The sequence below is a fragment of the Kitasatospora sp. NPDC127116 genome (assembly GCF_042677365.1).
GTDB lineage: Bacteria > Actinomycetota > Actinomycetes > Streptomycetales > Streptomycetaceae > Kitasatospora > Kitasatospora lactacystinica.
In genome coordinates this window covers 1-55586 of sequence record NZ_JBHXTL010000064.1, presented here as the reverse complement: position 1 = coordinate 55586, position 55586 = coordinate 1, and the positions used below count along the sequence as shown (strand labels likewise).

49 protein-coding genes, 2 tRNA genes and 1 pseudogene are annotated in these 55586 nt (G+C 73.6%); 18 read left to right on the top strand and 34 right to left on the bottom strand.

What is annotated here, in order from left to right:
- Positions 1-80: 80 nt before the first annotated feature.
- A complete protein-coding gene (locus tag ACFVHV_RS24525) occupies positions 81-500 on the bottom strand; it encodes a DUF3151 domain-containing protein (protein ID WP_359897720.1) in 420 nt (139 codons plus the stop codon).
- 219 nt (positions 501-719) lie between these two features.
- On the opposite strand from ACFVHV_RS24525, the gene ACFVHV_RS24520 reads away from it, so the two are divergent.
- Positions 720-1505 (top strand): DUF3152 domain-containing protein, encoded by a 786-nt coding sequence (locus ACFVHV_RS24520; protein ID WP_359897719.1) that lies wholly within the window; start codon positions 720-722, stop codon positions 1503-1505.
- Positions 1506-1591: 86 nt separating this feature from the next.
- On the opposite strand, the gene ACFVHV_RS24515 is transcribed toward ACFVHV_RS24520, so the two are convergent.
- The 4 genes from ACFVHV_RS24515 to purS all read right to left on the bottom strand — a co-directional run bounded on the left by ACFVHV_RS24515 (position 1592) and on the right by purS (position 5658).
- Entirely contained in the window at positions 1592-2407 is an 816-nt protein-coding gene (locus ACFVHV_RS24515) for a sterol carrier family protein (protein ID WP_359897718.1), read from the bottom strand.
- A 67-nt stretch (positions 2408-2474) separates the two neighbouring features.
- Complete coding sequence (gene purL, locus ACFVHV_RS24510; RefSeq protein ID WP_359897717.1) at positions 2475-4730, bottom strand: phosphoribosylformylglycinamidine synthase subunit PurL; 2256 nt, start codon at positions 4728-4730, stop codon at positions 2475-2477.
- On the bottom strand, positions 4730-5407 hold the full coding sequence (gene purQ, locus ACFVHV_RS24505; protein ID WP_359897716.1) for a phosphoribosylformylglycinamidine synthase subunit PurQ: 678 nt from the start codon (positions 5405-5407) through the stop codon (positions 4730-4732). Before purQ ends, purL begins: the two co-directional genes overlap by 1 nt.
- Complete coding sequence (purS, locus tag ACFVHV_RS24500) at positions 5404-5658, bottom strand: phosphoribosylformylglycinamidine synthase subunit PurS (protein ID WP_049654013.1); 255 nt, start codon at positions 5656-5658, stop codon at positions 5404-5406. The genes purQ and purS overlap by 4 nt, the downstream gene beginning before the upstream one ends.
- 465 nt (positions 5659-6123) lie before the next feature.
- Here purS and ACFVHV_RS24495 point away from each other — a divergent pair, with 465 nt between their 5' ends.
- The 7 genes from ACFVHV_RS24495 (at position 6124) to ACFVHV_RS24465 (ending at position 10759) form a co-directional block, all read left to right on the top strand.
- On the top strand, positions 6124-6441 hold the full coding sequence (locus ACFVHV_RS24495) for an Lsr2 family protein (RefSeq protein WP_359897715.1): 318 nt from the start codon (positions 6124-6126) through the stop codon (positions 6439-6441).
- A gap of 143 nt (positions 6442-6584) precedes the next feature.
- Positions 6585-6657, top strand: a tRNA-Gly gene (locus ACFVHV_RS24490).
- Positions 6658-6696: 39 nt separating this feature from the next.
- Positions 6697-6769: transfer RNA gene (locus ACFVHV_RS24485), tRNA-Gly, on the top strand.
- Positions 6770-6956: 187 nt separating this feature from the next.
- The gene (locus ACFVHV_RS24480) at positions 6957-7964 is read left to right on the top strand and encodes an ABC transporter ATP-binding protein (protein ID WP_380353416.1); all 1008 of its coding nucleotides are present in this window, start codon (positions 6957-6959) and stop codon (positions 7962-7964) included.
- Positions 7961-8791 carry an ABC transporter permease gene (locus tag ACFVHV_RS24475; RefSeq protein WP_359897713.1) on the top strand — a complete coding sequence of 277 codons (831 nt, stop codon included), beginning with the start codon at positions 7961-7963 and terminating at the stop codon, positions 8789-8791. The genes ACFVHV_RS24480 and ACFVHV_RS24475 overlap by 4 nt, the downstream gene beginning before the upstream one ends.
- 97 nt (positions 8792-8888) lie before the next feature.
- Positions 8889-10118, top strand: coding sequence for a sensor histidine kinase (locus tag ACFVHV_RS24470; RefSeq protein WP_380353413.1), 1230 nt, complete (start codon positions 8889-8891; stop codon positions 10116-10118).
- 17 nt (positions 10119-10135) lie between these two features.
- Positions 10136-10759, top strand: a complete 624-nt coding sequence (locus ACFVHV_RS24465) for a response regulator transcription factor (RefSeq protein WP_359897711.1) — start codon at positions 10136-10138, stop codon at positions 10757-10759.
- Positions 10760-10786: 27 nt separating this feature from the next.
- Here ACFVHV_RS24465 and ACFVHV_RS24460 read toward each other — a convergent pair whose 3' ends face one another.
- The 4 genes from ACFVHV_RS24460 to purD all read right to left on the bottom strand — a co-directional run bounded on the left by ACFVHV_RS24460 (position 10787) and on the right by purD (position 17088).
- On the bottom strand, positions 10787-11686 hold the full coding sequence (locus tag ACFVHV_RS24460; protein ID WP_380353410.1) for a phosphoribosylaminoimidazolesuccinocarboxamide synthase: 900 nt from the start codon (positions 11684-11686) through the stop codon (positions 10787-10789).
- 131 nt (positions 11687-11817) lie between these two features.
- A complete protein-coding gene (locus tag ACFVHV_RS24455) occupies positions 11818-13365 on the bottom strand; it encodes a N,N-dimethylformamidase beta subunit family domain-containing protein (protein WP_380353407.1) in 1548 nt (515 codons plus the stop codon).
- Positions 13366-13593: 228 nt separating this feature from the next.
- Entirely contained in the window at positions 13594-15177 is a 1584-nt protein-coding gene (locus ACFVHV_RS24450; RefSeq protein WP_359897707.1) for a hypothetical protein, read from the bottom strand.
- Positions 15178-15840: 663 nt separating this feature from the next.
- Positions 15841-17088 (bottom strand): phosphoribosylamine--glycine ligase, encoded by a 1248-nt coding sequence (gene purD / locus ACFVHV_RS24445; RefSeq protein ID WP_359897706.1) that lies wholly within the window; start codon positions 17086-17088, stop codon positions 15841-15843.
- A gap of 367 nt (positions 17089-17455) precedes the next feature.
- On the opposite strand from purD, the gene ACFVHV_RS24440 reads away from it, so the two are divergent.
- The gene (locus tag ACFVHV_RS24440; RefSeq protein ID WP_359897705.1) at positions 17456-18241 is read left to right on the top strand and encodes an SLATT domain-containing protein; all 786 of its coding nucleotides are present in this window, start codon (positions 17456-17458) and stop codon (positions 18239-18241) included.
- Positions 18242-18273: 32 nt separating this feature from the next.
- On the opposite strand, the gene ACFVHV_RS24435 is transcribed toward ACFVHV_RS24440, so the two are convergent.
- The 3 genes from ACFVHV_RS24435 to ACFVHV_RS24425 all read right to left on the bottom strand — a co-directional run bounded on the left by ACFVHV_RS24435 (position 18274) and on the right by ACFVHV_RS24425 (position 21012).
- On the bottom strand, positions 18274-18921 hold the full coding sequence (locus ACFVHV_RS24435; RefSeq protein WP_359897704.1) for a hypothetical protein: 648 nt from the start codon (positions 18919-18921) through the stop codon (positions 18274-18276).
- Positions 18922-19036: 115 nt separating this feature from the next.
- The gene (locus tag ACFVHV_RS24430) at positions 19037-20068 is read right to left on the bottom strand and encodes a GntR family transcriptional regulator (protein WP_359897702.1); all 1032 of its coding nucleotides are present in this window, start codon (positions 20066-20068) and stop codon (positions 19037-19039) included.
- A gap of 146 nt (positions 20069-20214) precedes the next feature.
- On the bottom strand, positions 20215-21012 hold the full coding sequence (locus ACFVHV_RS24425) for a carbon-nitrogen family hydrolase (RefSeq protein ID WP_359897701.1): 798 nt from the start codon (positions 21010-21012) through the stop codon (positions 20215-20217).
- 174 nt (positions 21013-21186) lie between these two features.
- On the opposite strand from ACFVHV_RS24425, the gene ACFVHV_RS24420 reads away from it, so the two are divergent.
- The gene (locus ACFVHV_RS24420; protein WP_359897700.1) at positions 21187-22008 is read left to right on the top strand and encodes a maleylpyruvate isomerase family mycothiol-dependent enzyme; all 822 of its coding nucleotides are present in this window, start codon (positions 21187-21189) and stop codon (positions 22006-22008) included.
- Between the two features lie 48 nt (positions 22009-22056).
- On the opposite strand, the gene ACFVHV_RS24415 is transcribed toward ACFVHV_RS24420, so the two are convergent.
- Together ACFVHV_RS24415 and ACFVHV_RS24410 are read right to left on the bottom strand one after the other, a co-directional pair.
- The gene (locus tag ACFVHV_RS24415) at positions 22057-23436 is read right to left on the bottom strand and encodes a nitrate/nitrite transporter (RefSeq protein ID WP_380353403.1); all 1380 of its coding nucleotides are present in this window, start codon (positions 23434-23436) and stop codon (positions 22057-22059) included.
- Positions 23437-23520: 84 nt separating this feature from the next.
- Positions 23521-24753, bottom strand: a complete 1233-nt coding sequence (locus tag ACFVHV_RS24410) for a M64 family metallopeptidase (protein ID WP_359897698.1) — start codon at positions 24751-24753, stop codon at positions 23521-23523.
- A 364-nt stretch (positions 24754-25117) separates the two neighbouring features.
- Between ACFVHV_RS24410 and ACFVHV_RS24405 the strand changes: the two genes are divergently transcribed.
- Positions 25118-26050 carry an LAETG motif-containing sortase-dependent surface protein gene (locus ACFVHV_RS24405; RefSeq protein WP_380353400.1) on the top strand — a complete coding sequence of 311 codons (933 nt, stop codon included), beginning with the start codon at positions 25118-25120 and terminating at the stop codon, positions 26048-26050.
- Positions 26051-26136: 86 nt separating this feature from the next.
- Here the strand turns inward: ACFVHV_RS24405 and ACFVHV_RS24400 are convergent, their stop codons facing one another.
- Genes ACFVHV_RS24400 through pdhA form a run of 3 tightly spaced genes read right to left on the bottom strand, consistent with a single transcriptional unit; the run spans position 26137 to position 29719 of the window.
- The gene (locus ACFVHV_RS24400) at positions 26137-27576 is read right to left on the bottom strand and encodes a dihydrolipoamide acetyltransferase family protein (RefSeq protein WP_380353397.1); all 1440 of its coding nucleotides are present in this window, start codon (positions 27574-27576) and stop codon (positions 26137-26139) included.
- A 14-nt stretch (positions 27577-27590) separates the two neighbouring features.
- Positions 27591-28565: an alpha-ketoacid dehydrogenase subunit beta gene (locus ACFVHV_RS24395; protein ID WP_380353395.1), complete on the bottom strand. Its 975-nt coding sequence runs from the start codon at positions 28563-28565 to the stop codon at positions 27591-27593.
- The gene (gene pdhA / locus ACFVHV_RS24390) at positions 28565-29719 is read right to left on the bottom strand and encodes a pyruvate dehydrogenase (acetyl-transferring) E1 component subunit alpha (RefSeq protein ID WP_380353393.1); all 1155 of its coding nucleotides are present in this window, start codon (positions 29717-29719) and stop codon (positions 28565-28567) included. The genes ACFVHV_RS24395 and pdhA overlap by 1 nt, the downstream gene beginning before the upstream one ends.
- Positions 29720-30145: 426 nt before the next feature.
- Between pdhA and ACFVHV_RS24385 the strand changes: the two genes are divergently transcribed.
- Both ACFVHV_RS24385 and ACFVHV_RS24380 read left to right on the top strand, forming a co-directional pair.
- Complete coding sequence (locus ACFVHV_RS24385; protein WP_359897693.1) at positions 30146-30805, top strand: response regulator transcription factor; 660 nt, start codon at positions 30146-30148, stop codon at positions 30803-30805.
- A gap of 65 nt (positions 30806-30870) precedes the next feature.
- Positions 30871-31971: a phosphotransferase gene (locus tag ACFVHV_RS24380; protein WP_380353389.1), complete on the top strand. Its 1101-nt coding sequence runs from the start codon at positions 30871-30873 to the stop codon at positions 31969-31971.
- A 100-nt stretch (positions 31972-32071) separates the two neighbouring features.
- Here ACFVHV_RS24380 and ACFVHV_RS24375 read toward each other — a convergent pair whose 3' ends face one another.
- From ACFVHV_RS24375 to ACFVHV_RS24325, 11 genes and pseudogenes are all read right to left on the bottom strand, one after another.
- Complete coding sequence (locus ACFVHV_RS24375; RefSeq protein WP_359897691.1) at positions 32072-33784, bottom strand: protein kinase; 1713 nt, start codon at positions 33782-33784, stop codon at positions 32072-32074.
- A 112-nt stretch (positions 33785-33896) separates the two neighbouring features.
- Entirely contained in the window at positions 33897-35333 is a 1437-nt protein-coding gene (locus ACFVHV_RS24370; RefSeq protein ID WP_359897690.1) for a protein kinase, read from the bottom strand.
- 314 nt (positions 35334-35647) lie between these two features.
- Complete coding sequence (locus ACFVHV_RS24365) at positions 35648-36262, bottom strand: bacterial proteasome activator family protein (RefSeq protein WP_380353386.1); 615 nt, start codon at positions 36260-36262, stop codon at positions 35648-35650.
- A gap of 352 nt (positions 36263-36614) precedes the next feature.
- Entirely contained in the window at positions 36615-37427 is an 813-nt protein-coding gene (locus ACFVHV_RS24360; protein ID WP_380353384.1) for a hypothetical protein, read from the bottom strand.
- Between the two features lie 151 nt (positions 37428-37578).
- Positions 37579-38556: an NAD(P)H-quinone oxidoreductase gene (locus tag ACFVHV_RS24355; RefSeq protein ID WP_359909438.1), complete on the bottom strand. Its 978-nt coding sequence runs from the start codon at positions 38554-38556 to the stop codon at positions 37579-37581.
- Positions 38557-38599: 43 nt separating this feature from the next.
- On the bottom strand, positions 38600-39661 hold the full coding sequence (locus ACFVHV_RS24350) for a potassium channel family protein (protein ID WP_380353381.1): 1062 nt from the start codon (positions 39659-39661) through the stop codon (positions 38600-38602).
- Positions 39658-40866 carry a molybdopterin molybdotransferase MoeA gene (locus ACFVHV_RS24345; RefSeq protein ID WP_380353379.1) on the bottom strand — a complete coding sequence of 403 codons (1209 nt, stop codon included), beginning with the start codon at positions 40864-40866 and terminating at the stop codon, positions 39658-39660. Before ACFVHV_RS24345 ends, ACFVHV_RS24350 begins: the two co-directional genes overlap by 4 nt.
- Positions 40863-41804: pseudogene (locus tag ACFVHV_RS24340) on the bottom strand (NTP transferase domain-containing protein). The gene ACFVHV_RS24345 and the pseudogene ACFVHV_RS24340 overlap by 4 nt, the downstream one beginning before the upstream one ends.
- Before the next feature lie 16 nt (positions 41805-41820).
- Positions 41821-42828 carry an MBL fold metallo-hydrolase gene (locus ACFVHV_RS24335; RefSeq protein WP_380353377.1) on the bottom strand — a complete coding sequence of 336 codons (1008 nt, stop codon included), beginning with the start codon at positions 42826-42828 and terminating at the stop codon, positions 41821-41823.
- A gap of 109 nt (positions 42829-42937) precedes the next feature.
- Positions 42938-43060, bottom strand: coding sequence for a hypothetical protein (locus tag ACFVHV_RS24330; protein WP_359909449.1), 123 nt, complete (start codon positions 43058-43060; stop codon positions 42938-42940).
- A gap of 69 nt (positions 43061-43129) precedes the next feature.
- Complete coding sequence (locus ACFVHV_RS24325; RefSeq protein WP_380353374.1) at positions 43130-43891, bottom strand: polyprenol monophosphomannose synthase; 762 nt, start codon at positions 43889-43891, stop codon at positions 43130-43132.
- A gap of 335 nt (positions 43892-44226) precedes the next feature.
- Between ACFVHV_RS24325 and manA the strand changes: the two genes are divergently transcribed.
- Positions 44227-45432 (top strand): mannose-6-phosphate isomerase, class I, encoded by a 1206-nt coding sequence (manA, locus tag ACFVHV_RS24320; protein ID WP_380353371.1) that lies wholly within the window; start codon positions 44227-44229, stop codon positions 45430-45432.
- Positions 45433-45455: 23 nt separating this feature from the next.
- On the opposite strand, the gene dnaB is transcribed toward manA, so the two are convergent.
- The gene (gene dnaB / locus ACFVHV_RS24315) at positions 45456-46937 is read right to left on the bottom strand and encodes a replicative DNA helicase (protein WP_359909527.1); all 1482 of its coding nucleotides are present in this window, start codon (positions 46935-46937) and stop codon (positions 45456-45458) included.
- A gap of 577 nt (positions 46938-47514) precedes the next feature.
- On the opposite strand from dnaB, the gene ACFVHV_RS24310 reads away from it, so the two are divergent.
- A complete protein-coding gene (locus ACFVHV_RS24310; protein WP_359909458.1) occupies positions 47515-48861 on the top strand; it encodes an MATE family efflux transporter in 1347 nt (448 codons plus the stop codon).
- A gap of 97 nt (positions 48862-48958) precedes the next feature.
- Here the strand turns inward: ACFVHV_RS24310 and rplI are convergent, their stop codons facing one another.
- From rplI to rpsF, 4 genes are all read right to left on the bottom strand, one after another.
- The gene (gene rplI, locus ACFVHV_RS24305) at positions 48959-49405 is read right to left on the bottom strand and encodes a 50S ribosomal protein L9 (RefSeq protein WP_359909461.1); all 447 of its coding nucleotides are present in this window, start codon (positions 49403-49405) and stop codon (positions 48959-48961) included.
- A gap of 17 nt (positions 49406-49422) precedes the next feature.
- Positions 49423-49659, bottom strand: coding sequence for a 30S ribosomal protein S18 (rpsR, locus tag ACFVHV_RS24300; RefSeq protein WP_030059640.1), 237 nt, complete (start codon positions 49657-49659; stop codon positions 49423-49425).
- Between the two features lie 79 nt (positions 49660-49738).
- On the bottom strand, positions 49739-50347 hold the full coding sequence (locus ACFVHV_RS24295; protein WP_359909464.1) for a single-stranded DNA-binding protein: 609 nt from the start codon (positions 50345-50347) through the stop codon (positions 49739-49741).
- A 96-nt stretch (positions 50348-50443) separates the two neighbouring features.
- On the bottom strand, positions 50444-50734 hold the full coding sequence (gene rpsF, locus ACFVHV_RS24290) for a 30S ribosomal protein S6 (protein WP_188298654.1): 291 nt from the start codon (positions 50732-50734) through the stop codon (positions 50444-50446).
- Between the two features lie 322 nt (positions 50735-51056).
- Between rpsF and ACFVHV_RS24285 the strand changes: the two genes are divergently transcribed.
- The 3 genes from ACFVHV_RS24285 to ACFVHV_RS24275 all read left to right on the top strand — a co-directional run bounded on the left by ACFVHV_RS24285 (position 51057) and on the right by ACFVHV_RS24275 (position 53744).
- On the top strand, positions 51057-51356 hold the full coding sequence (locus tag ACFVHV_RS24285; RefSeq protein ID WP_359909468.1) for a hypothetical protein: 300 nt from the start codon (positions 51057-51059) through the stop codon (positions 51354-51356).
- A gap of 221 nt (positions 51357-51577) precedes the next feature.
- Entirely contained in the window at positions 51578-52696 is a 1119-nt protein-coding gene (locus ACFVHV_RS24280; protein ID WP_359909471.1) for a peptidoglycan bridge formation glycyltransferase FemA/FemB family protein, read from the top strand.
- Positions 52697-52709: 13 nt separating this feature from the next.
- Positions 52710-53744 carry an alanine racemase gene (locus ACFVHV_RS24275; RefSeq protein ID WP_359909474.1) on the top strand — a complete coding sequence of 345 codons (1035 nt, stop codon included), beginning with the start codon at positions 52710-52712 and terminating at the stop codon, positions 53742-53744.
- Position 53745: 1 nt separating this feature from the next.
- Here ACFVHV_RS24275 and ACFVHV_RS24270 read toward each other — a convergent pair whose 3' ends face one another.
- Positions 53746-55323 (bottom strand): glycosyltransferase family 87 protein, encoded by a 1578-nt coding sequence (locus ACFVHV_RS24270; protein WP_380353367.1) that lies wholly within the window; start codon positions 55321-55323, stop codon positions 53746-53748.
- Positions 55324-55586: the final 263 nt, after the last annotated feature.

Genomic DNA, 55586 nt, shown 5'->3' with positions numbered 1-55586 from the left:
CGCCCCGCCCCCGGGGCGTTTGGTGACAGCGGGGGCCCCCGGGGGTAGACCGCCGGGGGCACCCGTCTGTCCGGGGGGGTCTACTGCTTGAGCTCCGCGTACGCCTCCGCGCTGCTGTCCTTCAGGAACTGCCAGCAGCGGGTCTCCTCCTCGGTCTCCTTGATCGCGCCGGCCGCCCGGGCGAGCGCCGCCAGGCAGCGCAGGAAGCCGCGGTTGCCGCGGTGCTCCCACGGCACCGGGCCGTGGCCCTTCCATCCGTTGCGCCGCAGCGCGTCCAGGCCGCGGTGGTAGCCGGTACGGGCGTAGGCGTACGACTCGACGTACCGGCCGGCCGCGTAGGCGTCGTCGGCGAGCATGGCCCAGGCCAGGCAGAAGACCGGGAACTCGGCCGCCACCTGGGTGGGGGAGGCCGACTCCTCCGCCAGCATCCGGTAGGGCCGCTCCTCCTCCGGGAGGAGAGTGGGTTCGGGACCGTCGAGAAGGTTCCTGTGAATCGCCATGCCCTGAAGTCTGCCACCCGAGACGCAGGGGTCAACCGCCGTCCCCGGCGGGCGCCCGTTCCGCGACGCCGAAGTCACAGACGAGGCGTGTGGACATTCACCCGTTCGCCTGCCACTGTGAAGATCATGTCCGCAGCCCGATCCGTCGGCCGGCGCACCGCACCGCCCCGGAAGGGCGGTCGCCGACGCCGCAAGCCGCGCCGCGGACCCGGTCCTGGCATGCTCACGGCACTCGTGGTCTCCGCAGTGGTCCTGGGGGCCGCGGCGATCATGCTGTACCGCCCAGCGGGAACCCCGGCCGCCGCCCCGACCGCCCAGGCGAGGGTCGCCCCGCCGGGCGAGCAGGCCACCACGGCGGCACCGACGGCGGAGCAGGCGCCGCCCCCGGCTCCCGCCCCGGCCGACACCCCGCCGCCCGCCCCCGCCGCGCCGGATCCCGGCCCCACCAAGGGCGCGGGCACCTTCACCGTCGCCCCGGCCACCGCCAAGCCGGTCGGACGCGGCAACGTGCGCCGCTACCGGGTCGAGGTCGAGGACGGCATCGGCATCGACGCCCCGACCGCCGCCACGCAGATCCACGCCATCCTCGGCGACAAACGAGGCTGGACCAACGACCGCAAGAACGGCTTCCAGCTGGTCGCCGACGGCCCGTACGACTTCGCCGTGAAGATCGCCTCGCCGGCCACCGTGGACCGGATCTGCGGCGCCTCCGGGCTGGACACCCACGGCGAGGTCAACTGCAACGTCGGCAACCAGGTGCTCGTCAACTCCAAGCGCTGGAACACCGGTTCACCGCAGTTCAGCGGACCGCTGGAGGAGTACCGGGCGCTGATCGTCAACCACGAGGTGGGCCACCGGATCGGCCACGGGCACGAGGGCTGCCCGGGCGAGGGCAAGCCCGCCCCCGCGATGATGCAGCAGATCTACGGCCTCAAGGGCTGCACGCCCAACGCCTGGCCGTACTCGGCACAGGGCACGTACGTGGGCGGGCCGTCCGTCCCGTAGAACCGCGGCGGCGGGGGCGGGTCCTGGCAGCCGCCCTGGGGCGTGTCCGACAATTCCCGCCGGGTGCGCGACGGGGCGGACACGCCCTAACAGAGCACCGGCAGGTACTCCCGCAGGTCGCTGCGCTCCCCCGAGGCGGACACCTCGGCCGCCTCCACCGCCGCCGCCCAGTCGGCCCGGCCGGTGGCCAGCCGGATCCAGGTCAGCGGATCGGTCTCCACCACGTTGGGCGGGGTGCCCCGGGTGTGCTTCGGCCCCGGCACCGCCTGGACGACCGCGAACGGCGGGACGCGCAGCTCGACGGCGCCGCCGGGCACCTGCCCGGCGAGGGCGTCGGCCAGCATCCGGGAGACGGTGGCGAGGGCCTCGCGGTCGTGCGGGAAGGCGTCCAGGCCGAGCGCGTCGGCCAGGTCGTCGGCGTGCACCACGGCCTCGATCAGCCGGGTCACCAGGTAGTCGCTCAGGAGCATCGGATGACCGCTCAGGAAGGTCACCCGCCGCTCCGGTTCCGCCGCGGCCCGGCTGTCGAGCACGGCCAGCACGGCGTCGAGCGACCGGTCGAACTCGGCGGCCACCTCCTTGGGCGGGCCGGCGAACCCGGCCGCCGTGTGCTCCGTGGTCGCGGTGTCGACGAAGCCGGCCATCGTCCCGGCCAGCGCCGCGTAGTCGGCCAGCGGGAGCACCGGCCCGTCCACCTCCGGCAGGTCCAGCACGACGGACAGCTGGCTCAGCGCCAGGCTCAGGTGGGTCACCAGCTCCCGCACCCTCCAGGAGCCGAGCCGGGTCGGCCGTTCCAGATCGGACTCCGTCAGCTGGTGCACGACCACGCGCACCGCCTCGCTCTGCGCCGTCAACGCGGCGCTCACCTTCTGCGGCTGATACGTACGGGACTTGGCAGGCATGGGCGTCAACATACGCCGAGGGGCGGGTGGTTCACCAGAGAACCAACCGCCCCTCGTCGACCGTGCGTCAGGCCAGCAGGGCCTCGATGACACCGGTGCGGGCGTCCTTCAGCTCGGCCAGCGAGACGCTGAACCGGCCCTGGACGTCCAGGCTTTCGCCGTCCACGACACCGATCCGGGTGGCCGGCAGGCCGCGCGCGGTGCACATGTCGTTGAACCGGAGCTCCTCGCTGCGCGGCACCGCCACGACGGCGCGGCCGGCCGACTCCGAGAACAGCAGGACGAACGGGTCCTGGCCCTCGGGCAGAACGATCCGCGCACCGTGGCCGCCCTTGAGGCAGCTCTCCACCAGCGCCTGACCGAGACCGCCGTCGGACAGGTCGTGCGCGGCGTCGATCATGCCGTCGCGCGAGGCGGCGATCAGGATCTCGCCGAGCAGCCGCTCGCGCTCCAGGTCCACCGCCGGCGGCAGGCCGCCGAGGTGGTCGTGGACGGCCTGCGACCAGGCCGAGCCGCCGAGCTCGTCCGCCGTGTCGCCGAGCAGGTAGAGCAGCTGCCCCTCCTCGGCGAAGGCGAGCGGGGTGCGCCGGGTGACGTCGTCGATGACGCCGAGCACCGCGACCACCGGGGTCGGGTGGATGGCGACGTCGCCGGTCTGGTTGTACAGCGAGACGTTTCCGCCGGTGACCGGGGTGCCGAGCACCAGGCAGGCGTCGGCCAGGCCGCGGGTGGCCTCGGCGAACTGCCACATCACGTCCGGGTCCTCGGGGGAGCCGAAGTTGAGGCAGTCGGAGACGGCGAGCGGCTTGGCACCGCCGGCCGCGACGTTGCGGTACGCCTCGGCCAGGGCCAGCTGGGCGCCGGTGTACGGGTCCAGCTTGGCGAAGCGGCCGTTGCCGTCGGTGGCGACCGAGACGCCGAGGTTGGTCTCGTCGTCGATCCGGATCATGCCCGAGTCCTCGCCGTGCGAGAGCACGGTGTTGCCGAGCACGTAGCGGTCGTACTGGTCGGTGATCCAGGACTTGGAGGCCTGGTTCGGGTGGCTCGCGACCTTCAGCAGGTCGGCCTTGAGGCCCTCGCCGGTGGTCGGGCGGGCCAGCCGCTCGGCGGTCGGGGCGTCGGCCTGCAGCGCGTCCTGCCAGCTCGGGCGGGCGTACGGGCGCTCGTAGGTCGGGCCCTCGTGGGCGACGGTGCGCGGCGGGACGTCCACCACGAGCTCGCCGTGCCAGAAGATCTCCAGGCGCTCGCCGTCGGTCACCTCACCGATGACGTTGGCGATGACGTCCCACTTCTCGCAGATCTCCAGGAAGCGGTCGACCTTGTCGGGCTCCACGATCGCGCACATGCGCTCCTGCGACTCGCTCATGAGGATCTCCTCCGGCGAGAGCGTGTGGTCGCGCAGGTGCACGGTGTCGAGCTCGATCCGCATGCCGCCGGAGCCGGCCGAGGCCAGCTCGCTGGTGGCGCAGGACAGGCCGGCGCCGCCGAGGTCCTGGATGCCCTTGACGAGCTTCTCCCGGAAGATCTCCAGGGTGCACTCGATCAGGAGCTTCTCCTGGAACGGGTCGCCGACCTGGACGGCCGGGCGCTTGGCCGGCTTGCTGTCGTCGAAGGTCTCGGAGGCGAGCACCGAGACGCCGCCGATGCCGTCGCCGCCGGTGCGGGCGCCGTACAGGATGACCTTGTTGCCGGCGCCGGAGGCCTGCGCGAGGTGGATGTCCTCGTGCTTCATGACGCCCACGCACAGCGCGTTGACCAGCGGGTTGCCCTGGTAGCAGGAGTCGAAGACGACCTCGCCGCCGATGTTCGGCAGGCCCAGGCAGTTGCCGTAGCCGCCGATGCCCGCGACGATCCCGGGCAGCACGCGCCGGGTGTCCGGGTGGTCGGCCGCACCGAAGCGCAGCGGGTCCATCACGGCGACCGGGCGGGCGCCCATCGCCAGGATGTCGCGCACGATGCCGCCGATGCCGGTGGCCGCGCCCTGGTAGGGCTCGATGTACGACGGGTGGTTGTGCGACTCGACCTTGAAGGTGACCGCGTACCCCTGGCCGACGTCGACGACGCCGGCGTTCTCGCCGATGCCGACGAGCATCGCGTCCGAATCCGGCTTCTTCTCGCCGAACTGCTTCAGGTGGACCTTGCTGCTCTTGTACGAACAGTGCTCCGACCACATGACCGAGTACATGGCGAGTTCGGCGCCGGTCGGGCGGCGGCCGAGGATCTCCCGGATGCGCGCGTACTCGTCCTCCTTGAGGCCGAGCTCGGCCCAGGGCTGGGCGGCGTCCGGGGTCTGCTCGGCGTTCTTGACGGTGTCGAGGCTCATCAGGCGTTCACCAGCTGCTTCAGGACGGAAGTGAAGAAGCCCAGGCCCTCGGTGGTCGGGCCGGTGAGCGGCTCCACGGCGTGCTCCGGGTGCGGCATCAGGCCGACGACATTGCCGGCGGCGTTGGTGATGCCGGCGATGTCGCGGTACGAACCGTTCGGGTTGACGTCCAGGTAACGGGCGACGACCCGGCCCTCCGCCTCCAGTTCGTCCAGCACCCGCTCCTCGGCGACGAAGCGGCCCTCGCCGTTCTTCAGCGGGACGACGATTTCCTGGCCGACCGAGTAATCCCGGGTCCAGGCGGTGCCGGCGTTCTCGATGCTCAGCTTCTGGTCGCGGCAGATGAAGTGCAGCGAGTCGTTCCGGGTGAGCGCCCCGGGCAGCAGGTGCGATTCGCAGAGCACCTGGAAGCCGTTGCAGATACCGAGCACCGGCATTCCGAGCTTCGCCTGCTCGATGACGGTCTCCATCACCGGCGAGAAGCGGGAGATCGCACCGCAGCGCAGATAGTCGCCGTAACTGAATCCGCCGGGCAGGACGACGGCGTCGACCTGGTGGAGATCCTTGTCACGGTGCCACAGGGCGACCGGCTCGGCGCCGGCGAGGCGGACCGCCCGCTGGGCGTCGCGGTCGTCGAGGGAGCCGGGGAAAGTGACGACGCCGACGCGGGTGGTCACTTGCCCTCCTCCTCGACCCGGACGGTGAAGTCCTCGATCACGGTGTTGGCGAGAAAGGTCTCGGCGGCTTCGCGGATACGGGCGAGCGCCGCGTCGTCGACCGGGCCCTCCACATCCAGCTCGAAACGCTTGCCCTGGCGGACGTCGGCGATCCCGGTGAATCCGAGGCGGGGCAGTGCACGCTGCACCGCCTGTCCCTGGGGGTCGAGGATCTCCGGCTTGAGCATGACGTCGACTACGACGCGTGCCACTGGCACTCCCGGTGGTGTCTTCGGTGAGGCGGGGGAACTCCAGACTACCGGTGGTTTCGGGCAGGATTGCTGGCCGGGGATAGCGACGCGCGTAGACCCGAGACCCTTACGCCACAAGGGATCCGGACCCCTCACCCACCGACCGGGCCGACCGGTTTCCGTGGATTCGGCACTCGGAACGGCCCCGCCCGGAGAACACCCGAATACGGCACTTGGGGACAGAACCGCCCGTCCCGCACATCGGTATCCAGGAGTCCCGCGAAGAGACGTGAATATCCGGAAAAGAATGCCGGACTCTTCGATTTCTGCCCCCTTCGGGTGCAGAATAGGGCCACCTGTCGCGGCAAGTGCTGCGTATCAGGCGAGCCACCCGGCGCGCCCGTACGCGCTTGCGCGAGTTGGTGCACATCAGGCCCCGGTACCCCCTCGGACCGGCGGCCGAATTGCCCGAGAGGATTGACACCCATGGCACAGCGTGTAGTTGTCACGCTCTCCGACGACCTGGACGGCGGCTCCGCCGCGGAAACCGTCCACTTCGGCGTCGACGGGAAGTCGTACGAGATCGACCTGTCCGTGGACAACGCGGAAAAGCTGCGGGAGGCCCTCGCTCCGTTCGTCGCCGCCGGCCGCCGCCAGAGCCGCACCGGAAAGTCCTTCCGCCGCACCGCCCTCACCCCGGACCCGGCCGCCGTCCGCGCCTGGGCCCTGTCCCGCGGGATGGAACTGCCGGCCCGCGGCCGCATCCCCAAGCACGTGTACGAGGCGTTCGCCGAGGCGAACTGAGCCTCGCGGGAGTCCGCTCCCCGGTCGCCCCGCCCGCCCTGACCGAAAGGGTGGGGCGACCACCCCGAACGATGCTGTAGAGTATTCCTCGTCGCCGCAACGGAGAGATCCGAAGAGGCGGCGGGTGCCCCACCAGGCACCATGCGGACGTGGCTCAGTTGGTAGAGCATCACCTTGCCAAGGTGAGGGTCGCGAGTTCGAATCTCGTCGTCCGCTCGCAGTGCGCGAGCACAGCACAACTCAATAGTTTGACCTGCGGACGTGGCTCAGTTGGTAGAGCATCACCTTGCCAAGGTGAGGGTCGCGAGTTCGAATCTCGTCGTCCGCTCAGATACGAAGGGCCCCCTCGTTTGAGGGGGCCCTTCGGCATTCCTCCCCGCACTCCTGGCACGGCGGTGCCCCGGGCGCCGGCGATATCGGCCATGACATTTGTCATCGCCGACCCGTGGATCCCCACCGCGATGTCATGACGGCCCGCACTGCCCGCGCGGCCCGGTCGGCGGAAGGCTTGGGGCATGGAGACGAGCCGGGCGCCCCGCCCCAGCGAAGACGTGATCGAGGTCACCGACCTGCACCGCCACTACGGCGGCGGCACCACCGGGTACCACGCCGTGCGCGGCGTCGACCTGACCGTCCGCCGCGGCGAGCTGTTCGCCCTGCTCGGCACCAACGGGGCCGGCAAGACCTCCACCATGGAGGTCATCGAGGGCCTGGCCGCGCCCACCGGCGGCACCGTCCGGGTGCTCGGCCTGGACCCCCACAAGGAGCGCGCCGCCGTCCGCCCGCGGATCGGCATCATGCTCCAGGAGGGCGGCTTCCCCGGCGAGCTCACCGCCGCCGAGACCGGCCGCGTCTGGGCCGGGATGACCAGCGGCGCCCGCCCGGTGCCGGAGGCGCTGGAGCTGGTCGGCCTCGGCCACCGGGCGAACGTCCGGGTCAAGCAGCTGTCCGGCGGCGAGAAGCGCCGGCTGGACCTCGCGATGGCCCTGCTCGGCCGCCCCGAGGTGCTCTTCCTGGACGAGCCCAGCACCGGTCTCGACCCCGAGGCGCGCGCCGCCGTCTGGCAGCTGGTCCGCGAGCTGCGCGCCCAGGGCACCACGGTGCTGCTCACCACCCACTACCTGGAGGAGGCCGAGGAGCTCGCCGACCGGCTGGCCATCATGCACGGCGGCCGGGTCGTCACCTCGGGCACCGTCGCCGAGGTGATCGCCGACCGGCCCGCCCGGATCGGCTTCGAGCTTCCCGAGTTCACCGGCGCCGCACTGCCCGTCCTGGCCGGGGCCGAACTCGCGCTCGACGGCCGCAAGGTCACCGTGCAGACCCGCACGCTCCAGGACACCCTCACCGACCTGCTCGGCTGGGCCCGCCACCACGGGATCGCGCTCGGCGCCCTGGACGCCCGCAGCGCCTCGCTGGAGGAGGCCTTCCTCGCGATCGCCTCCGAGGCCGCCCACCAGAACCCCCCGCAGGCGCCCGCCGCCGACCGCCCCGCCCGCCGCCGCCTGATCGGATCCGCCCGATGACCACCACCGTCGCCACCGCCGCCACCGGTCCGCAGAGCACCGCCGCCCGCCGGCTGCTCGCCCTCGGCCGGGCCGAGGCCACCCTGCTGCTGCGCAACCGCACGGCCCTTTTCACCGCCCTGGCGCTGCCGCTGTTCCTGGTCTTCACCCTGAAGGGCGTGCTCTCCCAGCAGGCCGAGTCCAACCCCGGACTGGACGTCGACTCGCTGCTGGTCTACGGCTCGGTCGGGATGATCCTGGCCTTCGTCGTGTACTACAACCTGACCGCCGCGTACGTCGGGCGGCGCGGCGAGCTGGTCCTCAAGCGGCTGCGCACCGGCGAGGCCCGGGACATCGAGATCCTGCTCGGCACCGCCGTCCCCTCGGTCGCGCTCGGTCTGATGATGGCCGCCCTGATCGGGATCGGCGGCAGCCTCGGCCTCCACCTGGCCGTGCCGGTCAACCCGGTGCTGATGCTGGTCGGCCTGCTGCTGGCGCTGGCCACCATGATCGCCCTGGCCGCGCTGTCCAGCGCCTTCACCAGGACCGTGGAGAGCGCGGGCATCACCACCCTGCCGATCATGCTGCTGATGCAGCTCGGCTCCGGGCTGTTCATCCCGCTGGAGGTCATGCCCAAGCAGCTGGCCGACATCTGCCGCCTGCTGCCGACCACCCCGGCCTTCCAGCTGATCCGCGTCGGCTGGTTCGGCACCGACGGCTCGGCCGCCGCGACCGGCTTCGCCGGCTCCTGGGGCGCCGCCGGCTCGCACCTGGTCACCGGGGCGATCTGGCTGGGCCTGGCGGTCTGGGGCGCGGTGCGCTACTTCCGCTGGGAACCGCGCCGCTGAGCATCCAGCAGTAATCCGAAGGAACGCCCCCGGTACGGCCTCTGATATGAAGGCAGCAAGCAGGATCGTGGTCGAACTGGGGGCGGAAGAATTGAGAATGCGGTCGCCGCATCGGCACTGGGCCGGCCTGAGCAAACCCCAGCGCACCGAGCTGTACCTGCGCTGGTCGCTCTACCTGATGGCGATGTTCGTCCTGCCCGGCGTCCTGCTCGGCGCCGGGAGCGCCGTCGGCCAGGCCGGGAACATCCCGGTGATCCGGATCTCCGTGCTGATCGGGCTCGCCACCACCCTGGTCCTGCTGCGGACCTACCGCGTCGCGATGGACCACTACCTCGGCCGCCCCACCGACCCCCGGCTCTGGCTCGCCCTCTCGGTCGGCCTCGCGGTGGCGGGCTCCTGGACCGTCCTGCTGTTCGGCCCCGCCGACGGCGGACCGGATAGCCCGGGCGGCCTCCCCTTCACCCTGTTCGTCACCAGCACCCTGCTGCTGTTCACCCACGGCCCGGTGTGCGTGGCGCTGACTCCCCGCCGGGCCGCCGTCGTCGGGCTGGGCATGCTGCTGGCCGTCTTCCCGGCCGCGGTACTCGCCGGGATCGACCCCGCCGGCACCGCCGGCTACCTGACCGGCCTGACCGTCGGGATGGCCCTCCTCGGCCCCAGCTGCCGCAGCTTCGCCTGGCTCACCTCGATCGTCTGGGAGCTGGACGCCGCCCGCGAGGCCCAGTCCCGGCTGGCCGTGGCCGAGGAGCGGCTGCGCTTCTCCCGCGACCTCCACGACGTGATGGGCCGCAACCTCACCACCATCGCGCTGAAGAGCGAGCTCGCCGTCCAGCTCGCCCGCCGGGGGCGCGAGGAGGCCGCCGACCAGATGGCCGAGGTGCAGAAGATCGCCCAGGAGTCGCAGCGCGAGGTCCGGGACGTCATCCGCGGCTACCGCACCGCCGACCTGCACGCCGAGGCGATCGGCGCCCGGGCGGTGCTGCGCTCGGCCGACGTCTCCTGCGAGATCGACCTCGGCGAGCACGCCGACCGGCTGCCGGGCCCGGTCCAGTCGGTGTTCGGCTGGGTGATCCGCGAGGCCACCACCAACGTGCTGCGGCACAGCGAGGCCGGCCGCTGCCTGATCCGGCTGCGGACCGAGGACGGTCGGGCCGTACTGGAGCTGGAGAATGACGGGGTGCCCGACATCCCGTTCCCCTCCCAGGGCAGCGGCACCGGGCTGCGCGGACTGCGCGAGCGGCTCGCCGCCCACGACGGCGAACTGACCGTGTCGACCGCCGAGGCGGGCGTCTTCCGGATGCTCGCCACCGTCCCGCTCCCCCGCTGAGGAAGAAAGACCGCCCGATGACCGAGAACGCCGCGCCCGTCCGCGTCCTGCTCGCCGACGACGAGCACCTGATCCGGGGCGCGCTGGCCGCGCTGCTCTCGCTGGAGGACGACATCGAGGTGGTCGCCCAGGCCGGCTCCGGCACCGAGGCGCTGGCGATGGCGCTGGCCCACCGCCCGGACGTCGCGGTGCTGGACCTCCAGATGCCGGGCAAGGACGGCATCGAGGTGGCCGCCCAGCTGCGGCTGGCGCTGCCGGACTGCCGCTGCATGATCGTCACCGGCCACGGCCGCCCCGGCTACCTGAAGCGGGCGCTGGAGGTCGGGGTGCGCGGCTTCCTGCCGAAGACCGTCTCGGCGGCGGACCTGGCCGGCATCATCCGCACCGTGCGTTCCGGCGGCCGGTACGTGGACCCCGAGCTGGCGGCGGACGCGATCAGCGCCGGCGAGACCCCGCTGACCCCGCGCGAGACGGACGTCCTGGAGCTGGCCGCCGACGGCACCCCGATCGCCGAGATCGCCGAACGGGCCTCGCTCTCCCAGGGCACCGTGCGCAACTACCTGTCCTCGGCGGCCACCAAGCTGGGCGCGGAGAACCGCCACGCGGCGGTGCGGATCGCCCGCGAGCACGGCTGGATCTGAGGCCGTGCCCGCGGGCGGTCGAGCGGGTCAGGCCCAAGTGGTCCCGGTCAGCCGCTCGTACACGTCGATGTACTTGGCGCGGGTCAGCTCGACGACCTCGGCCGGCAGCGCCGGCGGCGGCTGCTCGCTGTAGCGGTCCCAGCCGGAGTCCGGGGAGACCAGCCAGTCGCGGATCAGCTGCTTGTCGAAGGAGGACTGCGAGCGGCCCGCCTCGTACCCGTCGGCCGGCCAGTAGCGGGAGGAGTCCGGGGTGAGCACCTCGTCGCCGATCACCAGCTCGCCGTCCAGCAGGCCGAACTCGAACTTGGTGTCGGCCAGGATGATGCCGCGCTCGCGGGCGATGTCCCGGGCCCGGGCGTAGACGTCCAGGGTGGTGCGGCGCAACTGCGCGGCGAGTTCGGCGCCGATCCGGCGGGCGGTCTCCTCGTAGGAGACGTTCTCGTCGTGCTCGCCGACCTCGGCCTTGAGCGCGGGGGTGTAGATCGGGGCGGGCAGCTCGGAGCTGTTCTCCAGGCCCTCCGGCAGCGCGATGCCGCAGACCGTGCGGCTCTCCTGGTACTCGGCCAGGCCGGAGCCGGCCAGGTAGCCGCGGGCGACCGCCTCGACCGGGATCATCTCCAGGCTGCGGCAGACCAGCGTGCGGCCCTTCCAGTCGGCCGGGGCGCCGGCCGGGACCTCGGTGGAGATCACGTGGTTGGGAACGATGTCGGCGATCCGCTCGAACCACCACAGCGACAGCTGGGTGAGGATGCGGCCCTTGTCCGGGATCTCGTTCGGCAGCACCCAGTCGTGGGCGGACGTCCGGTCGCTGGCCACCATGACCAGCTCGCCCGAACCGGTGCGGTAGAGGTCGCGCACCTTGCCGGTGTGCAGGTGGACCAGGCCGGGTACCTGGACCGGCTCGGGCTTGGTGACAAATCCGCTCAAGGTGTTCAGTCCTCAGGGGTCGTTCACGGGCGGGGGCACCGCGAAAGGGGAGGTCACTGCCCCCGCAGTCTTTCACGCCCGCCGGAACGCCGGTCCTCCGGCCACCGAGCGCCGGTTCCCGGCCACCGTGGTCAGTGCGGCTGGTTCTTGCAGAGCCGGTCCAGCAGGTTGGCGGTGGCCCGCTGGATGCGCTCGTCGGTCAGCCCCGGGCGCCCCAGCGCGGGCGACCAGGCGAAGGTGCCGGCCGCGAAGACGTACGCGCCGCTGGGCGCGCGGTACAGCGAGGTCTCCTGGTAGCGGGTGCGGCCGGCCGGGTCCTGGTACGGCGAGTGCGCCAGCAGCACCCGCTCGACGTGCTCGGGCAGCGCCACCTTGGGGTAGTAGCGGTCGGCCTCGCCGGCGACCAGCCCGGGCAGCTCGTCGCCCTCCTGGAGGCCGGTGCCGTCCCAGAGCCAGTGCGCGGTGTGCCGGGCGACCAGCGGGACGGGCGCGGCGACCCGCCCCGAGTACTGCACCCCGAGCAGGTGCTGCTCGGGCTCCCCGGCGTCCCGCCACAGCGCGCTGGCCGCGCCGGGCGCCCCGGCGGCCGGGCTGCCGGCGCCGACCTTCTGCCGCTTGCGGCAGTTGAGCAGCCGGTTGGGCTCGCCGGAGGCGGCGGCGGTCAGCTCGACCCGCCAGTACATGGTGTTGGCGGAGAGGAACACCAGCGAGGTGCCGCCGTCCCTGGCCCGCTCGGCGGCCCGGCGCATCGGCTCGGACCAGTACTCGTCGTGGCCGGGGAAGACCAGCGCCCGGTGCCGGGACGGGTCCACCAGGCCGGCGTGCAGGTCGGTGGCGGTGGCGTAGGAGAGGTCGTAGCCGAAGCGCTCGGCCCAGCGGATGAAGTCGTACGCGTGGCCGACGTGCAGCGGCAGTCCGGCGGTGGCGTGCGGGCGGTCGAAGGAGACGGTGACGGCCGCCTCCGGCTCGCCGACCAGGCCGCCCCGGCCGTCCCAGGCGTGGTAGAGGCTGGCGCCGGTCCGGCCGTCCTCGGGGAACAGGTTGTACGCCTGCCAGGTCACGTCCGGGAGCACCAGGAGCAGTTCGGCGGTGCGCGCCCGGTCCTCGAAGTCCCGGACGGTGAAGGGGATGTGGCTGCGGTGCAGCATGTCCGCGGTGGTCAGCACGGCGACGTAGGCGCCGGGCTTCCAGTGCGCCGGGATCTGTTGCCGCCAGGAGTGCCACCAGTGGTGGCAGGAGACCGTCCGGTCGACCACCAGCGGGGCGGGCTGGGCGAGGCCGGCGATCGACGGGCTGGCGGTCATGTGGCGGGCGCCGTCACCGCCGTAGTGGCCGATCCGGAAGATGTTCACGGTGAACTCGCGGGGCGGGTTGACGGTGACCCGGAAGTCCACCGAGCCGCCGGGGCGGACCACCCCGGCCGAGGCGAAGCCCTTGATCTGCTGGTCCACGTCGTTGGCGCCCTGCGGGGTTCCGACGGACGGCTTCCTGCGGACTCCGGCCGTCAGCGACTGCTGGCCCGGCGCGCCCACCGAGACGTACCAGGGCACGGCGCCCTCCGCCCCGGCCAGGTACTGGTCCGGGCTGCGCAGCCAGGGCAGCGGGCCCTGGCCGAAGGGGTCGGAGACGCTGTAGGCGTGCGTCCCCGACTCCCAGCGGCGGTTGAGTTCGGTCCCCACGCGCCCCTCCCAGGTGCACTTCCGCCCGGTTGGCACGTGCCCCCCGGATGTGCGTGCGGTCTAATACACCACAGACTGCTGGCGCAGCGTCACCCTCCGGTAGCGATTGGTGCGGGGAATCTCGCGCGCCTCCCGGGAGGGGCCTCCGGCCTGCGAAAACGCCCGGCGGCCGGCCCTTTTGGGGGCGCGTGCGGCGGTGCCGAGCGCCCTCCTGTGACGCCCGGGACGTCAGAGGCGCACGGGTTTCTCAAGACGGACGTCGGCGGCGTCCAGCCAGGCGCGCAGCGGACCGTCCTGGCCCTGCTCGACGGCCTGGGCGACCGGACCGGCCAGGTCGGTGCGGCGCACCCCGCCGAGCAGCAGCACCGGGCCGTCCAGCCAGTCCAGGCCGGGGGCGCCGCCGGCGGTGTCCACGGCGGCGCAGCAGACCATCGCGGTGACGTGGTCGACCAGCAGGTCGCGGCCGCTGCGGTCGGGTTCGAGCAGCGGGGCCGGGGCGGTGGTGCGGGCCAGCTGGGCGGCGAGCGCGGCGGCCAGCAGCTCTCCGTCGCCCTCGGCGAGCCGGCCCAGCAGCCGGGTGAGGGTCGGGGCGCCGGGGCGGGACTGCGGGGCGAGCCGGTCCAGGGCGGTCTGCAGGGTGGCGGCGCCCGCCCGCCAGCCGGCGTCCACCACCTCGGCCGGGTAGTCGGCCCACTCCAGCTCGCGCCAGGCGCCGGCCGCCGGGCGGCCGAAGAACAGGTCGGCGGCGAGCCGGGAGACCGCCCGGTCGACGGTGCCGGGCTCCTCCAGCAGGTCGCAGGCGGGGCGGTCGCCGAGCCGGCTGCCGTAGCCGTCGGCCAGCCGGTCGCGCCGGGACAGCTCGGTGAGCGCGGCGACCACGCCGGCGTTGAGGTGGGCCGGGTGGCGGCCGAGCCGCCAGGCGGGCAGCGCGACCCGGGTGAGCAGCCGGTCCCAGCCCGCGTAGGCCAGGCCGACCTGCTCCTGGGCTGCGATCCGCAGTCCGTAGTCGACCGTCCTGGCCTGCTCGGAGGCCCAGCTCGCGACCGAACGCTCCAGCTCGGCGGAGTGGCCCCGGCAGGCGCCGAGCAGGCGGCGCACGACCCTGCGGACGATCCGGTCGGCGAGCGCGGCCGGACCGCGCCGGGGCGGCCGGGGCGGGGCGGCCAGGGTGGCGCCGCCGAGACCGGGGGCCGCGCCGGCGCCGGAGTCCAGACAGGCGTCCAGGCTGCGCAGGAAGCGCCGGGCGGCGGCGATCTCCGGGTCGGCGGAGGCGGCGGTGCCGGCCACCACGGGGGCGAGCAGGGCGCGCAGTTCACCGGCCCGCATCCACCACAGGAAGGGCGAGCCGATCACCAGGACGGGGGCGGGCGCCCCCGGGTCCCGCCGCGACGGAGCCGTCCGCCGGCTCGGCGGGACGTCCTCCAGCCAGCTGTCGCAGTCCGGGGTGAGGGCCACGGCGGAGGGCGCGGGCACCTCCAGCCGGTCCGCCAGCTCGCCGATCAGCCGGTACAGCTCGGGGGCCTCGGCGCGCTCCAGCGGGACGGCCGGGGTGCGCGGCGGGACGGTCCGGTGCAGGGCCCGGGCGGTCAGCCCGGCCACCGCCAGGGTCAGCGCGGCGACCGCGCAGACCGCCCAGCGGGCGGCGTCCCAGCCCGCGGCGTCGGCGGCCCCGGGCGCACCGATCCGGCCGGTGAACCGGCCGGCGAGCAGGACCACCGCCACGGCGGCGGGCAGGGCGGCGGCGGCCCGGGCGAGGCCTCGGATCCGCAGCACCACCTGGGCGTGAGCGCGCGCGATGTCGATTGCGGCCATACGGTGCGGCACCCCCTTCGGAGCCCTCGGGCGCCCGGCTTCGGGCCCTGAGCCGACTCGAAACGATCAGTTCCGACCGGGAAGCGGAGGCGTCCGATCCCGGTAGTGCATGCTGCGTGGCGCTACTGACATTTTCGACGCCCCGGTCCGGGTGGGCGTTCCGGATCACCCCGGATTCCACTCGTCCCGGTGACACCGCCCGGTTGTTCCGGTGACGCCGCCCGGGTGTTCCGGTGACACCGCCCGGACGCCGGCGACCGGTCCGGTGCGAAGCACCCCGACGACCGACCGGCCGGACGCCGTCCAGCATCCCCCCGTGGGAGCACCGCTACCCGGCGGCGACCCCGGCGCACGGGCCCCGCGCACCGCGATCCAGCGCACCATAAGGCCGCGCGGCCGGTTGCGTCAGCCGGATGCGGGTGCTGTCACCCGATGGGCTGGAATCCGTCGGCCGAACGGTGCGTCGGCCCCCGCAACCGCTCCAGCCCCGAAACGCCGGGAACGCTGCGCCCATGGGGTTGACCGGTGGGCTCGGATGTTCGAATCCCGCTCGCCCCTGCTGGTACGGGCGGCTGCGGGCCCCCGCCCGCACCGCGGTGGCACGCACCGCGGCCCCCGCGCGAACGGTTCGCACGGGGGCCGCGGGCAGAGCGGGCGGGGGGCTCAGGCGGTGGCCGCCTTCAGCGCGATGTCGGTGCGGTGCTGGCCGCCCTTGAGGGAGATCCGGTCCACCGCGGCGTACGCGCGGTCGCGCGCCTCGGCCAGGTCGGTGCCGGTCGCGGTGACCGACAGGACGCGGCCGCCGGCGCTCAGCACCCGGCCGTCCTCGTCCGCCTTCGTCCCGGCGTGCAGCACGAACGCGGTGCCGTCCGCCTCCGCCTCGGCCAGGCCCTCGATCGGGTCGCCGGTGCGCGGGGCGTCCGGGTAGCCCTCGGAGGCGACGACCACGGTGACGGCCGCGCCCTCGTCCCAGCGCAGCGGCTCCAGCTGGTCCAGGCTTCCGGTGGCGGAGGCGAGCAGCACGCCCGCCAGCGGGGTGCGCAGCCGGGCCAGCACGACCTGGGTCTCCGGGTCGCCGAAGCGGGCGTTGAACTCGATCACCCGGGTGCCGCGCGAGGTGAGCGCCAGGCCCGCGTACAGCAGGCCGGAGAACTCGGTGCCGCGGCGGCGCAGCTCGTCCACGGTCGGCTGGAGGACGGTCTCCATGACCTCCTCGACCAGCCCGGCGGGCGCCCACGGCAGCGGGGAGTAGGCGCCCATGCCGCCGGTGTTCGGGCCCTCGTCGCCGTCCAGCGCGCGCTTGAAGTCCTGGGCGGGCTGGAGCGGGACGACGGTGGTGCCGTCGGTGATCGCGAACAGCGAGACCTCGGGGCCGTCCAGGTACTCCTCGATGACCACGCGCTCGCAGCCGGCGGCGTGCGCCAGCGCGGCCTCGCGGTCGGAGGTGACCACGACGCCCTTGCCGGCGGCCAGGCCGTCGTCCTTGACCACGTACGGGGCGCCGAAGGCGTCCAGCGCCTCGGCGGCCTCGGCCGCGGTGGTGCAGACGTAGGACCGGGCGGTGGGGACGCCGGCCGCGGCCATCACATCCTTGGCGAAGGCCTTCGAGCCCTCCAGTTCGGCGGCCGCGGCGGACGGGCCGAACACCGGGACGCCGGCCGCGCGCACGGCGTCCGCGACGCCGGCCACCAGCGGGGCCTCCGGGCCGACCACCACCAGGGCGGCACCGAGCCGGCCGGCCAGCGCGGCGACCTGCGCGCCGTCCAGCTGGTCGACCGGGTGGACCGTCGCGACCTGCGCGATCCCGGCGTTGCCCGGGGCACAGTGCAGTTCGGTCACTGCGGGATCTTGGGACAGGGAGCGGCACAGGGCGTGTTCGCGGGCGCCGCCGCCGATGACGAGGACCTTCACGCCTGGCAGCGTAGTCGGTGGCCTGTTCCGGCCGCTCTCCGGTCCCGTCGGATCCTCCAGCGGAGGAGCTCCGTACGCCGACGATGTCGGAGGATCCTCCAAGCCCGACGGGGCCGGTTCGGCGGTGGGTGGTCGGGTCACGACGTCGGGTCACCGACCCCTCGCTCGGACGGGTGAAATCTCGCCGCCTCCCGCAACCCGCCCACCTCGGGTTCCGTTGGCCGAAACCGGTAACGATCAGCGGAGAAGCGCCCCCACGGTCAGCCATTTGGCGGTAAGAAGTGCTGTTGGAGAACCACCGGCGGACACCACGTCAGCCGTTGCGCCGACAGAGCCAGCAGTCCGCCCGCCACAGGGAGCCCCACAGGTGAGCCAGCCGGAAATGCAGCCCGAGGAGAGTGCCTGGGGCAAGGAGATCGGTGAGGAGGACCCGCCCGCCGCCGCCGTCGTCCGACGGGCCTCCACCCGCCAGCGGGCCGATCTGAGCACCCGCCAGTTCCCGCTGGGGGACTGGGGCGAGCCCGCCGAACGGCTGGAGGAGCTCTACCGCTGGTCCGAGGAGCGGGCGGTCGAGGCGATCGAGTGGTACCGCCGGGACCGCGTCTGGAAGCGCCGCTGGGCCCGCGTGCTGCGGTTCGGCGCGGCCGGCTTCGCGGTGGGCGGGGTGACCGCCCCGCTGGTCGACCTGGCCGGCGCCTTCGCGCACGGCACCGGCTGGGGCTACGTCGGCTTCGCGCTCTCCGCCGCCTGCCTGGCCACCGACCGGGTCTTCGGCCTCACCTCCGGCTGGATGCGGGACGTCTCCACCGGCCAGGCCCTGCAACGCCGCCTGGAGGCCTTCCAGTTCGACTGGGCGTCGGAGTGCGTGCGCGAGGTGCTCGGCCCGACCGAGGGCACCGCGGGCGAGGCCGCCGAGCGCTGCCTGGGCGTGCTGCGCCGGTTCTGCGAGGACGTCTCGGACATGGTCCGCTCCGAGACCTCGGAGTGGATGCTGGAGTTCCGCGCCTCGATGACCCAGCTGCCCACCCAGTCCGGCGGGGCCTGGGGCGGGCGCAGCGAGCCCGGGGTGGGCGCCCAGGTGCGGGTGCTGCCGCCGCCGGGCACCCGGCCGACCATGCCGCGCCAGCGGCCGCCGGAGGGGCCGCTGCGCTAAGGCGTGTATGCCCAGAGCCCGTCCGCCCGGGGTCAGGCGAAGACGATCATCGAGCCCTGGGTGACGCTCCTGGTCGCCGCCGCGTACAGGCCCGACCAGGCGTGCCGCTCCCGGGCGAAGGGGTGGACGTCGTCGATCGGCGGCCCGAACGGCTGCTCCAGGCCGGTCGGGCCGAGCGGCCGGGTCGGGTCCGGCGGGTTGAGCGGGTCGATGCCCAGCGCCGGTGCGACGGCCTGGAGTTCGCGCAGCAGCCCGTGGCTGGAGCCGAGCGGGCCGCCGGCGGCGAGCAGCGTGTCGTCCACCAGCGGCACCGCGAACTCGACCGGCACGTACGCGCCGGCGTGGTCGAAGTGCCAGACCAGGTGCGACTGTTCGGCACTGCTCTCGAACATCTCCAGCAACTGCTCGTAGTCGCCACCGAGCGCGTCGACCGGGGTGATGTCCAGGCCGGTGAGGCCCAACAGGTAGGCGCGGCGCAGGAAGTGCAGCGAGTCGTAGTCGAAGGCGGCTATCGGCTCGACCGCGCCGCTGATGCCCGGGACGAACCGGTAGACCGGCACCTCGGGCAGCCCGCGCGAGGCCAGCACCGAGTTGTAGAGCGCGAGGTCGTCCCGGAAGGGGTTGTCGGGGCTGTGGCTCAGCGCGTCCACCAGCGGGACGAGCCAGAGGTCGCAGGCCATGGCCGGCAGTTCCTCTCCGGAGGCGGGGATCGCCCGCGCGGGCGGGGCGACGACGGGGGTCGGGTCGGCACCCGGACGGCCTTTCAGGAGGCGCCCGGTCCGATGACCGCCCACCCTACCGGCCCGGCGCGGCGTGCGGGTCGGGCCGTCCCCGAGGGCCCTCCGGGGGCGGTTCGGACAGCCGTCGGCCGAACCGGCCGTACGGCACCGTGCGCGGCTGCGGCACCAGCCCGAGGCCCAGTCCCAGCTCACGGCCGAGTTCCCGGCCCACCTCGGCGCTGCGGGTCCGCCCGGTGCGGGCCGCACCGGGCCCGGCACCGGCCTCGGCACCGGCCTCGGGCTCGTCGCCCGGCTCCGGCGGGGCCGCCGGCGCGGGCGGCGGTTCGACCGGCACCGGCGCCGGCTCCTCCCCGACGAACTCGGTGAGCAGGTCCAGCACGGTCACCGACTCCAGCGGCTGCCCGGCCAGCCCGGCCAGCAGCCGGACGGTGTACAGGTTGTACTCGCAGATGATCCGGTGCGCGCCGAGCGCATCGCGGGCCTCGATCGCCGCGACCAGGTCCGGGTGGCGCTCCCAGCAGATCCCGCCCAGCGCGGGCAGCTCCCGCAGGTAGGGCGCGGCGAACATCCAGGACTGCACCCGCAGCCAGTCCAGGTAGTCGGCGATCCGGCGGTTGCCGAGCAGCGCGCCGACCTCCTGCCAGAACCGGCGGTCGCAGCCCACCATGACGTCCAGGTTCCCGGCCCGGGCCGCCCGCACCGCCGCGTCGGCCCGCCGGTGCAGCGAGGGCAGCCGGCCGAGGTCGGGCAGTGCCCGGCGGGTGGCGTACTGGCGGTGGAAGCTGTCGGTGATCAGCACCCGGGACTCGAAGATCTCCAGGAAGTCGTCCCACCCCAGCTCGGGCACGGTGAAGCCGCGGTGGTGCTCGGCCCGCAGCAGGCCCTGCGCGCCGAGGTCGACCAGGGCCTCGCGGGCCGGGGTCGCGGAGACGCCGTACAGCTCGGCGATCTCCTTGACGGTGAAGTTGCGGCCGGCCGCGAGCCGGCCGGCCATCATCTCCTCGCGCAGCGCGCCGGCGATCTGCTCGCGCAGGCTGTTGCGGTGGATGACGGGGCGGGGGGTGTCGCCTGCGCCGTTGTCAGGCATGGGGCGACCTCCTCGGGCGGCCTACCGTGCCGGCCCTCGTCCGGGCCGGCGGGGAACACGACGAGTGCTCATCTTCTCAAACCCGACCGACCCAGGTACGAACCAACCCTCCGGAACGCCGTCCCCGGCGCCCCGCCCACCCCCGCTCAGCGCTGGACCGGCGCCGGAATCCCCAGCAGGCGGTCCCGCAGCACCGGGAACTCCGCGCGCGCCTTCGCCACCTCGGCCGGATCGAACTCGACCGTCAGGACCTCCTCGCCCGCCCCCGCCTCGGCCAGCACCCGGCCCCACGGGTCCACCACGATGCTGTGCCCGGCCTGCTCGACCCCGGCGTGCGTCCCGGCGGTGTTGCAGGCCAGCACGAAGGCCTGCTCCTCCACCGCCCGGGCCCGGGCCAGCAGCGTCCAGTGCTCGCGCCGCCGGGCGGGCCAGGCCGCCGGCACCACCAGCAGCTGCGCCCCGGCGTCCAGCAGCGCCCGGAACAGCTCCGGGAAGCGCAGGTCGTAGCAGGTGGCCAGGCCCAGCGTGGCGAAGTCGGTGGGCGCGGTGACGATCTCCTGCCCGGCGCCCATCACCACCGCCTCGCCGCTGTCGAAGCCGAAGCGGTGGATCTTGCGGTACGTGTGCACCAGCTCGCCGTCCGGGGAGAACAGCAGCGAGGTGTTGTAGATCGGCCCGTCCGGATCGCGTTCGACGACCGAACCGGCGTGCAGCCAGACCCCGGCGGCCCGCGCGGCGGCCGACATCGCGTCCGAGGTGGGCCCGTCCAGCGTCTCCGCACCGTCCGACCAGAGGTCGTAGGCGAAGCCGCCGAGCGGCCACAGCTCCGGGAGCACCACCAGGTCGGCGCCCTGCTGTGCCCGTACCAGGGCCGCCGCCCGAGCCCTCCGCTCGGCGGGCGGCTCCTCGTCGGAGACCGCGAGTTGGATCAATGAAGCGCGCACAGTACCACCGTCCACGGCAAGAGACCTACGATCGTCACCCGAAAGCGCTGCCCAGCTGTCTCCCGGCAGCGTAACGTGCGGTTAGCGTGCGCGCCCGGAAAGCCGGACCATCCCGGTCGGCCGTGACGGCGGGGCGCAGGCGGCAAGGAAGCTGACGGAGGGCCGGAGATTCCCGTGACGGACAACCAGACCGTGCAGGCTTACACCGAGGCGTGGACCCAGACCATCGAGTCCATATCGGAGCTGGTCGCCCCCCTTCCCGAGGGCTCCTGGAACCGGGCCACCGAGTGCCCCGGCTGGTCCGTCCGCGACGTCGTCTCGCACGTGATCGCGGTCGAGTCCGACCTGCTCGGCGACCCGCGCCCGATCCACTCGCTGCCGCGTGACCTCCGTCACGTCACCACCGAGTTCGCCCGCTACGTCGAGCTGCCGGTCGACAAGCGCCGCTGCCACACCGCGCTGGAGATGACCGGCGAGCTGGAGTACACGATCATCCGCCGCTCCCGGGCGCTGCGGAACGCCAAGCAGACGCCCGAGGAGCCGGTGCGCTGGCCGGCCGGGCCGCTGGCCAGGGACGTCCCGTACCACGAGCTGCTGCGGATGCGGGCCTTCGACGTCTGGGTGCACGAGCAGGACCTGCGCCGGGCCCTGGAGACCCCGGGCAACCTGGACGCCCCGGCCGCGCTGATCACCCGGGACCTGCTGCTGGAGCTGCTGCCCAAGGCCGTCGCCAACAAGGCCGGGGCCCCGGCCGGGACGGCCCTGGTGCTGGACGTCACCGGCCCGGTGGAGTTCCTGCGCACCGTCCGGGTGGACGCCACCGGCCACTGCACCGTGGACGAGTCGATCAGCCTGGCCCCCGACGTCCAGCTCACCATGGACTGGGAGACCTACCTGCGGCTCGCCTGCGGCCGCGGCCGGCCCGGCCCGGTCTCCGTCGAGGGCGACCGGGAGCTGGCCGAGCGGGTGCTGGCCAACTTCTCGGTCACCATCTGAGGCCCGGGGCCGCCCGGTCCGTCGCCCGGGGCCCGTCCGGCCCCGGGCTCAGCCCGCCTGCGCCGCGACCTTCCGGCGCAGCCGCAGGATCATCGCCGTGCCCACCGCCAGCGGGACGTACTGCCAGCAGAACGCCCAGCGGAAGGCGGTGGCCGAGTACGACCCGGCGCCCTCCGGGGAGAGCGCGTCCAGCAGCACGCCGATGCCGAACAGGGTGATCATCGTGCCGATGAAGCCGCCCATGTTGACGATCCCCGAGGCGGTGCCGAGCCGCTCCGCGGGGTTGCGGGAGCGCGCGTAGTCCAGGCCGACCAGCGAGGCCGGGCCGTTGCTGCCCATCACCAGGATGATCCCGACCAGCAGCCAGACCGGCGGGTGGCCGCCGGGCCAGGCCAGCACCAGCGCCCAGCCGAGCGCGGTGGTCGCGACGACGGTCAGCACGATCGGCATCCGGGCCCGCGCCGAGACGGAGAGCAGCCGGCCGAAGACGAAGCCGAAGGTCATGTTGCTGAGCACCAGCAGGGTCAGCAGCCCGCCGGCCCCGGCCCGGGACATCCCCTGGGCCTGCACCAGGTAGGGCAGGCCCCAGAGCAGGCCGAAGGCGTTGCCGGGGAACTGGGTGGTGAAGTGGATCCAGAGCCCGAGCCGGGTGCCCGGTTCCCGCCAGCAGGCGAGGACCTGCCGGCCGACCTTCGGCCGCGCCGCGGCCGCCCCGGGCCGGACGACGGCCTCCTGGTGGGGCGCGTCCCGCAGGAGGAACGCGACCGGCGCGAACACCACCGCGCCCAGCAGCGCGATCGCGGTGAAGGTGGGCGTCCAGCCCTCGCTGTGCAGCGCCCTGGCGAGCACCACGGTGGTGACCAGGTTGCCGCCCATCCCGGCCAGGCCGGTCAGCTGGGCCACGAACGGGTTCCGGGCCGCCGGGAACCACCGGGCGGCGATCCGCAGCACGCTGATGAAGGTCATCGCGTCGCCGCAGCCGAGCACCGCGCGGGAGGCCAGCGCGGGGCCGAAGTCGGAGCTGAACGCGAAGGCCAGCTGACCGGCGCTCAGCAGTACGACGCCGGACAGCAGCACCCGGCGCGGCCCGTACCGGTCGACCAGCAGGCCGACCGGGATCTGCATGGCCGCGTAGACCAGCACCTGGAGGATCGAGAAGGTGGAGAGCGCCGAGGCGCCGATGCCGAAGCGGTCGGCGGCGTCCAGTCCGGCCACCCCGAGGCTGGTGCGGTGGATGACGGCCAGGATGTAGACACTGACCCCGATGGACCAGGCGAGCCAGGCCGCCCGGCCGCCGGGCGGCGCGGACGCGAGCACGGACGCCGGCGCGGAAACGGGCGCGGGTACGGGCGCGGCCGGGGGGTCGGCGATGAGCCGGGGAGCGGGGACGGACGGGGACGGGGCTGGGCGAGCGGGCTCCACGGTCATAGTCCGACCAGATTAGTCATCCCATGATGGGACGCTCTGACCCGGGGGCGCGCGACCGGCCCCAGCCGGCAATCGGTCAGCCGGTCAGCCGGTCAGCGTCCAGGACACCGAGCGGGTCATGGAGCGCTCCCGGAAGGCCTCGTCCCGCACCCAGTCGGTGGTGTCCCGGACGGTCGCCGTCACGGTGGCCGTCCGGCCCGGGGCCAGCTCCAGCCGGGCGGTGTCCAGCCAGGAGCCGTCGGCGGACTGCGGGGCCACCGGGACGCCGTCCACCTTCCATTCCACCTTCAGCTGCCGCGGGCCGGTCAGCGGCAGCGGCCGGACGTCGAGCCGGGGCCGCCCGGACACCTCGCCGGGAGCCGGCACCGGGGCGTCGGTCGGCCGGACCCTGCGGTACAGCTCCTCGATGATCGCCTCGCGCGAGGGGAGGTTGTACGCGCTGCCCAGGGTGCGCATCACCGAGTCCGGGGTGGGCCGGTAGAGGCCGTTGGCGCTGCGGTACGCCCCGATCACGCCGGCCCCGTCCGGGGACTCGGCGCCCAGCCAGCGCCACCACTTGGTCTGCTTCCTGCGCATGTCGTCGGCGTTGAGGGTGGCGAGGTTCGGGTAGTCGGCGTCGTCCGGGGCGCTGTCGTACTCGTCTCCGAGATCCCCCACGGTGTGCCCGATCTCGTGCTGGATGATCCGCCCGGCGTCCGGGCTGCCGCCCGCCAGGGTGGTCACCCCGGTGCCGCCGGCGCCGCCGTACTCGGTGGAGTTGGCCAGCGCTATCAGGTACTGCGGCCCCGCGCCGTTGCCCGCGTAGCGGGCGGTGGCGGACTCGTCGGCGCAGAGCAGCCGGGCGGTGCCCTCGCACCAGAAGTGCATGCCGAGCGGGGTGGCGGTCCTGCGGCCGCGGCTCTCGGACTCGGCGATCCCGGAGACCGGGGAGACCACCTCGACCCGCCTGATGTTGAAGAAGCCCTGGTAGGTGCGGAAGGGCTCGATGTCCATCAGCGCGTGCCAGGCCTTGTCGGCCTGCTGCCGGAAGAGCTCCTGCTCGTCGGCCGTGTAGCCGTCGCCGATCAGCACCAGGGTGATCCGGTTGGCCGGGTCCCCGGTGCGGCGTATGTCGACCGTCGGGGCGGCCGCGGATATCCGCTGGTCGGCCTGGAGGGCCGTGTGCGGCGGCACCGCGCGGTCGGCCGGGGCACCCGGACCGATCACGCCGAACGGCGGGGGGCCGGTCAGTTCCAGGGCGGCCGGGAGGGCGGCGGCGGACACCAGCACGAGTGCGGCCAGACTCCGGACGAGACGGCCAGGGTTGCCAGGCGGCATACGGGTGCGTCCTCCGGGAGCCGGTCGCCCGGTGTCGCCCGGGTGATGGAGCGGAGACGTACCCGGGCGGCCGGGACTCCCCTATCCGGCCGCGAAAAAGTCACCGACCTGGCCGAACGATCCGCACATTTCGGATCATCCAGGTCATACCAACCATTCCTCGGGCCGTCCTCGGGACCCGCCGGAGAAGCCCGAAAAAATTTCGGAACCCGTCTGCAACCCCCCGCGGGGATGCGCGTCTATACGGATGAAGGCACGGAGAGCGAGACCGGCGGAGCCGGGGGGCGCTTCCGCTCACGAGGAGCGGAGCCGGTCGTCTTCACCCATTCACACCATCAGCACGTCGACCCTGGGGACTCACGTCATGCGCATGCCCGTTATCACCCGTTTTGCGAAGAACGACCGCGCGCTCTCCGGCCGCCGCCGCATCGCCACCGTCGCCGCCACCGTCGTCCTCGCCGGCGGCGTCCAGTTCCTCGCCACCGACACCGCCTGGGCCTGCGGCGACCACCGGCTCGGCGGCGCGTACGAGGCCCCGACCAACGTGCCCGGGCTCTCCCCCGACACCGCCATCACCTCGGCCAAGTCCTCGGTGGTCGCGGACGGCAGCTGGAACGAGGTCTCCCTCAAGGTCACCAACAAGGGCGCCGAGGACGCCCACGGCATGGAGCCCTTCCTCGGCCTCGTCACCCCGGGCCCGGGCGCCGCGGCCCGCCTCAAGGACGTCAGGATCCAGTACCTGGACTACACCGGCGCCTGGAAGAACCTCCAGCTGCAGGACGGCTGCATGCGCTCCGTCGAGGTCACCGGCTCCCAGCGCCAGCGCATGGCCGCCAACAGCTCCGCGACCTTCAAGTTCCGCTACTCGCTGGCCGCCGCCACCCCCGCCGGCGTGACCGCGGTCAACCTGTTCGCCTCGGCGGAGATGGCCGGTTCCCAGGGCGCCGGCAGCTCGGCCTTCAAGACGGTCAAGGTGACCCACCCCCAGGGCACCGCCACTGCCAAGCCGACCACCACTGCCAAGCCGACCACCCCGGCCAAGCCCAAGCCCGCGCCCACCAAGGACGCGCCCGCCAAGGCCGCCGAGCCCGCCGTCGACCGGACCGGGGACACCACCCCCGCCACCCAGGCCCCGAAGGCGTCGGCCCCGGCCACCACCGCCCCCGCGGGCACCCCCGAGCTGGCCCAGACCGGCTCCTCCTCCAGCAACACCTTCCTCGCCCTCGGCTCCGCCCTCCTCCTCGCCCTCGGAGCGGGCGTCCTGGTCGCCGTCCGTCGACTCCGTCCCCAGCGCTAGTCGACGGGCGGTACACCGAAGGGGCCCTCCTCCGCACGGCGGTGCGGAGGAGGGCCCCTTCGGTTTCTTCGTTTTCTTCGGTTCCGTCAGCCCCAGGTGATCAGGCGCTTCGGGCGCTCCAGCAGCCCGGCCACGTCGGCCAGCACCTTGGAGCCCAGCTCCCCGTCCACCAGGCGGTGGTCGAAGGAGAGCGCCAGCGTGGTCACCTGACGCGGGACCACCTTGCCCTTGTGCACCCACGGCAGTTCCCGGACCGCCCCGAAGGCCAGGATGGCGGCCTCGCCCGGGTTGAGGATCGGGGTGCCGGTGTCGACGCCGAAGACGCCGACGTTGGTGATGGTGACCGTCCCGCCCTGCATGTCGGCCGGCGAGGTCTTGCCCTGACGGGCGGTCTCGACCAGTTCGCCGAGCGAAGCGGCCAGCCCGGCGAGGGTCCTGGACCCGGCGTCCTTGATGTTCGGGACGATCAGGCCGCGCGGGGTGGCCGCGGCGATGCCGAGGTTCACCTGGCCCTTGAGGACGATCTCCTGGGCCGCCTCGTCCCACTGCGCGTTGATCCCGGGGTGCCGCTTGATCGCGGTGAGCAGCGCCTTCGCGACGATCAGCAGCGGGCTGACCCGGACGTCCCGGCCCAGCTCCCCGCTCTCCTTGAGCCGGCGGACGAACTTCATCGTGCGGGTCACGTCGACCTGCACGAACTCGGTGACGTGCGGGGCGGTGAAGGCCGAGGCCACCATCGCCTGCGCGGTCGCCTTGCGGACGCCCTTGATCGGCACCCGGACGTCGCCCGCGGCGGGCACCGGCACCTGCGGCGCGGCCGGCTCGGCCACGGCCGTTCCGGCGACCTCCGCCACCGCGGCGGCCGGAGCCGCCGGAGCGGCCTGAGCGGCGGCGTGGGCGTGCACGTCCTCGCGGGTGATCACGCCGTCCCGGCCGGTCGGGGTGACCGCGCGCAGGTCGACGCCGAGGTCCTTGGCCAGCTTGCGCACCGGCGGCTTGGCCAACGGGCGCTCCCCGCCGGGCACTTCGGCGACCGGCGCGGGCGCCGCGGGAGCCGGGGCGGCGACCGGGGCCGGAGCGGCCGCCGGAGCCGGCGTGGTCGCGGCGACCCTGGTGGTGGTCGTCCGCCGCGCCCGGCGCTGGGCGGTGCCGGTGCGCGGGCCGTACCCGACCAGCACCTCGCGCCGCTCGGGCTCGGCCTCCTCGGCCGGAGCCGGAGCCTGCGCCGGAGCCGCGGCGGGGGCGGCCGGAGCCGCGGCCCCCGCCTCCCCGGCGACCGCGATCGAGATGATCACGGTGCCGACGTCGACCGTGGCGCCCTCGGGGAAGTGCAGCTTCTCGACCACCCCGTTGAACGGGATGGGCAGCTCCACGGCCGCCTTGGCGGTCTCCACCTCGCAGACGACCTGCCCGTCGGTGACGGTGTCACCGGGCTTGACGTACCAGCTGAGGATCTCGGCCTCGGTGAGGCCCTCGCCCACGTCGGGCATCTTGAACTCGCGGAGCGAGCGAACTTCGGTGGTCATCTTCGCTCCCCGGTTCAGTACGCGAGCGCGCGGTCGACGGCGTCGAGCACGCGGTCCAGGTCGGGCAGGAAGGCCTCCTCGACCCGGGACGGCGGGTACGGCGCGTGGTAGCCGCCGACCCGCAGGACCGGTGCCTCCAGGTGGTAGAAGCACTTCTCGGTCAGCCGGGCGGCCAGCTCGGCGCCCATGCCCAGGAAGACCGGTGCCTCGTGCACCACGACGGCCCGACCGGTGCGCTTGACCGACTCCTCCAGGGCGGCGAAGTCCACCGGGGAGAGCGAGCGCAGGTCGACGACCTCCAGCCGGCGGCCGTCCTCCTCGGCGGCCGCGGCGGCCTCCAGGCAGACCTTGACCATCGGGCCGTACGCGATCAGCGTCGCGTCGGTGCCGGGCCGGACGATCCGGGCGTCGTGCAGGCCCAGGTCCGCGGCGTCGCCGACCTCGCCCTTGTCCCAGTAACGGCGCTTGGGCTCCAGGAAGATGACCGGGTCGTCGGACTCGATCGACTGCCGCAGCATCCAGTGCGCGTCGTGCGCGCTGGCCGGGGTGACCACGCGCAGACCGGCGGTGTGCGCGAAGTAGGCCTCGTGCGACTCGCTGTGGTGCTCGACCGCGCCGATGCCACCCGCGTAGGGGATGCGCACGGTGACCGGCAGCTTGACGTGGCCCAGCGCACGGGCGTGCATCTTGGCCAGCTGGGAGACGATCTGGTCGAAGGCCGGGTAGACGAAGCCGTCGAACTGGATCTCCACGACGGGACGGTAGCCGCGCAGCGCCAGACCGATCGCGGTGCCCATGATGCCGGACTCGGCGAGCGGGGTGTCGATCACCCGGTCCTCGCCGAAGTCCTTCTGGAGGCCGTCGGTGATCCGGAAGACGCCGCCGAGCTTGCCGATGTCCTCGCCCATCAGGAGGGTCTTCGGGTCGTTCTCCAGCGACTTGCGCAGCGCTCCGTTCAGCGCCTTGGCGATGCTCAGCTGACCGGCCATCAGTGGTTCTCCCCCGCCTCGAAGGAGGCCGCGTACTCGGCGTACTCGGCCCGTTCCTCATCGACCAGCGTGTGCGGCTCGCTGTACACGTGGTCGAAGATCAGGGTCGGGTCCGGGTCCGGCATGCCGCGCACGCCCTCGCGCACCCGCAGCCCCAGCTGCTCGCTCTCGGCGTCGACGGCGGCGAAGAACGCCTCGTCGGCCAGGCCCTCCTTCTCCAGGAGGGCGCGGAGCCGGCTGATCGGGTCCTTGGCCTTCCAGGCCTCGGTCTCCTCGGCGTGCCGGTAGCGGGTGGGGTCGTCGGACGTGGTGTGGGCACCCATCCGGTAGGTGAACGCCTCGATCAGCACCGGGCCGTTGCCGCTGCGGGCGTGGTCGAGCGCCCAGCGGGTGACCGCCAGGCAGGCCAGCACGTCGTTGCCGTCGACCCGGACGCCGGGGAAGCCGAAGCCGGAGGCGCGGCGGTACAGCGGGATCTTGGTCTGGGTGGTGGTGGGCTCGGAGATCGCCCACTGGTTGTTCTGGCAGAAGAAGACCACGGGCGCGTTGTAGACCGAGGCGAAGGTGAAGGCCTCGTTGACGTCGCCCTGGCTGGAGGCGCCGTCGCCGAAGTACGCGATCACCGCGTCGTCGGCGCCGTCCTTGGTGATGCCCATCGCGTAGCCGGTGGCGTGCAGGGCCTGCGCGCCGATCACGATGGTGTAGAGGTGGAAGTTCTTCTCGTTCGGGTCCCAGCCGCCGTGGTTCACGCCGCGGAACATGCCGAGCAGGTTCAGCGGGTCGACGTCGCGGCACCAGGCGACGCCGTGCTCGCGGTACGTGGGGAAGGCGTAGTCGCCGGGGCGCATGGCGCGGCCGGAGCCGACCTGGGCGGCCTCCTGGCCGAGCAGCGAGGCCCACAGGCCCAGCTCGCCCTGGCGCTGGAGCGCGGTGGCCTCGCCGTCGAACCGGCGCACCAGCACCAGGTCGCGGTAGAGGGCGAGCAGCTCCTCGGGAGTGGTGGTGAGGGGGTAGTCAGGGTGCTCGACCCGCTCGCCTTCCGGCGTGAGCAGCTGGACGAGCTCCGGCTGGGCGTCCTTGCCCTTGGCGCGGAGGGTGTCAGGGACGCCGGGGGCCGCCTTCTTGCGAGCCCTCGCCGTGCTTTTGACGGTCACGTTCACTCCTCGGTCTGTCCGGCCGCCCGGGGTCGCCGGTGACCGGTCCGGTCACCGCCTCGCGGGGCGCGCGTGGGTGTGCGCTCCCACTGCGGGGCAGGTGGTGATCCTGTTCCGACGGCGTCCCTCACGAGAACGTTACCCAGCGTCCGCCCTCGACGCGCTTGCGCTAGGACGTCCTACTTGTTCAGGGCCTACAACCCCGAGGGTGCCGCGATCGGCTCGCCGTCGGAAGGGTGGGGGTGACGGTCGGCGTGACGCAGCTCTCAATTCGAGCGCCTTCAGGACACCAGCGCACGTTATCCGGGCGGAAGCCCGTGCGTAAGGGGGTTCTCGGTATCGGTTTCGGACGGCTCTGGCCGGATCACGTCGTGACCGGGGTACGGGTGATAGGTCTTTCGTACGGTGGTATGGGAGGCTTTGGACGTGACTGATAACGGACAAATCAGGGTATTCCTGCTCGACGACCACGAGGTCGTCCGGCGGGGCGTGCACGATCTGCTCTCGGTCGAGGACGACATCGAGGTGGTCGGCGAGGCCGGCACGGCCGCCGAGGCGCTCACCCGGATCCCGGCGGTCCACCCGGACGTGGCGGTGCTCGACGTCCGGCTGCCGGACGGCAACGGGGTCGAGGTCTGCCGCGAGATCCGGTCCAGGCTGCCGGAGATCAAGTGCCTGATGCTGACCTCGTTCTCGGACGACGAGGCGCTGTTCGACTCGATCATGGCCGGCGCCTCCGGCTACGTGCTGAAGGCGATCCGCGGCACCGACCTGATCACCGCCGTCCGGGACGTCGCGGCCGGCCGCTCGCTGCTCGACCCGATCGCCACCAGCAGGGTGCTCGCCCGGCTGCGCGACGGCGGGGAGAAGGAGGACGAGCGGCTCGCCCAGCTCACGAAGCAGGAGCGGCGGATCCTGGATTTGATCGGCGAAGGTATGACAAATCGTCAGATCGGCAACGAGTTGCACCTGGCCGAGAAGACGGTGAAGAACTACGTCTCGAGTCTGCTCGCCAAGATGGGCATGGAGCGGCGCACCCAGGCAGCCGCCTTCGTGGCGCGGCACCAGGCCGACCACCAGTACTGACCGCACGACTGCACAGAACTGACGGCTTGTCAAGGGCCCCCGCAAGGGGGCCATAACCTCTGCACGTGACTTTCAGCCAGACCCTCGCCTGCGCCCCGGCCCGCCCCGACCTCTCCGCACCGCCGATGGGGACCCTCAGCCCACCCGTCCCGCTGGGCGCGCTCGCCGAGGTACTGGCCCGCTACCGGACAGGACGGCTGCTGACCGCCGAACCGGTCGCCGAGGGCCTGCTGAACCGGGGGTACCTGGTCACCACCGAGGCCGGTCCGTACTTCCTGAAGTGCTACGTCGACTCCGCCACCGCCAGCCGCCCGAAGATCGTCGCCCACCACCGCGCGATGGCCGCGCTGAACGCCCTCGGACTGCCCGTCGCACCCCCGCTGGCCTGCGCCGAACGGTCCGGCACGGTGGCCTCGTGGGGCGGCCGGCTGTTCGCGCTGTTCCCCTGGGTCGAGGGCCGGCACCGGCACGGCGGCGAGCTCGAACCGTCGCAGTGCGACGCGCTCGGCACGCTGCTCGGCCGGCTGCACGGCGCACTCGACGATGTCTGCGCCCCCCTCGAACAACCCGCCGGATACCGGAGCGCCGACGCCGTCGACAGCGCCGCCCTCGCCCACGACCTGCGGCGCCGCGCCCGCGAGCAGCACCCCGCCGGGGAGCTGGACGCCCTGGTGGTGGAACGGCTCACGGAACGGCTGGAACTGCTCGCCGAGCACGCCCACCGCCGCCCCGCCCCGGCTGCCGCGCCCCCCACCGGCTGGACCCACGGCGACTTCCACGGCCTCAACCTGCTGTACGACGACGGCCCGCGGGGCGGCCGGGTGACGGCCGTCCTGGACTGGGACAAGCTCGGCCCGCAGCCACGCGCCGAGGAGGCGGTCCGGGCCGCCACGCTGCTCTTCAACGACCGCTCGTCCGGCGTCCTCGACCTGGTCCGGATCCGCCGCTACTCACAGGCCTACCGGGCCTCCGGCGCCGCCACCGCCGAGCACCTGGCCGCCGCCGTCCACCGGGTCTGGTGGGAGCGGCTGAACGACTTCTGGATGCTGCAGTGGCGCTACCAGCGGGCCGACCACCGGGCCGACCCGCTCTACCCCGCCTCCGCGGGGCAGCTGGCGTGGTGGTGCCAGGAGTACGAACAGGTCCTGGACGCCTTCGCCAACTGACCGCGTCCACCGGCCGGTCCGGCCGACCCGCGAGGTCGGCAGGACCGGTCGAGGCGGGTCAGCCGGTCTGCCGGTCGAGGCCCGTCGGTCGGTCGGCCGGTCAGCCGTTCCCGGGCTGCGCGGGCAGCGAGGGCGGCAACGTCACCGGCGGGTTCGTCTTGGTCGGCAGCGGGTTCGGCGGCGGCGTGTTGCCGCCCCCGCCGCCGGGCGTCGCGCCACCGGTCGTGGGCGCCGTCGAGGCGGGCGTCTGCGTGCGGCTCGCGGTCCCGGTCGGCGTCGGGGTCGGCGTGTGCTTGCCCCAGCCGGGCGACGGCGACATGTTGTTGCCGCTGTTCCCGGTGGTGTTCCCGGTGGTGTTGGGGTCGGTCGGCTGCTGCGGCTTCTTGCTGCCGGAGCCCGAGGTGGGCGGGGGCGTCAGGCCGCTCTGCACCGGCACGGGCGTGTCGCTGCTGGTGACCGCCGGGGGCTGCGTCGGGGACACCGTGGGGTCGATCCTGTCGTTGCCGCTGAGCGCGAAGGCGATGCCCGCACTGGCCGCGACCAGCACGGCGATCGCACCGGCCACCCAGGCCCACGGCCCGCGCCGCCGGCCGCCGCCGTCCTCCTCGCCCGCGCCGTCGCCGTACGGGCCGCCGGCCGCCGGATAGGGCGACGAGGGGGTGTGCGGGCCGCCCGTCGGGTACGGCAGCACGGAGGTCTGGTCGCCGGGGCCCACCGCGCCGAAGGCCGCGGTGGCCGCGGCCTGGTCCGGCCGGAGCACCTGGGTCGCGCCGGTGTCGCCCGCCGTCGCGCCCGCCCAGACGGCCCCGCCCGCGCCGTGCATCTCGCGCAGCGCGTGCTGCACGTGGGCTCGGAACTCGTCGGCGTCCTGGAAGCGGTCGTCCGGGTTCTTGGCGAGCGAGCGCAGCACCAGCGGGTCGAGCCCGGTCGGCACCCGGCCGTTGGCCTGCGAGGGCGGCAGCGGCGGGTCCTGGACGTGCTGGTAGACCACGGACAGCGGGGTGTCACCGGTGAACGGCGGGCGCAGCGTGAGCAGTTCGTAGAGCATGCAGCCGGCCGCGTACAGGTCCGAGCGGTGGTCGACCGGCTTGCCGAGCGCCTGCTCGGGCGAGAGGTACTGCGGGGTGCCCATGACCATGCCGGTCTGGGTCATCGTGGTCGCCCCGCCGGTGAGCGCCCGGGCGATGCCGAAGTCCATCACCTTGACCGCGCCGGCGTTGGTGATGCTCACGTTGGCGGGCTTGATGTCACGGTGGACGATGCCGTTGCGGTGGCTGTAGGCGAGCGCCTCCAGCACCCCGGCGATGATGATCAGCGCCTGGTCGACCGGCGGCGCCTCCTCGTCCGCCAGCAGCTCGCGGACGGTGCGGCCCTCGACCAGCTCCATCACGATGTACGGCGTGGACTCGTCCCCGACGTACTCCTCGCCGGTGTCGTAGACCGCGACGATCGAGTGGTGGTTGAGCGCGGCGACGGCGTGTGCCTCGCGGGTGAAGCGCAGCCGGGCGACGTCGTCCTGGGCCAGCTCGCCGCGCAGCAGCTTGACCGCGACGGTGCGGCCGAGCCGCACGTCCTCGGCGGCGAACACCTCGGCCATGCCGCCACGGCCGAGCCGGTAGGTCAGCCGGTAGCGGCCGTCGCCGACGGTGCTCAGCGGCACGGCGGTGCCGCGGCCCGGGGTCTGCGGACCGCCGAACGGCGGCAGCGCCGAGGTCTGGGCCTCGCTGCCGGGCTCGGGAATCCTCGGGGTCCCGCCGGTCCGGCCGACCGCTCGGACACCCGCGTCGTCGTCCGGCTGCTGCGTCTGTGCCATCGCTCCTCGCCCCGGGCGTTCGCTCGGATCGCGCTGCCCTGTCGCTTACGTATCCCCGAACGCTACCGCTTCCGGCGGACGGACGCGGCACCCCCGAACCGGCCGGAATCCGTCAGAGCAGGCCATTCCGGTCGGCGGGGAGGTCGACGACCAGCACGTTGGCGGGACGCTCCCCGTGGCTGTACTTGCCGCCGGTCTTCACGTCCGCCTTGTTGACCACGATGGCGATGATGATGCCCGCGAGCACCAGCACGCCGACGATGATCCCGATCACGACCACGGCCGTCGAGCAGCCGCCGCCGCTGGGCGCCTTGGGCTGCTGGTACGGCGGCATCGGCTGCGGCGGCGGGGTGTGCGCCTGCGGCGCGCCCTGCTGCAGGAACTGCGGGTGCGGGGTGTGCGGTGCCTGCGGACGCGGGGGCTGGAAGGCGGGCGGCGGGGTCTGGTACTGCTGCGGGAAGGGGTGCGGGGTCTGCGGCTGCGGCGTCGGGTACGCCGGCGGCGGGGTCCGGTACTGCTGCGGCCCGCCCTGCTGGAGGTACTGCGGCTGAGGCGTCTGCGGGTTGTGCGGCGCCTGCGGGGCCTGCGGGGCGGCGTGCACCGAGCGCGGACCCTCGTTGATCACCAGCGGGGTGCTGGCCTGCAGCCACTGCCCGTTGCCGCCGCCCTTGGCGGCCTCGATCAGCCGCTCCGCCTCGTCCCGCATCGCCGCCGCGCTCTGGAACCGGTGCGCCGGGTCCTTGCGCAGCGCCTGGGCGACGAAGGCGTCCACCTCGGGGGTGACCGAGCGGTTGAGGGTGGAGGGGGCCGGCGGCTCCTCCTGGACGTGCTTGTAGGCGATCGAGAACGCCGAGTCGCCGTCGAAGACCAGCTGCCCGGTGATCATCTCGAAGAGCATCACGCCGACCGAGTACAGGTCGGAGCGGGCGTCCACCGGCTTGCCGAGCGCCTGCTCGGGCGAGAGGTACTGCGGGGTGCCGACCACCATGCCGGTCTGGGTCATCGACGTGACGCCGGATTCCAGCGCACGGGCGATGCCGAAGTCCATGACCTTGACGTTGCCCTTGCGGTCGAACATGACGTTGCCGGGCTTGATGTCGCGGTGCACCAGGCCCATGTCGTGCGAGGCCTCCAGCGCGTTCAGCACGCCGATGGTGACCTTCAGGGCCTCCTCGGCCGGCATCGCGCCGTACTGGCCGATCGCCTCGTTGATCGCCTCGCGCAGACCCTTGCCGTCGATCAGCTGCATGACGATGTACGGCGTGCTGGAGCCGTCCGCGGCGACGTCCTCGCCGCTGTCGTACACCGTGACGATGTTGGGGTGCTCCAGCCGGGCCACGGCCTGGGCCTCGCGGCGGAACCGCTCCTTGAACGAGTCGTCCCGGCCCAGCTCGCTGTGCATGCTCTTCAGCGCGACCTGCCGGTCCAGCACGCGGTCGTGGGCGAGGTGCACGGAGGCCATGCCGCCCTCGCCCAGCAGCCGCTGCAGCACATAGCGGCCGTTGCCCAGCGAGAAGCCCTCGACCGCCGCGTTGCCGTGCTCGCTCATGGTCCTCTGCTCCCCCTCGGCGCGGGCGTGCTCGCCGCAGCCTGACGTTCGGTCTCGTCCGTGCGTGGTGGGCCCGGCCCGCTGGCCCGGCGGGCCCCTGTCGCGGCGGTTCCACCGGCCGGCGACAGGGGTCAGGGTATCGGCTCGCGCCGACGGTGATCGGCCCAGGGCCGGGGAGCGGTCCCGGGCCGCCGCCCCCCGGTCCCGGTGGCCGGGGCCGGGGCGGACCGTCGTGGTACGTCCGGTCCGGCGGCGGTCCGGGCGGACCGGCCGGTACCCGCCGGCGGGTACCGGCGGGTACCCGCCGGTTGCGGCTACAGGTAGGGGCCGGAGCGGATGCCGCGGCCCGGTCCCGGCTCGTCCTCGTCCGACTCGCCGCTGTTCAGACCGGGCGGCAGTGCCCGCCGCATCTGCTCCAGCTGGGCCCGCGCCGCCATCTGCTGCGCGAACAGGGCCGTCTGGATGCCGTGGAAGAGGCCCTCCAGCCAGCCGACCAGCTGGGCCTGGGCGATCCGCAGCTCGGCCTCGGTCGGGATGGTGTCGTCGGTGAACGGCAGCGACAGCCGTTCCAGTTCGGCGACCAGCTCCGGGGCCAGTCCCAGTTCGAGCTCCTTGATCGAGCTCGCGTGGATGTCCTTCAACCGGGCCCGGCTCGCCTCGTCGAGGGGCGCCGCCCGGACCTCCTCCAGCAGCTGCTTGATCATGCTGCCGATGCGCATGACCTTGGCGGGCTGCTCGACCATCTCGGTCACCGGGAGCTCGCGCGGCACGTCGCCCTCGTCGTCCCCGTCCCCGACCGTGCCGGCGAACCCCTGGCCCACGGGCAGCCCGTCCGGTCCGACGATCAGCACCTTCTGGCCGTCCTGCGACTGCCCGCCGGCGGCCCGGAAGGGCTCCTGCGACGGGCGCTCGTTCATCGGATTCGTCATGAACAACATTCTCTCTCACTGGGGTTGGTCGGGCGGAAGCCCCCGGTCGTCCCGCCGTCCTGCGCCACCCGTGACGAAGGTACGCCCCCGGCCGCCGCACGGGAATCCGTACGGATACTCAGTTCCCGCTCCCCGGCCGCCGCGCGCCCGCCGACGGTGCCCCGGACCGGACCGCACCGGCCCGCCGCCGCGCGCCCGCCGGAATCCCGGCCCCGCACCGGGCGCGCCGCCCCCGGGAACGCTCCGGTTCCGCCCCTCAGCCCCGGAGCCGCCCGCCCGGACGCGGTCCCCTAGCCGTGGCACCAGCGCCGCGGGCACCCGCGCCACCGCACCCGGTCGCGGCACCCGCGCCTCAGCCCTTGCGCAGCCGCACGCCGACCAGTCCCAGGCCGCAGCCGATCAGCCCCAGACCGACGCCCAGCGGCAGCTGGGTGGTGGAGGCGTCCTGCCAGTGGACGGGGAAGATCGCGGGCACGGCGGCGACGGCCGCGACCGGCTGTCCGGCGGCAGTGGCGGCGTCCGCGGTGTCCACGGCGGCCGGGTCCGTGGCGGCGGCATCGCCGGGGGCCTCGCCCTCCGCCGCCTTCCCGTCGGTCTCCGGCGACTCGGCCTCGACGCCCTGCTCCGGGGCCTGCTCGGCGGCCCGGTCGGGGGCCTGCTCCGGATTCTGTTCCGGATTCTGTTCCGGGCCCTGCTCCGGAGCCTGCTCGACGGCCCGGTCGGCGGTCCGGTCCGGCGCCTGCTCCGGCGCCTGCTCCGGCGCTTGCTCGGGTGCCTGCTCGGGGGCCTGCTCCACGGCGGCGTCGGAGCGCTCGGGCAGCGAGGCCGGGTGGTGCCGGTGGGCCTGCGGGAGGTCGCCGTCCGGCTTCGGATGCGGGTGCGGCACCGGCCGCCGCCGCGGCGCGGCCACCGGCCCGGAGGTGTCCGGTTCCCCGCCCTGCCCGGCGCTCGCCCCCGCGTCCGGCGAGGGAGCCGCCTCCGGCGGGGACAGCACCGCGGACGAGGGCAGTGCCATCGCCGCCGAGGCGGCGGCCAGTGGGAGCGTGAGCCCCAGCACGGCCGCCGCGACCAGCCGCTGGACACGGCCCGGGGAGCGGCGGGAAGTACGACGGTGGTGCGGCGCGACGGGCAGCGGCCCGAGGGATGCGTGCGGTGATGCGGCCACGGTCGGAGTCCTTCCGACGGCCGACGGCGCCCGGGGGCGGGATCGGCGGCGGGACTGCTCCGGACCAGATTCGCACGCCCCCGGCGGTACGGCATTTCGGGCGATTTCACGCCCTGACCGGTGTCGCCGCGCCGCCGGGCCGCCCCCCTTCTCAGGCCCGCAGCACGACCTTCCCGACCTGCTCCCCGCGCTCCAGCACCCGGTGCGCCTCGGCCACGTCGGCCAGCGGCAGCACCCGGTCCACCACCGGCCGCACCACCCCGGACTCGACCAGCGGCCACACGTGCTCCCGCACCGCCGCCACGATCGCCGCCTTCTCCGCCAGCGGCCGCCCGCGCAGGTTGGTGGCGATCACCGCGCCGCGCTTGCGCAGCAGCGCGTTGAGGTCGAGCTCGCCCTTCACCCCGCCCTGGAGTCCGATGATCACCAGCCGCCCGTTGACCGCCAGCGCGTCCACGTTCCGCTGGAGGTACTTGGCGCCCATGATGTCCAGGATCACGTCCGCCCCGGCCCCGCCGGTGGCCTCCCGGAGCGCCTCGACGAAGTCCTGCTCGCGGTAGTCGATCAGGATGTCCGCGCCCAGCTCGGCGCAGCGCGCCAGCTTCTCCCGGCTGCCCGCCGTGACCGCGACCCGCGCGCCGACCGCCTTGGCCAGCTGGATCGCCATCGTGCCGATCCCGCTCGCGCCGCCGTGCAGCAGCACCGTCTCGCCGGGCCGCAGGTGCGCGGTGAGGAAGACGTTGGACCACACCGTGCAGGCGACCTCGGGCAGCGCCGCGGCCTGCTCGACGGACAGCCCCGCGGGCAGCGGCAGCAGCTGCCCGGTGGGCACCGCGACCAGCTGCGCGTAGCCGCCGCCGGACAGCAGGGCGCACACCTCGTCGCCGACCGCCCAGCCGGACACCCCGGGGCCGAGCGCGACGATCCGCCCGGCGCACTCCAGCCCCGGGTAGGGCGAGGCGCCGGGCGGCGGGTTGTAGAAGCCCTGCCGCTGGAGCAGGTCGGCGCGGTTGACGGCGGTGGCCGCCACTTCGACCAGGACCTCGCCCTCGGCGGGCACCGGGTCGGGCACCTCGGCCCACACCAGCGCCTCGGGACCTCCGGGTACGGGAATCGTCATCGCATGCATGCCCCGAACCTACTGCGGGGGCGGGGCGGTTGCGCGGTACGGCTCAGCCGGTCGGCAGGACCGTACTGGACTTGATGACGATCACCCGGTCGGTGAGCTGGAGCACGGCGGCCTCCGGCTCGGTGTAGTTGAGCACCCGTCGGCCCCGGACCACCGCGACCACCAGGTCCGCGCACTCGCGCGGGCTGTGCCCGGCCTCCGCCCGGGTGACCGGGCGCTCCACCACGTCCAGCCCGTTGCCGTACGTCAGCAGGTCCTCCATCACCGCCCCGGCGTGCGGACTGAGCATCGACATCCCGAGCAGCCGTCCGGCCGAGCTGGAGCTGGTGACCACGACGTCGGCCCCGCTCTGCCGCAGCAGCGGCGCGTTCTCGTCCTCCCGGACGGCGGCGACCACGGTGGCGGCCTTGTTCAGCTGCCGGGCCGTCAGCGTGATCAGCACGGCGGTGTCGTCCCGCTCCGGTGCGACCACCACCCGGGCGGCGGTGGGCAGCGCGGCGCGCACCAGGGTGTCGGTGCGGGTGGCGTCGCCGACCACCCCGACCAGGCCGTGCTGGGCGGCGTGGTCGATCACCTTGCGCTGCGGGTCGACGACGACGATCTCCTCCTTCTTCACCCCCTGTCCGAGCAGGGTGTCGACGGCGCTGCGGCCCTTCGTCCCGTAGCCGATGACGACGGTGTGCTCGCGCACGGTGGACCTCCAGCGGTTCAACCGCCATTGCAGGCGGGTCCGTTCGGTGAGCACCTCCAGGGTGGTGCCGACCAGGATGATCAGGAACACCACGCGCAGCGGGGTGATCACGAAGATGTTGGTGAGCCGGGCGCTGTCGCTGAACGGGGTGATGTCGCCGTACCCGGTGGTGGAGAGCGTCACCGTGGCGTAGTACGCCGCGTCCAGGAAGCTGAGCTCGCCCCCGGCGTTGTCGTTGTAGCCGGCCCGGTCCAGGTAGACGATGAACGAGGTGGCGACCAGGACGGCGAGCGCCAGCAGCAGCCGGAAGCCGACCTGCCGGACGGCGGGATCGGCCCGCCGGGCGGGCAGCACGATCCCGGCGTCCGCCCACGGCTCCGTCCCCGGGGCCAGGTTGCGTCGGAATCGGTTCACGGCACCTCCAGGAGTTCGACCGGCTCGCCCGCCGCCGCCCCGCCGGGCGGCACCACGGCCAGCGCCTCGGCCCGGGCGAGCCCGCGCAGCATCGCCGGTCCGTCGAAGGCCAGCGGCAGGACGCCCCCGGCGGTCCGCCGGACCGGGTGGAGCCGGGTGTCCGTCCGGTGCCCGGGCAGGGCCGCCGCGGCCGGGGCGAGGACGGGGGCGCCGACGGTCCGCCCGCTGCGGGCGTGCAGCAACGGCAGGACGAGGGTGACCGTCCCGGCGACGGCGGCCAGCGGGTTGCCGGGCAGGCCCACCAGGTGGCGTCCGCCGGGGAGTTCGGCCAGCAGCATGGGGTGGCCCGGCCGGACGGCGACGCCGTCCACCAGCAGCCGGGCGCCGACGTCGGCGAGCGCCCGGTGCAGGAAGTCGACCGGCCCGGCGGCCGTTCCGCCGGTGGTGACCACGAGGTCCGCGGTGGAGTGCCGCAGCGCGTCCCGGAGCAGCCCGAAGTCGTCCCGGACGTACCCCACTTCGGCCGGGTCGGCGCCGGCCGCCCGCAGCCAGGGCGGCAGCAGCGGCCCGAGCGCGTCCCGGACCAGCCCCGGACCGGGCACCCCGGCAGTGAGCAACTCGTCGCCCAGGACGAGCAGTTGGACCTCTGGGCGGCGGTGGACCGACAGCCGGTCGTGGCCGCAGGCGGCGGCCAGGCCGAGCACGGCCGGCCCGACCGGAGCGCCGGACGGCAGCAACTCCTCGCCCCGGCGGCACTCCTGGCCGCGCGGGCGGACGTCCTGGCCGGTGGTCAGCGGCTGCGGACCGCGGTCGTGCAGCAGCACGCCGTCCGTCCGCCCGTGCTCACGGCGCAGTACGGCGGTGGCTCCGGGCGGGAGTTGGGCGCCGGTGGCGATCTCCACGGCGGTGCCGTCGGCCAGCGCGGCCGGTTCGGCCCGGCCGGCCAGCACCCGGCCGGCGACCCGCCACGGACCGGGGCCGGCGACCGCCCAGCCGTCCATCGCGGAGGTGTCGAAGGCGGGCAGGTCGGTCAGCGCGGAGAGCGGCTCGGCGAGGGTGCGGCCGAGCGCCTCGGCCAGCGGGGCCCGGACCCCGGGCAGCGGGCGCAGCCCGGCCCGGCGCGCGGTCTCCCGGGCCCGGGGCCAGCTCAGCACGCCGGGGCCGGTGGACGGTGCGGCCACGGTGGACTGTCCGACCGCGCTCACGACTCGTCCGGCCGCTCGGCGGCGACCCAGCGCTCGGCGAGCGCCTCGGTCCGCCGGGCCGCCTCGGCGACGGCCTGCGCCCCGCCGCCCTGCCGGGCGGCCGCGTAGCCGATCAGGAAGGCGGTCAGCGGTGCGGCCGGCCGGGCCACTCCGTGCGCGACCACCCGGGCCGTGTCGAGCAGACCACGGACGTCGACGTCCAGGTCGATGCCCAGGTCGGCCTTGACCTCGGCGATCCAGTCATCCAGCGTGCGCTCCATGCGCCCATGCTGCCCGATGGCCGGTTCGCCGAGGTGTTCGCCCCGGGTGCGGCGCGCGTCGTTTCGCTCACACGCCGGTGACGGTGCCGGTGAGGGTCACGTCCGGTCGCGCTCGCGGGCCTGCTCCAGGTCCTCCCAGGTGTCGCAGTCGTAGGCGACGTTGTCGGTGTCGGCCACCCGCAGCCGGGCCAGCCCGCCGACCAGGCGGCGCAGCGGCTGGTCGGCCGGATCGCCGAGCGCGGCCAGCGCGGCGCGCAGCGGGCCGGTGCGGTAGGCGGCGGCGAGCGGCTGGTCGCGGCCGCCCGCGTCGACCAGCACGGCGGCGTCCGCGGCCGCGCCGGCCCCGTCGAGGGCGGCGACCAGCCGCTCCACCGTCCGCCGGTCCAGGAAGGGCAGGTCCGCGGCGAGCAGCAGCACGGTGTCCGCGGTGACCAGGCCGAGCCCGGCGGCGACGGCGGCCACCGGCCCGCCGCCGGGCGGCCGCTCCCTGGTCCAGTGGACGCCGCCGAGCTCGGTCGGCCGGGCCGGGCCGACCACGACGGCGGTACGGGCGCCCGCGCAGGCGGCGAGGACCCGGTCCAGCAGGGTGGTCTCGCCCACGGTCAGCCCGGGTTTGTCGGCGCCGCCGAGGCGCCGGGCGGCCCCGCCCGCCGGAACGATCACGTCGTACGGCGTCATGCGGCCAGTATCCGCCCTACCGCGCCGCGGTCCCGTCGCCCTCCGGCCGCTCCTGCGTGTCCTGCGCCTCCTGCGCGTCCTGCGCGTCCGCGCCGGGCGCGGCCGCGCGGGCGGTGTTGGCCGCCGCGCCCAGCTCCAGGATGGACGGCAGGGTCAGCTCCCCGTACCGCTCGTTCATCGCCGTGACCAGCGCCTCCGGGTCGTCCGGGTGCTCGGCCAGCAGCCGGTCGAAGTCCTGGAGGTACTCGCCGGTGAAGGCCAGCACCCGGGCGGCGTCGTCGCCCTGGCCCGGGGCGCGGTGGCCGGCGATCACCCGGTCCGCGCCGAGGTCGGCGATCCGGCCGAGGTTGTGCCCCCAGGTGGTGCGCTGGGCCGGAGTGGTGTCGGCGGTCCAGACGTGGGTGCCGTTGTGGACGAAGTCCCCGGCGATCACGGTGCGGACGCTCGGCACGTGGACGACCGTGGAGTCCCCGCAGTCGGCCTGGCCGAGCAGCAGCACGGGGATCACCTGGCGGTCCAGCATCAGCGGCTGCGGCAGCAGCGGGGCGGGGATCAGCGGGTGGTCCGGGATGTCGTCGCCGTACACCGGCTTCCACTGCGCGACCTTCGCGGCGACGGTGCGCCGGATGCCCTCGACCACGGCCGGGGCGGCCAGCAGCTGCGCGTCGGGGAAGAGCCGCAGCACCTCCTCGGCGCCGAAGTAGTGGTCCGGGTGCTGGTGGGTGACCACCACGGCGAGCAGCCGTCTGCCCTTGCCGGCGACCCACTCGGCCAGCTCGCGCCCGGCGCTGCGGGTCAGCTGGGCGTCCACCAGGATCGCGGTCCGCTCGCCGAGGATCAGGGTGGAGGTGGCGAAGAAGGCCGACTCGGGGCCGGTGAAGACGGCGACCTCCAGCGGCCGGGCCGGCTGTCCGGCCTCCGGCGGCTCGGCGCCCGCGGCCGGCCCGGCGGGCCCGCCGGAGCGGTCCGGCCCGGCCTGGGCACGCTCCGCGCCGGCGCTCTCCTCGGACGGGGACGTCGTCACGGGCTGCTCCCTCTGGTCGGCGGTCGGATGTCCTGCGCCCTACAGCATGGGAGCACCGGCGGCCGAATGCGCGGAAGGCGCGCCCGGCGGGGCGCGCCTCCGCTCCACGTCACACCGCGCTCCGGGCGGCCGGTCCCTCGGCCCGGCGGGCGGCCCGCTCCGGCTCGGCCCTCACCTGCCCGCGCGGCGCGAAGACGGCGGCCCGCTCGGCGGCGAGGTCCCGGTGGATCACATGCGGAAGGGCCCGTCCACCGGTTCCGGCGGACGGGCCCTTCGGCCACGGCGAGGGCTGTTCGGTCGGTCAGCGCCGGGCGCCGCGCAGCCGGGCCAGCCGGTCGGTGACGCCCCAGGTGGTCACCCGCCACAGCGCCTCGACCACGATGCTGCGGCTCATCTTGGACGCGCCGAGCTCGCGCTCGACGAAGGTGATCGGCACCTCGGCGACCTTGAACCCGGCCTTCACGGTGCGCCAGGCCAGGTCGACCTGGAAGCAGTACCCGGCCGAGGCGACCTCGTCCATGCCCAGGCCCAGCAGGGTCTCCTTGCGGAACGCCCGGTAGCCGCCGGTGACGTCCCGGATCGGCACGCCCAGCATCAGCCGCGAGTAGGTCGAGCCGCCGCGCGAGAGCAGCAGCCGCGACTTCGGCCAGTTCACCACCCGGCCGCCCGGCACCCAGCGCGAGCCCAGCACCAGGTCGGCGCCGCGCAGCGCGCCCAGCAGCCGGTCCAGCTCCTCGGGCTGGTGCGAGCCGTCCGCGTCCATCTCGACCAGGACGTCGTAGCCGTTGTCGATGCCCCAGCGGAAGCCCGCGAGGTAGGCGGCGCCCAAGCCCTCCTTGCCCTTGCGGTGCATGACGTGGACGTGCTCGTCCTCGACGGCCAGCTTGTCGGCCAGTTCGCCGGTGCCGTCGGGGCTGTTGTCGTCGGCGACCAGCACGTGCGCCTCGGGCACGGCGGCACGGACCCGGCCGACGATCCGCTCGACGTTCTCCGCCTCGTTGTAGGTCGGGATGATCACCAGGACCTTGCCGAGATCAGCAAAACTCTGCTGGTTCACGGTCACGTACAAACCTCTCGGCCGATGGCGGGGGTCTCGGAACACCGGCGCCCGCACTCTGGAACGCGGCTCCGCCGGCAACCCGCCGGGGAGGACCCGGTGGCGAACTGCGCGCAGGGCGGAGGCTACTGCGTCCTGGCATCCTACTACCGCGCCGGGAACCACCCGCCCGACCGTGGCACTCCCACCCGATGCCCGCCGTTTCCCGTTGGGTGACACCGGTCGGCTAGGGTCGTTTCCCTTGCCCGTGCCCGGACCGCCCGCACCGCCGGGACCATCCCAGCGATCCGGACTCGGGACATCCGGGGCCGCCCAGACAGCGAAGGAGTAGGACCGCGCGCATGGACAGGCTCGTCAACACCGTCCGCCCGTACGCCTGGGGGTCGCTCACCGCCCTGCCCGAGCTGCTCGGGCAGCGGCCGACCGGTGAACCGCAGGCCGAGCTGTGGATGGGCGCCCACCCCGGGGCGCCGTCGCGCGCCGACCGCGGCGAGGGCCCGCGCCGGCTGGACGAGCTGATCGCCGCCGACCCCGAGGGCGAACTGGGCGCCGCGAGCGTCGCCAGGTTCGGCCCGGCCCTGCCGTTCCTCTTCAAGGTCCTGGCCGCGGGCATCCCGCTGTCCATCCAGGCCCACCCCACCCTCGACCAGGCCCGGGCCGGCTTCGCCGCCGAGAACGCCCTCGGGATCCCCCTGGACGCCCCCGAGCGCAACTACCGGGACGCCAACCACAAGCCCGAGATGGTCTGCGCGCTGGGCGACTTCGAGGGCCTGTGCGGCTTCCGCCGGCCCGCCGGGGCGGCCCGGCTGCTGACCGGACTCGCGGTGCCCGGGCTCGCCCCCGTGATCGAGCGGCTGGCCGCCGGTGGGGGCACCTCCCGGCCGAAGGCCGGGGGAGAGTCCGAGGCGCTGCGCGGCGCCCTGACCGCCGCCCTCTCGCTGGACGGGGAGACCGTCCGGCGGACCGTCGAGGTGCTGGCGCTGACCGACCCCGACGGGGAGTACGCCCCGTACGCCCGGATCGCCGAGGACTTCCCGGACGACCGCGGCGTGATCGCCGGCATGCTGCTCAACCACGTCCGGCTGCGGGCCGGCCAGGCGCTCTACCTGGGCGCCGGCGTGCCGCACGCCTACCTGTCCGGCGTCTGCGTGGAGCTCCAGGCCAACTCCGACAACGTGCTGCGGGCCGGCCTCACCCCGAAGCACATCGACGTGCCGGAGCTGCTGAAGGTCGTGGTCTTCGAGGCCGGCGCCCCCGAGGTGCTGGAACCGGCCCCGGTCCCGGGCACCCCGGGCGAGGAGCTCTACCCCGTCCCGATCGACGAGTTCCGGCTCTCCCGCTTCGTCCTGGACGGCACGGAGCGCGGGATCGACGGCCGCACCCCGCAGATCCTGTTCTGCACCGAGGGCGCCACCCGCCTGACCGCCGCCGACGGCACCGTCCTGGACCTGGCCCGCGGCCAGTGCGCCTTCCTCCCCGCCACCGGCACCCCGACCCGCCTCCGCGGCACCGGCAGCACGCTGTTCCGCGCCACCGTCACCGTCTGACCGGGCCCCCGCGCGCTCCGGGCTCAGTCCCGGGTCATGTCGACGAAGCGCGAGTAGTGGCCCTGGAAGGCCACCGTGATGGTCGCGGTCGGACCGTTTCGGTGCTTGGCGACGATCAGGTCGGCCTCGCCCGCGCGGGGGGACTCCTTCTCGTAGGCGTCCTCGCGGTGCAGCAGGATGACCATGTCGGCGTCCTGCTCGATCGAGCCGGACTCGCGGAGGTCGGAGACCATCGGCCGCTTGTCGGTGCGCTGCTCGGGACCACGGTTCAGCTGGGACAGCGCGATGACCGGGACTTCCAGTTCCTTGGCCAGCAGCTTGAGGTTACGGGACATGTCCGAGACCTCCTGCTGACGGTTCTCGGCCCGCCGGGAGCCGCCGGACTGCATCAGCTGGAGGTAGTCGATGACGACCAGCTTGATGTCGTTGCGCTGCTTCAGCCGACGGCACTTGGCCCGGATCTCCATCATCGACAGGTTCGGCGAGTCGTCGATGAACAGCGGCGCCTCGCTGACGTCGGGCATCCGGCGGGCCACCCGCGTCCAGTCGTCGTCCGTCATGTTCCCGGAGCGCATGTGGTGCAGCGCCACCCTCGCCTCGGCGGAGAGCAGGCGCATGGCGATCTCGTTGCGGCCCATTTCGAGCGAGAAGATGACGCTCGGCAGCTTGTGCTGGATCGAGCAGGCCCGCGCGAAGTCCAGCGCGAGGGTGGACTTGCCCATCGCGGGACGGGCCGCGATGACGATCATCTGGCCCGGGTGCAGCCCGTTGGTGAGCTGGTCGAAGTCGGCGAAGCCGGTCGGCACGCCGGACATCTGGCCCTGCCGGGAGCCGATCGCCTCGATCTCGTCGAGGGCGCCCTCCATGATGTCGGCGAGCGGCGCGTAGTCCTCGCTGGTGCGCTGCTCGGTGACGGCGTAGATCTCCGCCTGGGCGGCGTTGACGATCTCGTCCACGTCGCCCTCGGCCGCGTAGCCCATGCCGGCGATCCGGGTGCCCGCCTCGACCAGCCGGCGCAGCACCGCGCGCTCGTGCACGATCTGGGCGTAGTACTCGGCGTTGGCCGCGGTCGGGACGGAGTTGACCAGGGTGTGCAGGTACGAGGCGCCGCCGACCCGCTGGAGCTCGCCGCGCTTGGTCAGCTCGCCGGCCACGGTGATCGGGTCGGCCGGCTCGCCGCGGGCGTAGAGGTCGAGGATCGCGCCGTGCACCATCTCGTGCGCGGGCCGGTAGTAGTCGGCCGGCTTGAGCACCTCGACCACGTCGGCGATGGCGTCCTTGGAGAGCAGCATGCCGCCCAGGACGGACTGCTCGGCGGCCAGGTCCTGCGGCGGGACGCGCTCGAAGCCGTCCGCCCCGCCGCCGCCGTCGCCGTCGCCCTCGTCCCGGCGCTGCCGGCCGCCATCCGACCGGCCGCCCTTGCCGCCCTTCTGGAAGCCGCCCTTCTGGAAGCCGTCGCGGCCACCGCCCTGACGTCCCTCGCCGCGGCCGCGCGAGACCGGCAGCCGGTCCCCCGGGCCGTCCGGGAAGGGCGCGTCGTCGAAGGCGCCGGCCGGGAAGGGGTCCTCGGCGGTCTGCCAGTCCTCCTCCGGCGGCGGGGCGTCGTGGTCGTCGTACTGGGGGCCGGTCACGCGTGTTCCCCGATCAGCGAGTGGTGCGAAGTTGGAGCGGGCTTGCCGGTGGCTGGGTGGAGCGGATCCGCTCCTCTTTGTACGCCACGGCTCCGACAAATCGGACGCCGGTGCGGCGGGAGTGTCGGGCGGAGGGCCCACGCTAAGGCGCCGGACGCCGTTGCGCCAAGGCGGTTATCCACAGGGGGTGTGGATGACCGGCCCTCTCCTGTGGAGAACTGCCGCAAAGCTGTGGACACCCCTGTGGACGCTCCTGTGGATAACCGGACCATCGATCCACCGTCAACCTGTTGACCTGGGATTACCTCGTTCCGGGCCTGTGCATGAGAAATTCTTCACACACCTCCGAACGGCTGTGGGCACAGAGCGGGCGAACCGCACCGCTCAAGATTTCGAGTAATGGTCACATAGCACTTACATCCATTACCTGTGGATGAGTAGCCTGGAGCCCATGACCGCCTCGCCCACGACCCCGACCCCGGCCCCCTCGCGACGCCGGCACGACCGGGAGATCCTCGCCCTGGCCGTCCCGGCCTTCGGCGCGCTCGTCGCCGAACCGCTCTTCCTGATGGCCGACTCGGCGATCGTCGGCCACCTCGGCACCCCCCAGCTGGCCGGGGTGGGCGTCGCCTCCGCCGCGCTCTCCACCGCGACCGGCGTGTTCGTCTTCCTCGCCTACGCCACCACCGCGGCGGTCGCCCGCCGGATCGGCGCCGGAGACCGCCGGGGCGCCGTGCAGCAGGGCATCGACGGCATCTGGCTCGCCCTGGGCCTGGCCGTCCCGGTCGTGCTCCTCACCCTGCTGCTGGCCCCCTGGGCGGCCGACGTGCTGGGCGCCTCGGCGACCGCCGCGCCGCACGCGGTGACGTACCTGCGGATCAGTTCCCTGGGCATCCCGGCGATGCTCATGGTGCTGGCCGCCACCGGTGTGCTGCGCGGCCTCCAGGACACCCGCACACCGCTGGTGGTGGCCGTCGCGGGCTTCGCCGCCAACATCGGCCTGAACGTCGGCCTGGTGTACGGCGCCGGGCTCGGGGTGGCCGGGTCGGCCTGGGGCACCGTGCTCGCCCAGACCGGGATGGCCGCCGCCTACCTGGTCGTGGTGGTCCGCGGCGCCCGCCGGGAAGGGGCCTCGCTGCGGCCGGACACGGCGGGCATCCGGGCCAGTGCCAGGGCCGGCGGCCCGCTGCTGGTCCGGACGATCAGCCTGCGCGCGGTGCTGATGACCGCCACCGCGGTGGCCGCCCGGCTCGGCGACGACCAGGTGGCCGCCCACCAGATCACCATGACGCTGTTCAACTTCCTGGCCTTCGCGCTGGACGCCATCGCGATCGCCGGCCAGGCCATCATCGGCCGCTACCTCGGCGCCTCGGACGCCCCCGGCGCCCGGGCCGCCACCCGGCGGATGGTCGAGTGGGGCATCGTCTCCGGGCTGGTGCTCGGCCTGCTGGTGGTCCTTGCCCGCCCGCTGTACGTCCCGCTGTTCACGCCCGATCCGGCCGTCCGGGCCCAGCTGGACACCGCCCTGCTGCTGCTCGCGCTCACCCAGCCGGTGGCCGGCCTGGTCTTCGTGCTGGACGGCGTGCTGATGGGCGCCGGGGACGGGCCGTACCTCGCGTGGGCGGGGCTCGCGACCCTGGCGGTGTTCGTCCCGGTGGCGCTGGCGGTCCCGGCCACCGGCACCGGACTGGCCGGGCTCTGGTGGGCGATGAACCTGTTCATGCTGCTGCGGGCCGGCTTCCTGGCCTGGCGCGCCCGCGGCGGCAAGTGGCTGGTCACCGGGGCGGTGCGCGGCTGAAACGCCTCCGGACGGGACTCCCTCGGGGGTCCCGTCCGGAAATGACCGAGGGCCGGACTCCCGGAGGAGTCCGGCCCTCGGGCCTTGGCTACGGAGCTCAGGCAGCCACGACGGCGACGTCGAGGTTGGCCACGACGTCCGAGTGCAGCTTGACCGAGACCTTGTGGGAGCCCACGGTCTTGATCGGCGAGCCGATCGCGACGGCGCGCTTGTCCACGGCCGGGCCGCCGGCGGCCTTGATGGCCTCGACGACGTCGGACTGGGTCACCGAGCCGAACAGACGGCCGGCCTCGCCCGAGCGGACGGCCAGCTTGACCTGGACGCCCTCGAGCTGACCCTTGACCTCGTTGGCGGCCTCAAGGGTCTGGATGGCGTGGATCTTCCGGGCGCGACGGATGGCGTCGACGTCCTTCTGACCACCCTTGGTCCAGCGGATGGCGAAGCCACGCGGGACCAGGTAGTTGCGGGCGTAGCCGTCCTTGACCTCGACGACCTCGCCGGCGGAGCCGAGACCCGGCACCTCGTGCGTGAGGATGATCTTCATTACTTGGTCACCCTCTCTTAGCGCGCGGTGCTGGTGTAGGGCAGCAGCGCCATCTCACGGCTGTTCTTCACGGCCGTGGCGACGTCACGCTGGTGCTGGGTGCAGTTGCCGGTCACCCGACGGGCACGGATCTTGCCGCGGTCGGAGATGTACTTCCGCAGCAGGTTCGTGTCCTTGTAGTCAACGTAGTTGACCTTGTCCTTGCAGAAGACGCAAACCTTCTTCTTCGGCTTGCGAGCAGGCGGCTTCGCCATTGTGTGCTCCATTTGGGGTTCACGGCCCGGCGGGCGTCCGAGGACGCCGGCCGCCGGGCCGCACGAAATCTGTCAGCTCTTAGAACGGGGGCTCTTCCGAGAAACCGCTACCACCGGACGGGGCACCCCAGCCGCCGCCCTGGTTTCCACCGGACGGGGCGCTGGAGGCCCAGGGGTCGTCGGAGGGACCGGACTGGCCGCCACCGGAGTTTCCACCCCAGTTGCCGCCGCCCTGCTGGCCGCCACCGCCGCCGCCCCAGTTACCGCCGCCCTGCTGGCCGCCGCCCTGCTGGCCGCCGAAGCCGCCACCGGGGCCGCCGGACCGGTTGGCCCGGGTGACCTTGGCGGTCGCCGAACGCAGGCTCGGACCGACCTCGTCGACCTCGACCTCGAAGACCGTCCGCTTCTCGCCTTCCTTGGTCTCGTAAGACCGCTGGCGCAGTCGGCCCTGCACGATGACGCGCATGCCGCGCTGCAGCGACTCGGCCACGTTCTCCGCCGGCTGCCGCCAGACGTTGCACGTGAGGAAGAGGCTCTCGCCGTCCTTCCACTCGTTCGTCTGACGGTCGAAGGTGCGGGGGGTGGACGCGATGCGGAACTTCGCGACCGCCGCACCCGACGGGGTGAAGCGCAGCTCGGGGTCGTCGACGAGATTGCCGACGAGGGTGATGACGGTCTCGCCTGCCATGGTGGTGATGACCTCTCGGGAAGATGTCCGTTCGCCGCTGTTTCACGTGAAACAGCGGACGCGAGCTACCCGAGACCCGAAGGCCTCAGAGGTGGCTCAGTGGGTGTCCGGGCGCAGGACCTTGGTCCGCAGAACCGACTCGCTCAGGCCCAGCTGGCGGTCGAGCTCCTTGACGACCTCAGGCGTGGCCTTGAGGTCGATGACCGAGTAGATGCCCTCGGACTGCTTGTTGATCTCGTAAGCCAGACGGCGGCGACCCCAGGTGTCGACCTTCTCCACCTTGCCACCCGCGTTGCGGACGACGGCGAGGAAGCTCTCGATCAGGGGGGAGACAGCGCGCTCCTCGACCGAGGGGTCGAGGATGACCATCAGCTCGTAGTGACGCATGAGTAACCCACCTCCTTTGGACTCAGCGGCCACGGTCTCTCCGTGGCAGGAGGGTTGTGCGTAGCGTCGGCACCGGAGCAGTGACGACTCCGGCCCACCGTAGCGGCCGGGTCGGACAGTCGGCCCCCTGCTCCACCCGAAAGTGGTCGTCGCCCGGAAGCGGACGCAAAGGGGGCACAACTACACCAGTGCAGACGGCACAGCCTACCTGCACCCGGACGGCCGAACAAAACGCATAGGGGTTGTGAGAGCGACCCAAGCACCGCAATCTGGACGGAACGGGATTCCTGCCCGTTCGTCTCCACGCCAGGAGGTGGGACCCATGGCCCAGTCCGTCCACCGCATGCCCGCCCTCACGCTGAACACCGACGGCCACCCGCACCCCCGCGAGAACACCCTGGTGGGCGTCACCGCCCTGCTGGGCGTGATCGCGTTCACCACCTCGTTCTTCCACAACCTGCACCTGCTGACCTCGTGGACCGGCCTGTTCGGCATCGTCACGGGCCTGTGGGGCATGTTCGTCTCGGTCACCACCGCCGAGCGCTTCGTCCTGATGGTCTCGCTCGGCGCCGCCGCGCTCGGCTTCTACCTCGGCATCGCCCGGGGCGGTCTCTGGGGCTGACCCCTCCCCCGCGCCCGCCCCGCGCCACCGCCACCGCCACTGGGACCGAGCCCACAGGGCCCGCCCGGAACCCTCGCCGCCCCCGTCGCGTATCTGCAGAGGAGACAGGTACCCGGCGGGGGCGCCGTCGTGCCCACCACGACGGGTGCCCGAGCCCCGGACGATAGGGTCAGCCCGAGAACTGGGGCCACCGCAGCCCGACCGACGAGGAGCACCGAGCAATGAGCCTGCGCCTGAGGACGATCACCCGCGAGGAGCACCTCGCCTTCATCAGGAGCCGCGCCTCGGCCAGCCACATGCAGGTGCCGTCGTGGGGTGACGTGAAGGCCGAGTGGCGGTCCGAGTCGATCGGCTGGTTCGACGAGGCCAACCAGCTCGTCGGCGCCGGCCTGGTCCTGTACCGCCAGCTGCCCAAGCTCAAGCGCTACCTCGCCTACCTGCCCGAGGGCCCGGTCATCGACTGGTTCGACCGCGACCTCGACCGCTGGCTCTCCCCGATGCTGGCGCACCTCAAGTCGCAGGGCGCGTTCTCGGTGAAGATGGGCCCGCCGATCGTCATCCGCCGCTGGAACGCCCCCACCATCAAGGAGGCCATCGCCGCCAAGCAGGCCAAGCGCCTGCGCGACGTCGAGGCCGACTGGTACGAGGCCCGCGCCTTCGAGGTGGCCGACCGGCTGCGCAAGGCCGGCTGGCTCCAGGGCGAGGACGGCGGCGCGGGCTTCGGCGACGTCCAGCCCCGCTACGTCTTCCAGGTGCCGCTGGCCAACCGCTCGCTGGACGACATCCACAAGAACTTCAACCAGCTCTGGCGCCGCAACATCAAGAAGGCCGAGAAGAGCGGCGTCGAGGTCGTCCAGGGCGGCTACGACGACCTGCCGATCTTCCACCAGCTCTACCTGGTCACCGCCGAGCGCGACAAGTTCACCCCGCGCCCGCTGGCCTACTTCCAGCGGATGTGGAAGGCCCTCGTGGCCGAGGACCCGAACCGCATGCGGCTCTACATCGCCTACCACCAGGGCGAGCCGCTGGCCGCCACCACGATGCTCGTGGTCGGCGAGCACGTCTGGTACTCCTACGGCGCCTCGGCCAACCACAAGCGCGAGGTCAAGCCGTCCAACGCCATCCAGTGGCGGATGATGCGCGACTCCTACGCCCTCGGCGGCGGGGTGTACGACCTGCGCGGCATCAGTGACACCCTGGACGAGGACGACCACCTGTTCGGTCTGATCCAGTTCAAGGTCGGCACCGGCGGCCAGGCGGCCGAGTACCTCGGCGAGTGGGACTTCCCGCTCAACAAGCTGCTGCACAAGGCCCTCGACCTCTACATGTCCCGCCGCTGAGGAGGCTGCCCCGATGACGCTGTCGCTCTACCTCGACACCGAACGCTGGCGCACCCACCAGCGCTCCGTCCTCGCCGAGTTCCCCGGCCTGGTGCCGGTCGCCAAGGGGAACGGCTACGGCCTGGGCAACCACCGGCTGGCCGAGGAGGCGACGCTGCTGGGCACCGGGGTGCTCGCCGTCGGTACCGCGTACGAGGCGGCCGACGCCGCCGAGTGGTACGGCGGTGAGCTGCTGGTGCTCACCCCGTACCGGGTCGGCGAGGAGGCGCTGCCGCTGCCGCACGCCCGGGTGATCCGGACGGTGGCCAGCGTGGACGCGCTGCGCGCGCTGCACGGCGCCCGGGTGGTGCTGGAGTGCATGACCACCATGCGCCGGCACGGCGTGAGCGCGGACGACCTGCGCACCGTCGCCGCCGAGCTGGAGGGCGTGAGCTTCGAGGGCCTGGCGCTGCACCTGCCGATGGACCGGCCGGACGGCTCCAGCCCCGTCGAGGAGGTCGCGTACTGGGTGGACACCGCCCGGGCGGCCGGCATCCCGGTGCACACCGTGTTCGTCAGCCACCTCGGCGCGGCCGGGCTGGACCAGCTGGCCCAGCGCTACCCGCAGACGGTCTTCCGGGCCCGGATCGGCACCCGGCTCTGGCTGGGCGACCACGCCGCACTGGAGGTCCGGGCCACCGTCCTGGACGTCACCCAGCTGCGCAAGGGCGACCGCTACGGCTACCGCCAGCACCCGGCGCCCTCCGACGGCCACATCCTGGTGGTCGCCGGCGGCACCGCGCACGGCATCGGCCTGGAGGCGCCCAAGTACGTCCAGAGCATGGGGGCGCGGGCCAAGGGCATCGCCCGGGCCGGCCTGGCGACGGTCAACAAGACCAAGTCGCCGTTCCACTGGGCCGGCAAGCAGCTGTGGTTCGCCGAGCCGCCGCACATGCAGGTCTCGCTGCTGTTCCTGGACGGGGAGACCACGCCCCCCGCGATCGGCGAGGAGCTCGGTCTCCAGGTCCGGCACACCACCACGCACTTCGACCGCGTGGTGGACCGCTGAGCTACGGCTTCTCGGCCGGCTCCGGCAGTTCGGGCTCGTCGAGCCACTGCCCGGGGCCGGCCGGCGCGTACGCGGCGTAGCTCTCCTCCTCGCGCAGCCGACGGGCGGTGCCCAGCACGGACACGTCCGGGGCGTGGTCCAGCACCCCGCCGGAGGGGTCGTCGCTGCCGTCCCAGCGGACCGGGTCGTGGTCCGGGTGGAGGACGTCGCGGACCACCATGGCGACCAGGTAGAGCGTGCCCAGCAGGTGCAGTCCGATCGCGAAGTGGTACCAGCCCTCGCTGATCCCGTGCTGCTTGGAGCCGGTGACCAGGCCCAGGTGGGACCAGATGCCCAGGGTGTAGAGCACCTCGCAGGCCTGCCAGATCAGGAAGTCCCGCCAGCGCGGCCGGGCCAGCACCGCGAGCGGCAGCAGCCAGAGCGCGTACTGCGGCGAGTACACCTTGTTGACCAGCACGAACAGCGCGACCACCAGGAAGGCCAGCTGGGCGAAGCGCGGCCGGCGCGCGGCCGAGAAGCCGAGCCACGCTATGGCCAGGCAGCCCAGCACCATCAGCACGCCGATGTAGACGTCGAGGTCGGCCAGCCCGGCGCCGCGGCGCTGCATCAGGATCAGCCAGAACGAGCCGTAGTCCTCGCCGCGGTGCTTGCTGAACACGTAGAAGGTCGACCAGCCCCGCCAGTTGGCCAGCATGATCGGCAGGTTGACCACCAGCCAGGCCCCGACCGCGCCGCCCAGCACCACCCGGAACTCGCGCCACTTGCCGGCCCGCCAGCAGAGCACCAGCAGCGGGCCGATCAGCAGCAGCGGATAGAGCTTGGCCGCGGTGGCCAGACCGATGAAGACACCGGCCCAGCCCGGCCGGGCACCGGCCCACCAGGCCATCGCCACGGCGGCCAGGGCGACCGCGAGCAGGTCCCAGTTGACGGTGCCGTTGAGCAGCAGGACCGGGGCGAGCGCGAACAGCAGCGCGTCCCACGGGCGGCGCCGGTGGGTGCGCGAGAGCGCCACCGCGGCGACCACGGCGCAGGCCATCAGCAGCCCGGCGTTGATCGCCCAGAACCACTGCTCCTGGCTCTGCTGGTCGCCGCCGCCGGGCGTCAGCCAGGCCGCGACCTGCATGAACAGGCCGGTCAGCACCGGGTACTCCAGGTACTGGAGGTCCCCCGAGGAGCCCGGGATGCGGTCCACGTACGGGTGCAGCCCGGCCGCGAAGCCGCGTCCGGAGAACAGGTGCGGGATGTCGCTGTAGCAGGCGTGGATGTACTGCGGCGAGCCCGGCTGGAACCAGGCCTGCTCGTAGCAGGGCAGCTTCTGCACCATGCCGAGCACCGACACCACGATCACCGCGAGCGCCAGGAAGCGCGCCGGGATCCACCAGGAGACGCCGAGCAGCGCCCGGCGGCCCGGCGGCCCGCCGAACACCTCGCTGCCGGCCGCCGCCACCGGGTCCTCGTCGGCCGGGACGACCACGGTGTTGACCGGTGGCGCGGCCGTGGCGACGGCTGCCGGGAGGGGCCCTGCGGCGGCGCCGGACCCGACCGGGCCGGCGGTTTCGTCACGATCGCTCGACGTCATGCCGGACATCCTGCCGCACCGATCCCGTCGGGACGAGGAGGCCCCCGCAACGGTCCGCGCCCCCGTACGGCGGGGGGGCCCCCGGTCGGCACGCGACGGCCGGCCCGGAAACGGCGGTGATCCGGACGAAAACGGCGGTGGGGGGCCGGGGCGGGGGGCCCCCACCCCCCGTCGGGGGGGGGGGGGGGGCCGGGCACGGGCCCGCCGGCGCCCCCCGGTGGGGGGCCCCCGGGGGGGGGGGGGGGGGGCCGCGGCCCCCCCCC

Excerpts from the sequence above, each read along its gene's own strand:
- ACFVHV_RS24525 (WP_359897720.1), bottom strand. The coding sequence starts at position 500 with ATGGCGATTCACAGGAACCTTCTCGACGGTCCCGAACCCACTCTCCTC.
- ACFVHV_RS24520 (WP_359897719.1), top strand. The coding sequence starts at position 720 with ATGCTCACGGCACTCGTGGTCTCCGCAGTGGTCCTGGGGGCCGCGGCG.
- ACFVHV_RS24515 (WP_359897718.1), bottom strand. The coding sequence starts at position 2,407 with ATGCCTGCCAAGTCCCGTACGTATCAGCCGCAGAAGGTGAGCGCCGCG.
- purL (WP_359897717.1), bottom strand. The coding sequence starts at position 4,730 with ATGAGCCTCGACACCGTCAAGAACGCCGAGCAGACCCCGGACGCCGCC.
- ACFVHV_RS24495 (WP_359897715.1), top strand. The coding sequence starts at position 6,124 with ATGGCACAGCGTGTAGTTGTCACGCTCTCCGACGACCTGGACGGCGGC.
- ACFVHV_RS24480 (WP_380353416.1), top strand. The coding sequence starts at position 6,957 with ATGGAGACGAGCCGGGCGCCCCGCCCCAGCGAAGACGTGATCGAGGTC.
- ACFVHV_RS24475 (WP_359897713.1), top strand. The coding sequence starts at position 7,961 with ATGACCACCACCGTCGCCACCGCCGCCACCGGTCCGCAGAGCACCGCC.
- ACFVHV_RS24470 (WP_380353413.1), top strand. The coding sequence starts at position 8,889 with ATGCGGTCGCCGCATCGGCACTGGGCCGGCCTGAGCAAACCCCAGCGC.
- ACFVHV_RS24465 (WP_359897711.1), top strand. The coding sequence starts at position 10,136 with ATGACCGAGAACGCCGCGCCCGTCCGCGTCCTGCTCGCCGACGACGAG.
- ACFVHV_RS24450 (WP_359897707.1), bottom strand. The coding sequence starts at position 15,177 with ATGGCCGCAATCGACATCGCGCGCGCTCACGCCCAGGTGGTGCTGCGG.
- ACFVHV_RS24435 (WP_359897704.1), bottom strand. The coding sequence starts at position 18,921 with ATGGCCTGCGACCTCTGGCTCGTCCCGCTGGTGGACGCGCTGAGCCAC.
- ACFVHV_RS24430 (WP_359897702.1), bottom strand. The coding sequence starts at position 20,068 with ATGCCTGACAACGGCGCAGGCGACACCCCCCGCCCCGTCATCCACCGC.
- ACFVHV_RS24415 (WP_380353403.1), bottom strand. The coding sequence starts at position 23,436 with ATGACCGTGGAGCCCGCTCGCCCAGCCCCGTCCCCGTCCGTCCCCGCT.
- ACFVHV_RS24410 (WP_359897698.1), bottom strand. The coding sequence starts at position 24,753 with ATGCCGCCTGGCAACCCTGGCCGTCTCGTCCGGAGTCTGGCCGCACTC.
- ACFVHV_RS24405 (WP_380353400.1), top strand. The coding sequence starts at position 25,118 with ATGCGCATGCCCGTTATCACCCGTTTTGCGAAGAACGACCGCGCGCTC.
- ACFVHV_RS24400 (WP_380353397.1), bottom strand. The coding sequence starts at position 27,576 with ATGACCACCGAAGTTCGCTCGCTCCGCGAGTTCAAGATGCCCGACGTG.
- ACFVHV_RS24395 (WP_380353395.1), bottom strand. The coding sequence starts at position 28,565 with ATGGCCGGTCAGCTGAGCATCGCCAAGGCGCTGAACGGAGCGCTGCGC.
- ACFVHV_RS24375 (WP_359897691.1), bottom strand. The coding sequence starts at position 33,784 with ATGGCACAGACGCAGCAGCCGGACGACGACGCGGGTGTCCGAGCGGTC.
- ACFVHV_RS24370 (WP_359897690.1), bottom strand. The coding sequence starts at position 35,333 with ATGAGCGAGCACGGCAACGCGGCGGTCGAGGGCTTCTCGCTGGGCAAC.
- ACFVHV_RS24365 (WP_380353386.1), bottom strand. The coding sequence starts at position 36,262 with ATGACGAATCCGATGAACGAGCGCCCGTCGCAGGAGCCCTTCCGGGCC.
- ACFVHV_RS24355 (WP_359909438.1), bottom strand. The coding sequence starts at position 38,556 with ATGCATGCGATGACGATTCCCGTACCCGGAGGTCCCGAGGCGCTGGTG.
- manA (WP_380353371.1), top strand. The coding sequence starts at position 44,227 with ATGGACAGGCTCGTCAACACCGTCCGCCCGTACGCCTGGGGGTCGCTC.
- ACFVHV_RS24310 (WP_359909458.1), top strand. The coding sequence starts at position 47,515 with ATGACCGCCTCGCCCACGACCCCGACCCCGGCCCCCTCGCGACGCCGG.
- rplI (WP_359909461.1), bottom strand. The coding sequence starts at position 49,405 with ATGAAGATCATCCTCACGCACGAGGTGCCGGGTCTCGGCTCCGCCGGC.
- rpsR (WP_030059640.1), bottom strand. The coding sequence starts at position 49,659 with ATGGCGAAGCCGCCTGCTCGCAAGCCGAAGAAGAAGGTTTGCGTCTTC.
- ACFVHV_RS24295 (WP_359909464.1), bottom strand. The coding sequence starts at position 50,347 with ATGGCAGGCGAGACCGTCATCACCCTCGTCGGCAATCTCGTCGACGAC.
- rpsF (WP_188298654.1), bottom strand. The coding sequence starts at position 50,734 with ATGCGTCACTACGAGCTGATGGTCATCCTCGACCCCTCGGTCGAGGAG.
- ACFVHV_RS24285 (WP_359909468.1), top strand. The coding sequence starts at position 51,057 with ATGGCCCAGTCCGTCCACCGCATGCCCGCCCTCACGCTGAACACCGAC.
- ACFVHV_RS24280 (WP_359909471.1), top strand. The coding sequence starts at position 51,578 with ATGAGCCTGCGCCTGAGGACGATCACCCGCGAGGAGCACCTCGCCTTC.
- ACFVHV_RS24275 (WP_359909474.1), top strand. The coding sequence starts at position 52,710 with ATGACGCTGTCGCTCTACCTCGACACCGAACGCTGGCGCACCCACCAG.
- ACFVHV_RS24270 (WP_380353367.1), bottom strand. The coding sequence starts at position 55,323 with ATGACGTCGAGCGATCGTGACGAAACCGCCGGCCCGGTCGGGTCCGGC.